General features: G+C 62.3%; 72 protein-coding genes (1 of these 72 only partly in view). 44 read left to right on the forward strand and 28 right to left on the reverse strand.

From position 1 onward, the window contains the following. The 20 genes from ACFOW7_RS21620 to ACFOW7_RS21715 all read left to right on the forward strand — a co-directional run. A partial coding sequence (locus ACFOW7_RS21620) for a S49 family peptidase (RefSeq protein ID WP_378168625.1) occupies positions 1-781 on the forward strand: 781 nt, incomplete at its 5' end. 70 nt (positions 782-851) lie between these two features. After that, entirely contained in the window at positions 852-2,195 is a 1,344-nt protein-coding gene (locus ACFOW7_RS21625) for a phage major capsid protein (protein ID WP_378168627.1), read from the forward strand. A gap of 58 nt (positions 2,196-2,253) precedes the next feature. Then, positions 2,254-2,493 (forward strand): hypothetical protein, encoded by a 240-nt coding sequence (locus ACFOW7_RS21630; protein WP_378168629.1) that lies wholly within the window; start codon positions 2,254-2,256, stop codon positions 2,491-2,493. After that, on the forward strand, positions 2,490-3,071 hold the full coding sequence (locus ACFOW7_RS21635; protein WP_378168631.1) for a head-tail connector protein: 582 nt from the start codon (positions 2,490-2,492) through the stop codon (positions 3,069-3,071). The genes ACFOW7_RS21630 and ACFOW7_RS21635 overlap by 4 nt, the downstream gene beginning before the upstream one ends. A gap of 62 nt (positions 3,072-3,133) precedes the next feature. Continuing rightward, on the forward strand, positions 3,134-3,613 hold the full coding sequence (locus ACFOW7_RS21640) for a hypothetical protein (protein ID WP_378168633.1): 480 nt from the start codon (positions 3,134-3,136) through the stop codon (positions 3,611-3,613). After that, positions 3,610-4,221, forward strand: coding sequence for a phage tail protein (locus tag ACFOW7_RS21645; RefSeq protein WP_378168635.1), 612 nt, complete (start codon positions 3,610-3,612; stop codon positions 4,219-4,221). The genes ACFOW7_RS21640 and ACFOW7_RS21645 overlap by 4 nt, the downstream gene beginning before the upstream one ends. A gap of 2 nt (positions 4,222-4,223) precedes the next feature. Then, positions 4,224-4,664, forward strand: coding sequence for a hypothetical protein (locus ACFOW7_RS21650; RefSeq protein WP_378168637.1), 441 nt, complete (start codon positions 4,224-4,226; stop codon positions 4,662-4,664). A 64-nt stretch (positions 4,665-4,728) separates the two neighbouring features. Then, positions 4,729-4,914 carry a DUF7210 family protein gene (locus tag ACFOW7_RS21655; RefSeq protein ID WP_378168639.1) on the forward strand — a complete coding sequence of 62 codons (186 nt, stop codon included), beginning with the start codon at positions 4,729-4,731 and terminating at the stop codon, positions 4,912-4,914. Beyond that, positions 4,898-5,671: a phage tail tube protein gene (locus ACFOW7_RS21660; protein WP_378168642.1), complete on the forward strand. Its 774-nt coding sequence runs from the start codon at positions 4,898-4,900 to the stop codon at positions 5,669-5,671. The genes ACFOW7_RS21655 and ACFOW7_RS21660 overlap by 17 nt, the downstream gene beginning before the upstream one ends. Positions 5,672-5,734: 63 nt before the next feature. Next, entirely contained in the window at positions 5,735-10,063 is a 4,329-nt protein-coding gene (locus ACFOW7_RS21665; protein WP_378168644.1) for a phage tail tape measure protein, read from the forward strand. Continuing rightward, complete coding sequence (locus tag ACFOW7_RS21670; RefSeq protein WP_378168646.1) at positions 10,060-10,449, forward strand: hypothetical protein; 390 nt, start codon at positions 10,060-10,062, stop codon at positions 10,447-10,449. Before ACFOW7_RS21665 ends, ACFOW7_RS21670 begins: the two co-directional genes overlap by 4 nt. After that, a complete protein-coding gene (locus tag ACFOW7_RS21675; RefSeq protein WP_378168648.1) occupies positions 10,446-13,964 on the forward strand; it encodes a hypothetical protein in 3,519 nt (1,172 codons plus the stop codon). The genes ACFOW7_RS21670 and ACFOW7_RS21675 overlap by 4 nt, the downstream gene beginning before the upstream one ends. 26 nt (positions 13,965-13,990) lie before the next feature. Continuing rightward, positions 13,991-15,130 (forward strand): hypothetical protein, encoded by a 1,140-nt coding sequence (locus ACFOW7_RS21680; protein ID WP_378168650.1) that lies wholly within the window; start codon positions 13,991-13,993, stop codon positions 15,128-15,130. Then, complete coding sequence (locus ACFOW7_RS21685; RefSeq protein WP_378168652.1) at positions 15,127-16,131, forward strand: hypothetical protein; 1,005 nt, start codon at positions 15,127-15,129, stop codon at positions 16,129-16,131. Before ACFOW7_RS21680 ends, ACFOW7_RS21685 begins: the two co-directional genes overlap by 4 nt. After that, positions 16,128-16,535, forward strand: a complete 408-nt coding sequence (locus ACFOW7_RS21690) for a hypothetical protein (RefSeq protein ID WP_378168654.1) — start codon at positions 16,128-16,130, stop codon at positions 16,533-16,535. Before ACFOW7_RS21685 ends, ACFOW7_RS21690 begins: the two co-directional genes overlap by 4 nt. A gap of 6 nt (positions 16,536-16,541) precedes the next feature. After that, positions 16,542-16,880, forward strand: coding sequence for a hypothetical protein (locus ACFOW7_RS21695; protein WP_378168656.1), 339 nt, complete (start codon positions 16,542-16,544; stop codon positions 16,878-16,880). Positions 16,881-16,949: 69 nt separating this feature from the next. After that, positions 16,950-18,509: a hypothetical protein gene (locus ACFOW7_RS21700; protein WP_378168658.1), complete on the forward strand. Its 1,560-nt coding sequence runs from the start codon at positions 16,950-16,952 to the stop codon at positions 18,507-18,509. Beyond that, a complete protein-coding gene (locus ACFOW7_RS21705; RefSeq protein WP_378168660.1) occupies positions 18,506-18,736 on the forward strand; it encodes a hypothetical protein in 231 nt (76 codons plus the stop codon). The genes ACFOW7_RS21700 and ACFOW7_RS21705 overlap by 4 nt, the downstream gene beginning before the upstream one ends. An 80-nt stretch (positions 18,737-18,816) precedes the next feature. Then, positions 18,817-19,029, forward strand: a complete 213-nt coding sequence (locus tag ACFOW7_RS21710) for a hypothetical protein (protein ID WP_378168662.1) — start codon at positions 18,817-18,819, stop codon at positions 19,027-19,029. After that, entirely contained in the window at positions 19,022-19,369 is a 348-nt protein-coding gene (locus ACFOW7_RS21715; RefSeq protein ID WP_378168664.1) for a hypothetical protein, read from the forward strand. Before ACFOW7_RS21710 ends, ACFOW7_RS21715 begins: the two co-directional genes overlap by 8 nt. On the opposite strand, the gene ACFOW7_RS21720 is transcribed toward ACFOW7_RS21715, so the two are convergent. Further along, complete coding sequence (locus ACFOW7_RS21720) at positions 19,366-22,335, reverse strand: Tn3 family transposase (RefSeq protein WP_378163322.1); 2,970 nt, start codon at positions 22,333-22,335, stop codon at positions 19,366-19,368. The two genes, ACFOW7_RS21715 and ACFOW7_RS21720, sit on opposite strands and share 4 nt — an antisense overlap. 2 nt (positions 22,336-22,337) lie before the next feature. Beyond that, entirely contained in the window at positions 22,338-22,898 is a 561-nt protein-coding gene (locus tag ACFOW7_RS21725; protein ID WP_378163324.1) for a recombinase family protein, read from the reverse strand. Positions 22,899-23,145: 247 nt separating this feature from the next. Between ACFOW7_RS21725 and ACFOW7_RS21730 the strand changes: the two genes are divergently transcribed. The 4 genes from ACFOW7_RS21730 to ACFOW7_RS21745 all read left to right on the forward strand — a co-directional run bounded on the left by ACFOW7_RS21730 (position 23,146) and on the right by ACFOW7_RS21745 (position 25,171). Then, a complete protein-coding gene (locus ACFOW7_RS21730; RefSeq protein WP_378168666.1) occupies positions 23,146-23,634 on the forward strand; it encodes a hypothetical protein in 489 nt (162 codons plus the stop codon). Next, positions 23,631-23,849 carry a hypothetical protein gene (locus ACFOW7_RS21735; protein WP_378168668.1) on the forward strand — a complete coding sequence of 73 codons (219 nt, stop codon included), beginning with the start codon at positions 23,631-23,633 and terminating at the stop codon, positions 23,847-23,849. Before ACFOW7_RS21730 ends, ACFOW7_RS21735 begins: the two co-directional genes overlap by 4 nt. A 59-nt stretch (positions 23,850-23,908) precedes the next feature. Next, complete coding sequence (locus tag ACFOW7_RS21740) at positions 23,909-24,631, forward strand: Mom family adenine methylcarbamoylation protein (protein ID WP_378168670.1); 723 nt, start codon at positions 23,909-23,911, stop codon at positions 24,629-24,631. Positions 24,632-24,799: 168 nt separating this feature from the next. After that, complete coding sequence (locus tag ACFOW7_RS21745) at positions 24,800-25,171, forward strand: hypothetical protein (protein WP_378168672.1); 372 nt, start codon at positions 24,800-24,802, stop codon at positions 25,169-25,171. A gap of 219 nt (positions 25,172-25,390) precedes the next feature. On the opposite strand, the gene ACFOW7_RS21750 is transcribed toward ACFOW7_RS21745, so the two are convergent. After that, positions 25,391-25,852 carry a zinc ribbon domain-containing protein gene (locus tag ACFOW7_RS21750; RefSeq protein WP_378168673.1) on the reverse strand — a complete coding sequence of 154 codons (462 nt, stop codon included), beginning with the start codon at positions 25,850-25,852 and terminating at the stop codon, positions 25,391-25,393. A gap of 1,180 nt (positions 25,853-27,032) precedes the next feature. Between ACFOW7_RS21750 and ACFOW7_RS21755 the strand changes: the two genes are divergently transcribed. Both ACFOW7_RS21755 and ACFOW7_RS21760 read left to right on the forward strand, forming a co-directional pair. Continuing rightward, positions 27,033-27,722, forward strand: coding sequence for an AAA family ATPase (locus ACFOW7_RS21755; protein ID WP_378168675.1), 690 nt, complete (start codon positions 27,033-27,035; stop codon positions 27,720-27,722). Beyond that, positions 27,715-28,086 (forward strand): hypothetical protein, encoded by a 372-nt coding sequence (locus ACFOW7_RS21760; RefSeq protein WP_378168677.1) that lies wholly within the window; start codon positions 27,715-27,717, stop codon positions 28,084-28,086. The genes ACFOW7_RS21755 and ACFOW7_RS21760 overlap by 8 nt, the downstream gene beginning before the upstream one ends. Positions 28,087-28,508: 422 nt before the next feature. Here ACFOW7_RS21760 and ACFOW7_RS21765 read toward each other — a convergent pair whose 3' ends face one another. After that, positions 28,509-28,919: a hypothetical protein gene (locus tag ACFOW7_RS21765; protein ID WP_378168679.1), complete on the reverse strand. Its 411-nt coding sequence runs from the start codon at positions 28,917-28,919 to the stop codon at positions 28,509-28,511. Positions 28,920-29,075: 156 nt separating this feature from the next. Between ACFOW7_RS21765 and ACFOW7_RS21770 the strand changes: the two genes are divergently transcribed. Together ACFOW7_RS21770 and ACFOW7_RS21775 are read left to right on the forward strand one after the other, a co-directional pair. Further along, on the forward strand, positions 29,076-29,315 hold the full coding sequence (locus ACFOW7_RS21770) for a hypothetical protein (protein ID WP_378168681.1): 240 nt from the start codon (positions 29,076-29,078) through the stop codon (positions 29,313-29,315). Between the two features lie 398 nt (positions 29,316-29,713). After that, positions 29,714-30,082 carry a sigma factor-like helix-turn-helix DNA-binding protein gene (locus ACFOW7_RS21775; RefSeq protein WP_378168683.1) on the forward strand — a complete coding sequence of 123 codons (369 nt, stop codon included), beginning with the start codon at positions 29,714-29,716 and terminating at the stop codon, positions 30,080-30,082. Between the two features lie 42 nt (positions 30,083-30,124). On the opposite strand, the gene ACFOW7_RS21780 is transcribed toward ACFOW7_RS21775, so the two are convergent. The 20 genes from ACFOW7_RS21780 to ACFOW7_RS21875 form a co-directional block, all read right to left on the reverse strand. Beyond that, on the reverse strand, positions 30,125-30,445 hold the full coding sequence (locus tag ACFOW7_RS21780; RefSeq protein ID WP_378168685.1) for a hypothetical protein: 321 nt from the start codon (positions 30,443-30,445) through the stop codon (positions 30,125-30,127). Continuing rightward, positions 30,436-30,633: a hypothetical protein gene (locus tag ACFOW7_RS21785; RefSeq protein ID WP_378168687.1), complete on the reverse strand. Its 198-nt coding sequence runs from the start codon at positions 30,631-30,633 to the stop codon at positions 30,436-30,438. The genes ACFOW7_RS21780 and ACFOW7_RS21785 overlap by 10 nt, the downstream gene beginning before the upstream one ends. After that, the gene (locus tag ACFOW7_RS21790; protein WP_378168689.1) at positions 30,630-30,884 is read right to left on the reverse strand and encodes a hypothetical protein; all 255 of its coding nucleotides are present in this window, start codon (positions 30,882-30,884) and stop codon (positions 30,630-30,632) included. Before ACFOW7_RS21790 ends, ACFOW7_RS21785 begins: the two co-directional genes overlap by 4 nt. Then, positions 30,881-31,042 carry a hypothetical protein gene (locus ACFOW7_RS21795; protein ID WP_378168691.1) on the reverse strand — a complete coding sequence of 54 codons (162 nt, stop codon included), beginning with the start codon at positions 31,040-31,042 and terminating at the stop codon, positions 30,881-30,883. Before ACFOW7_RS21795 ends, ACFOW7_RS21790 begins: the two co-directional genes overlap by 4 nt. Continuing rightward, on the reverse strand, positions 31,039-31,173 hold the full coding sequence (locus ACFOW7_RS21800; protein WP_378168693.1) for a hypothetical protein: 135 nt from the start codon (positions 31,171-31,173) through the stop codon (positions 31,039-31,041). The genes ACFOW7_RS21795 and ACFOW7_RS21800 overlap by 4 nt, the downstream gene beginning before the upstream one ends. A gap of 50 nt (positions 31,174-31,223) precedes the next feature. Beyond that, the gene (locus tag ACFOW7_RS21805; protein WP_378168695.1) at positions 31,224-31,532 is read right to left on the reverse strand and encodes a hypothetical protein; all 309 of its coding nucleotides are present in this window, start codon (positions 31,530-31,532) and stop codon (positions 31,224-31,226) included. Beyond that, a complete protein-coding gene (locus ACFOW7_RS21810) occupies positions 31,529-31,942 on the reverse strand; it encodes a helix-turn-helix domain-containing protein (RefSeq protein WP_378168697.1) in 414 nt (137 codons plus the stop codon). Before ACFOW7_RS21810 ends, ACFOW7_RS21805 begins: the two co-directional genes overlap by 4 nt. Before the next feature lie 47 nt (positions 31,943-31,989). After that, positions 31,990-32,307, reverse strand: coding sequence for a hypothetical protein (locus ACFOW7_RS21815; protein WP_378168699.1), 318 nt, complete (start codon positions 32,305-32,307; stop codon positions 31,990-31,992). Further along, positions 32,304-32,771, reverse strand: coding sequence for a hypothetical protein (locus tag ACFOW7_RS21820; RefSeq protein WP_378168701.1), 468 nt, complete (start codon positions 32,769-32,771; stop codon positions 32,304-32,306). Before ACFOW7_RS21820 ends, ACFOW7_RS21815 begins: the two co-directional genes overlap by 4 nt. Positions 32,772-32,842: 71 nt before the next feature. Continuing rightward, a complete protein-coding gene (locus tag ACFOW7_RS21825; protein ID WP_378168703.1) occupies positions 32,843-33,823 on the reverse strand; it encodes a ribosome modulation factor in 981 nt (326 codons plus the stop codon). 51 nt (positions 33,824-33,874) lie between these two features. Continuing rightward, positions 33,875-34,759, reverse strand: coding sequence for a recombinase RecT (locus tag ACFOW7_RS21830; RefSeq protein ID WP_378168705.1), 885 nt, complete (start codon positions 34,757-34,759; stop codon positions 33,875-33,877). 3 nt (positions 34,760-34,762) lie between these two features. Beyond that, positions 34,763-35,569 (reverse strand): RecB family exonuclease, encoded by an 807-nt coding sequence (locus ACFOW7_RS21835; RefSeq protein ID WP_378168707.1) that lies wholly within the window; start codon positions 35,567-35,569, stop codon positions 34,763-34,765. Beyond that, a complete protein-coding gene (locus ACFOW7_RS21840; protein ID WP_378168709.1) occupies positions 35,566-35,697 on the reverse strand; it encodes a hypothetical protein in 132 nt (43 codons plus the stop codon). The genes ACFOW7_RS21835 and ACFOW7_RS21840 overlap by 4 nt, the downstream gene beginning before the upstream one ends. Next, positions 35,694-35,879 carry a hypothetical protein gene (locus tag ACFOW7_RS21845; protein ID WP_378168711.1) on the reverse strand — a complete coding sequence of 62 codons (186 nt, stop codon included), beginning with the start codon at positions 35,877-35,879 and terminating at the stop codon, positions 35,694-35,696. The genes ACFOW7_RS21840 and ACFOW7_RS21845 overlap by 4 nt, the downstream gene beginning before the upstream one ends. A gap of 720 nt (positions 35,880-36,599) precedes the next feature. Then, positions 36,600-36,812, reverse strand: coding sequence for a hypothetical protein (locus ACFOW7_RS21850; protein WP_378168713.1), 213 nt, complete (start codon positions 36,810-36,812; stop codon positions 36,600-36,602). Then, positions 36,812-37,129 carry a hypothetical protein gene (locus ACFOW7_RS21855; protein WP_378168715.1) on the reverse strand — a complete coding sequence of 106 codons (318 nt, stop codon included), beginning with the start codon at positions 37,127-37,129 and terminating at the stop codon, positions 36,812-36,814. Before ACFOW7_RS21855 ends, ACFOW7_RS21850 begins: the two co-directional genes overlap by 1 nt. A gap of 318 nt (positions 37,130-37,447) precedes the next feature. Continuing rightward, entirely contained in the window at positions 37,448-37,762 is a 315-nt protein-coding gene (locus tag ACFOW7_RS21860) for a hypothetical protein (protein WP_378168718.1), read from the reverse strand. Positions 37,763-38,321: 559 nt separating this feature from the next. Further along, entirely contained in the window at positions 38,322-39,014 is a 693-nt protein-coding gene (locus ACFOW7_RS21865) for an autoinducer binding domain-containing protein (protein WP_378168721.1), read from the reverse strand. A 14-nt stretch (positions 39,015-39,028) separates the two neighbouring features. Continuing rightward, positions 39,029-39,217, reverse strand: coding sequence for a ComC/BlpC family leader-containing pheromone/bacteriocin (locus ACFOW7_RS21870; RefSeq protein WP_378168723.1), 189 nt, complete (start codon positions 39,215-39,217; stop codon positions 39,029-39,031). Beyond that, positions 39,195-40,064 (reverse strand): hypothetical protein, encoded by an 870-nt coding sequence (locus tag ACFOW7_RS21875; RefSeq protein ID WP_378168725.1) that lies wholly within the window; start codon positions 40,062-40,064, stop codon positions 39,195-39,197. Before ACFOW7_RS21875 ends, ACFOW7_RS21870 begins: the two co-directional genes overlap by 23 nt. Positions 40,065-40,515: 451 nt before the next feature. On the opposite strand from ACFOW7_RS21875, the gene ACFOW7_RS21880 reads away from it, so the two are divergent. The 3 genes from ACFOW7_RS21880 (at position 40,516) to ACFOW7_RS21890 (ending at position 41,597) form a co-directional block, all read left to right on the forward strand. Next, the gene (locus tag ACFOW7_RS21880; RefSeq protein WP_378168727.1) at positions 40,516-40,737 is read left to right on the forward strand and encodes a hypothetical protein; all 222 of its coding nucleotides are present in this window, start codon (positions 40,516-40,518) and stop codon (positions 40,735-40,737) included. Between the two features lie 183 nt (positions 40,738-40,920). Then, positions 40,921-41,202 (forward strand): AbrB/MazE/SpoVT family DNA-binding domain-containing protein, encoded by a 282-nt coding sequence (locus ACFOW7_RS21885; protein ID WP_378168729.1) that lies wholly within the window; start codon positions 40,921-40,923, stop codon positions 41,200-41,202. After that, positions 41,199-41,597 (forward strand): PIN domain-containing protein, encoded by a 399-nt coding sequence (locus ACFOW7_RS21890; protein ID WP_378168732.1) that lies wholly within the window; start codon positions 41,199-41,201, stop codon positions 41,595-41,597. Before ACFOW7_RS21885 ends, ACFOW7_RS21890 begins: the two co-directional genes overlap by 4 nt. Before the next feature lie 47 nt (positions 41,598-41,644). Here the strand turns inward: ACFOW7_RS21890 and ACFOW7_RS21895 are convergent, their stop codons facing one another. The 4 genes from ACFOW7_RS21895 to ACFOW7_RS21910 all read right to left on the reverse strand — a co-directional run bounded on the left by ACFOW7_RS21895 (position 41,645) and on the right by ACFOW7_RS21910 (position 43,511). Continuing rightward, positions 41,645-42,169: an RES family NAD+ phosphorylase gene (locus ACFOW7_RS21895; RefSeq protein WP_378168734.1), complete on the reverse strand. Its 525-nt coding sequence runs from the start codon at positions 42,167-42,169 to the stop codon at positions 41,645-41,647. Beyond that, positions 42,166-42,537 (reverse strand): hypothetical protein, encoded by a 372-nt coding sequence (locus ACFOW7_RS21900; protein ID WP_378168736.1) that lies wholly within the window; start codon positions 42,535-42,537, stop codon positions 42,166-42,168. Before ACFOW7_RS21900 ends, ACFOW7_RS21895 begins: the two co-directional genes overlap by 4 nt. 195 nt (positions 42,538-42,732) lie before the next feature. Then, positions 42,733-43,053, reverse strand: coding sequence for a coiled-coil domain-containing protein (locus tag ACFOW7_RS21905; RefSeq protein WP_378168739.1), 321 nt, complete (start codon positions 43,051-43,053; stop codon positions 42,733-42,735). Next, a complete protein-coding gene (locus ACFOW7_RS21910; RefSeq protein ID WP_378168741.1) occupies positions 43,053-43,511 on the reverse strand; it encodes a hypothetical protein in 459 nt (152 codons plus the stop codon). Before ACFOW7_RS21910 ends, ACFOW7_RS21905 begins: the two co-directional genes overlap by 1 nt. Positions 43,512-43,595: 84 nt before the next feature. Between ACFOW7_RS21910 and ACFOW7_RS21915 the strand changes: the two genes are divergently transcribed. The 13 genes from ACFOW7_RS21915 to ACFOW7_RS21975 form a co-directional block, all read left to right on the forward strand. Beyond that, positions 43,596-43,826, forward strand: a complete 231-nt coding sequence (locus ACFOW7_RS21915) for a hypothetical protein (RefSeq protein WP_378168743.1) — start codon at positions 43,596-43,598, stop codon at positions 43,824-43,826. Then, positions 43,823-44,434, forward strand: a complete 612-nt coding sequence (locus ACFOW7_RS21920; RefSeq protein ID WP_378168745.1) for a hypothetical protein — start codon at positions 43,823-43,825, stop codon at positions 44,432-44,434. The genes ACFOW7_RS21915 and ACFOW7_RS21920 overlap by 4 nt, the downstream gene beginning before the upstream one ends. Continuing rightward, positions 44,431-44,637 carry a hypothetical protein gene (locus tag ACFOW7_RS21925; RefSeq protein ID WP_378168747.1) on the forward strand — a complete coding sequence of 69 codons (207 nt, stop codon included), beginning with the start codon at positions 44,431-44,433 and terminating at the stop codon, positions 44,635-44,637. Before ACFOW7_RS21920 ends, ACFOW7_RS21925 begins: the two co-directional genes overlap by 4 nt. Then, positions 44,634-45,803, forward strand: a complete 1,170-nt coding sequence (locus ACFOW7_RS21930) for a replication protein (RefSeq protein WP_378168749.1) — start codon at positions 44,634-44,636, stop codon at positions 45,801-45,803. Before ACFOW7_RS21925 ends, ACFOW7_RS21930 begins: the two co-directional genes overlap by 4 nt. Continuing rightward, entirely contained in the window at positions 45,803-47,236 is a 1,434-nt protein-coding gene (locus tag ACFOW7_RS21935) for a replicative DNA helicase (RefSeq protein ID WP_378168751.1), read from the forward strand. The genes ACFOW7_RS21930 and ACFOW7_RS21935 overlap by 1 nt, the downstream gene beginning before the upstream one ends. Continuing rightward, on the forward strand, positions 47,233-47,676 hold the full coding sequence (locus ACFOW7_RS21940; RefSeq protein ID WP_378168753.1) for a RusA family crossover junction endodeoxyribonuclease: 444 nt from the start codon (positions 47,233-47,235) through the stop codon (positions 47,674-47,676). Before ACFOW7_RS21935 ends, ACFOW7_RS21940 begins: the two co-directional genes overlap by 4 nt. Before the next feature lie 54 nt (positions 47,677-47,730). Beyond that, a complete protein-coding gene (locus ACFOW7_RS21945; RefSeq protein WP_378168755.1) occupies positions 47,731-48,165 on the forward strand; it encodes a hypothetical protein in 435 nt (144 codons plus the stop codon). 6 nt (positions 48,166-48,171) lie between these two features. After that, on the forward strand, positions 48,172-48,426 hold the full coding sequence (locus tag ACFOW7_RS21950; RefSeq protein ID WP_378168757.1) for a hypothetical protein: 255 nt from the start codon (positions 48,172-48,174) through the stop codon (positions 48,424-48,426). Positions 48,427-48,466: 40 nt separating this feature from the next. Beyond that, on the forward strand, positions 48,467-48,826 hold the full coding sequence (locus ACFOW7_RS21955) for a hypothetical protein (RefSeq protein WP_378168759.1): 360 nt from the start codon (positions 48,467-48,469) through the stop codon (positions 48,824-48,826). Then, on the forward strand, positions 48,738-49,283 hold the full coding sequence (locus ACFOW7_RS21960) for a hypothetical protein (RefSeq protein WP_378168761.1): 546 nt from the start codon (positions 48,738-48,740) through the stop codon (positions 49,281-49,283). The genes ACFOW7_RS21955 and ACFOW7_RS21960 overlap by 89 nt, the downstream gene beginning before the upstream one ends. 185 nt (positions 49,284-49,468) lie before the next feature. Next, positions 49,469-50,230 (forward strand): DNA-methyltransferase, encoded by a 762-nt coding sequence (locus tag ACFOW7_RS21965; protein WP_378168763.1) that lies wholly within the window; start codon positions 49,469-49,471, stop codon positions 50,228-50,230. 50 nt (positions 50,231-50,280) lie between these two features. Next, a complete protein-coding gene (locus ACFOW7_RS21970; RefSeq protein ID WP_378168765.1) occupies positions 50,281-50,481 on the forward strand; it encodes a hypothetical protein in 201 nt (66 codons plus the stop codon). Positions 50,482-51,050: 569 nt separating this feature from the next. Next, positions 51,051-51,417, forward strand: the 5' portion of a protein-coding gene (locus ACFOW7_RS21975; RefSeq protein WP_378168767.1) for an Acb2/Tad1 domain-containing protein. 5 nt of this gene lie beyond the right edge of the window; 367 of the gene's 372 nt are visible here — the first part of the coding sequence; it begins with the start codon at positions 51,051-51,053; its stop codon lies beyond the right edge, outside the window.

A 51,417-nucleotide genomic window follows, 5' to 3' on the forward strand; every position in this document is an offset into this window, starting at 1 on the left:
CCTCGCCGATGGCAGCGCATGGAGCGCGCGCCGCCCACCAGACGGCTTGCTGACGATCCCCGTCGAGGGCGTGCTGGTCCCACGCGAATCCAACGTCAACCTGTGCGCGACCCAGACCAGCTACGAATCTCTTCGCGCCCAACTGGTGGCCGGCATCGACGACCCGCGCGTCGATGCGCTGGCAATGGTGTGCGACTCGCCTGGCGGCGCCGTCACGGGTTGCTTCGAGCTATCCGCCGACATCGCCGAGGCGCGCAAGATCAAACCGATTCACGCGATCGTTTATCACAGCGCTTTCTCAGCCTGCTACTCGCTGGCCAGCGCCTGTACCGACATCACGCTGTCCACCAGTGCCGGCGTCGGCTCCATCGGGGTCGTGATGAAGCACGCCGATTTCTCGCAGCAGCTTGCCACCGAAGGCGTCAAGGTCACGACGATTTACCGCGGCGCCCGGAAAGTCGACCTCGCCCCTGAATCGCCGCTGAGCGAAGACGCCCTGGCCGTCGCCGAAGCCCGCATCGAGCACTACTACCAAATGTTCGTGGACACGGTCGCCTCCAACCGCGGCTTATCGGCGGACGTAGTCCGCGCCACCGAAGCCGGTTTGTTCTTTGGCGAACAGGCTGTCGCTGCCGGTTTGGCCGACCGCGTCGAATCCCAACAGCAGGCGATCAACCGACTGGCCGCCGAGATCGCCGGCCGACGCAACAAGCCCACCGCAGCGCCGGCGCGACGCGCCACGGCCCGAGCCGCCGCCATGGCGATGGCTACTCAGCTTTAACCCCGCGCAGTACCTCAACCCCACACGAACCGCCTTCGGGCGGTTTTTGCATTTCTGGAGAAACAAATCCATGTCCCAAATCCTGGAACTTAAGAACCGTCGCGCAGCTATTGCGGCTCGTGCCGACGAGTTGTCCAAACTCGAAGCCGGCGGCACCGAACTGACCGCCGAACAGCTCGACGAAGTGGCTGCGCTGCAAAAGGAATTTAACGAACTGGGCGCAAAGCTGACACGCCTGGAGGCCACCCAGCGAATGGTGGCCGAAACGGCCCAACAGGTCGAAAGTCTGACGTCGCCCCAGCCGCCGCCCAGCAGCAGCAAGGTTCCGGCTCAAGCTCGTTCCGATGTTGAATTCCGCCCCAACGCCCTTGGCCGCCTCATTGGCGCCATCGGCGACCTGCGCGGCATGCATCCGCTCGCTGCGGCGCCGTATGCGGCCGAGCGCTACGGCGAAGACATCGGCGCTGTACTCGCCAACAACCAAGCAACCGGCGGCGCGGTGTTGATCCCGCAAAACCTGAATAGCGAAATCATCGAGTTGATGACGCCGCGCGCGGTGGTTCGCCAGATGGGCGCTCGGGCCGTTCCGCTTCCCAATGGCAACATGGGATTCGGCCGAAACAAGGGCGGTATCGTTGGTGGCTACGTCACGCAAGTGGGTGATCCGGTGACCGACCGCATCAAGGTCGGCGGTCAGAAGTACGACGGCGTGAAGATGAACTCGAAGACCTTCGCCGGTCTCGTTCCCATCCACAACGATCTGCTGCGCAACTCGATCAGCGCGTTTTCTCAAGCCCAGATCCAAGACGATATGTCGATCGGTCTGGCCACCCAAGAAGACCAGCAGTTCATCCGCGGCAGCGAGGACGGCGGCAAAGCGCCCAAAAGCCTGTTGGGCTGGACGGTTCCGGCTCACCGCCTCGTGCAGACCCCGCTGCCGGCCGACCGGATCGGGATTATCGAGGCCGTTAAGGCCGATACGAGCCGGATGATGTTGTGCCTGCTGGGCAACAACAGCGCCATGCGTAAACCGGGCTGGCTCATGTCGCCGCGGACCTACCTGTTTCTGCTCGACCTGGTCGACGGCAACGGCAATAAGGTCTACCCGGAAATCGCGAACAGCATGTTCCGCGGCTATCCAATCGGCGCCACGAACAACGTCCCGTCCAACCTCGGGGCCAGCGGCAAAGAGACTGAGCTGTACTTCGTCGATTTCGGCGATTGCATGATCGGCGAGGACGGCCCGATGGAGTTCGCCGTCTCCACCGAGACCACCTACTACAACGCCGACGGCGTGCTGGTCAGCGCATTCCAAAACAACGAAACCCTGATCCGGGTGATCTTCCGCCACGACTTTGCCCCGCGCCACGTCGAGAACATCGTCGTGCTGGAAAAGCTGACCTGGGGCGCCTGATCTACCTACCGCCTACACGCCGGGCCTTGCTCGGCGTTTTCCTTCTGGAGCAACCGCCATGCAAGAAAACGTCATCGTTAAATTCACCCGGGCTTGGCGTCACTACAACCCTGGCGAATACGCCGGCTTCGACCCGCTGACCGCCAAAGACTTGGTGGACAGCACGGCCGCCGAATACCACAAGACCGACGATTTCGAAGAGGGCGCCGCTGGCGTGGCGCCGTCCACCGAGGTGTTGACCGCCGCCGAAAAGCCGGCCGACAAGTCGAAGAAGCCCGTCGCCGACAAGGCGCCTTGACCGTGGCCGCCGTGGTGATCGAGCGCAGCGCCACGGCGGTGCTGACGCTCGACGAAATCTACCGCCAGCGGCGTCGGCATCGAGGCATTGCCGAAGAAGACGACCACCTGCAGTTCCTGGAGCGCGTCGCCGTCCGGGCCTGCGAAGGCCGGATCGGCGGCCCGCTGCTCACAGCCCGCTGTCGCGAAGTGCTACGCGAATTCCCCCGTGTGCCGTGGCTCCACCTCGACCTCGCCCGCGCCCAGCCGCCCACCAGCATCACCGTGAACGGCCAGCCTTGGTCTGGCTGGACCAGTCAGCCGGCCGACCGGGGGCGGCTGCTGCGGATCGAGCCAGCCGGCGAGCGCTGGCCAACCGTGACGCCCGGCGCCGGCGCGGTCGTGATCGAGTACGACGCGGGTTTCGGTCCGTCACCGGCCGATGTGCCGGAGGACATCCGGGCATGGCTGCTCTATCGCGTCGGCACCATGGACGAATACCGCGAGGAATTCATCACCGGCGCCACCGTCGTCGAGCTGCCGACGAAGTTCGTCGACGGTCTCCTGAAACCCTACAAACCTAACCAGGTGCATCTATGAGAGCAGGACAACTCCGCACCGCTGCGGCGCTCTGGCGCCCTGACGGTGCTGGCTGGGTGCCCGTGGCGCCACAGCACTGGTGGATCGACGTTCGCGACCGCGAGGCCGACAACCCCTCTCCGCGCGGCCTGCGCGCCGCCACCTCGCCGATGGCCTATGCGCGCGCCTCGCCGGAGCTACGGGCCGGCCGATACCTCGTCACGCTGTGGGATCACCGGCTGTTGCTGATCGATGCCGTGCGCGATAAGCCCGGCGACCGTGGTGGGGTCGTACTGGATCTGACCGAGCTGGCCGGCGAGCCGGCGATATTCCTGCCGAATGCGGGCGGCGAGATCGTTACGCGCGTCCACCTTCGCGAAGCTGCGCCGGACAACACCCCGATGGCCAAGCGGCAATGGCGGGCCGAACTGCCCGTCTTCGAGGTCAGCCGGCCACAGCCGGGCGAGCAGCTCGTCATGCGCGGCCGGGCATGGAAGATCCTGAAGCTGGCTGACGACGGCGACGATGGCGTGATCCGCTCCGCGTGGGTAGCGCCGGCATGATCAGGGTTTCGCTCAACAGTATCGATCGCGCGGCAGCCGAGACCCGCGTCAAGGCGACGGCGCTGGATCAAGTCGCTGTCGCCGCCGTGAATGAGGTGGCCAGCGAGGTCCGACAGAAAGAACTGATCCCGGAATTCTCAAGCAAGACGGGCGTCCCACGCCGCACGCTGGGCGCGCGCATCGAAGTGAGGCGTGCCACGGTGGGCAATCCCGTTGCTGAGATTCGCGCTTCCGGCGCGGGTATCCCGGCCAAGCTGTTCCGGTTCCGGGCCGAGGCCACGGCCGAGCCAACCCGGGCGCGAGTCGTCGTGGATTGGGTCGTCAGTGGTAGCAAGGTCGCCGCTGGCTTTATCAATCCGCGCGGCAAGGCTCGGACGCCCCTGCGGACGTACAGCTCGAAAGAGGACAAGCGCCGGGCCACCACGCGGTACTACCGTATCAAGGCCGGCAAAAGCGCCCAGAAGGTAGATGATCTCGACGATGCGCTGGCGCCCTCGACAGCCACGATGATTCAGCACAAAGTCGCTGCGGACCGGGGCTTCCTGGATCGAATCCAAACCCATGTCGCCCGCGTGTTTGCTGCCCGGATCACACAACGGAAGCCCTAACCATGACGATGATTGCCACGACCGAAGACGCGCAAGACGGCGTGCTCGCTTTGCTTAGGCAGATCCTGCCAACCAATGGCTATCAGACCGATCTGGGTGCCCGTATCTTCCAGACGGCAGAAGGCATCCCACAGGAGACGGCCAGCCCCTTGGCTGCCCTGATCGGCTGGCGGGATGAGGACGGCGGCCTTTCGGGCAGTGATGGTCGAATGACCCGCCTGACTACGGACTTTGAGGCGTACCTCGACGGCATTGACGACGAATCCCGCAAGGCGGCGCATCGGCTCACGCGCGATCTGAAGGTTGCGGCGCGGCGCGCGAGCCCGTTCCGACGTAAACAGGTCAAGCTCTCCGCGCTGGAAGTGGGCGAACCCGCACCCGGCGACAACTTCACGTTGGTGCGCTTTTCGATCACGGTCGAGTTTGAGGAGCGGTTCACCTAGCCCCACTCCCTCCCCAGGAACGCCCGCCTTTGCGCGGGCGTTTTGCATTCATGGAGTTGCCTTTATGCGCATCACCCTGCAACGCCCTCACACCCACGCCGGCCAGTCATTGTCTGCCGGCACCGAACTGACGCTCGACGACGACACCGCCCGATGGTTGATCAATCAAGGCGTCGCCACCCCCTCTCCCATCGAAACCCCGCCGCAGCGCGGCAACAAGAAGGACAGAAACCATGCTGGACACGAGTAAGCTAATCGTCGATCACACCCTCAGCACCTTCGGTGGCCAAGGGTCCGTCATGCTGGCCCCCCGCTGGCTGCCGAGTCGCATTTACGGCCACCTGGGCAACACCCCTGGCGCGGAGCTTTCGCAAAAGATCACCAAGAAGGCGTTCAAGGAATCCCAGACGGGCAAACGCCAGACTGTGGGCTACCGCATCACGGAGCGCGAAGGTGAACTGGCTCTCAAGATTCAAGCCTTCAGGAAGAACCTGGATCTGATTCTGAACGGCCTGACCTTCTCGAAAGCGGCCGGCACGGTGACAGAGGAGGCACTACCGGCCGGTCTGGTGGTCGGCAATATCGTCGGCTTGCAGAACATGGGCGTGTCCGAGCTGGTCATCAAAGACAGCGCCGCCCAGCCCGCCACGCTGGTCGAGGGCAAGCACTACGAATACTCGGTACACGGTGGCATTCGTTTTCTGGATGTGGCCGGCTTCACCCAGCCCTTCAAGGCCGACTACAAGTACGAGGCCACCGAAAGCTCTACCGTGATGAGCGGTGGGCTGCGGGAGTACGCCGTCCGGATCGAGGGACTGAACGCCGACGATGGCGAGCCGGTCCTGATCGAGCTGTGGCGGGTGGGCGGCGACCCGGTCGACAAGCTGGCGCTCATCAGCGACGACACGGAAGTCTTCGACCTGAAGCTGCCCCTGATGGCCGATCTGTCCCGACCGGCAGAAGGCCCACTTGGCCAGTTTGGCCGCATCACCTTCCTGAAAAAATAACCTGTTTTCCCCTCCACCAAGCGCGGCCCGCCAGCCGCGCTTTTTGTTTTTCCGGACACTGCAATGGCTAATTCGAACGCAATGGTTGCCGAGGTACTGATTGCTGCGCGCACCACGGGTGCCCAGGAATTGCAGAGCCTGGCCCGGGATATGGACCGTCTGGCCGAGCGTGCCACGCTCGCTGGCGACCAGTCGGCCCAAAGCTATGCCGCGATGGCGGCTGGGCTGCGTGCCGCCGCCGAGCGCTCGAAGGACATGGCGGTGGCCACCCAGGCCTTGCAGGAATTGGCCCGCGTCGGCGCGGTCACATCTACCCAGGTTGCCGATCTGACCAGCAAAATGGATCGGCTCGCCCGGCTCGACAAGGCGATCAATGAATTTAAGGCGCTGACCCTGCAAGAGCAGGCAGCCGCCGAGCAGTTCCAGCGCCTGCGCGGCGAGCTGCTCACGGTGCAAAAGCAGTTCGACGCCACCACCAATCCGACCAGCAAACTCAAGCGAGAACTCGCCCAGGCCAGCGAGGCCACCCGCCAGGCGCATGCGCGGATGGAGCAGCTGCGTTCGCAGCTTGGTGCCACCGGCGCCCAGCTTCAAACGGCCGGCGTCGATACGGCCCGGCTGACCCAGGCGCAGCAAAATCTGAAAGCCAGCTACGGTGAGCTGGCGCAAGCCGCCAAGCAGCTGACCCAGATCGGGGACGCACGCCAGGTGCTGGGCCTGCGCGCGCATCAAGAGGTCAACGCCGAGATTCAGAAGGTCAAAGCCGCTTACGACGTGCTGCGCAGCAGCGGCAAGCTGACGGCGGCTGAGCTGGTGCAGGCCGGTGACGCGGTCAAACGGAAAATCAGCGAACTGGAGCAGCAGACCCGCGCGGCCATGGACAGCCTGGGCGACATGCGCGGCACCCTGGCCGGCCTGGCTGCCAGCGCGGCGGGGCTGACCATCGTCACCAACAAGGCAACCGATTTTCAGTCGGCGATGGCCGATGTGGCCAAGAAATCGGGGGCCAGTGAAGAGGTGCTCGGGAAGCTGGGCAGCCGGATCAAAGAGCTGGCGCCCGATCTGGGACGGGGCGCTACCGAAGTCGCCAATATGGCGGCGGCTGGGGCGCAGCTCGGCGTTCAGGTTCCCGATCTCGAAACCTACATTCTCACCGCTGGCCGCATTGCCAATAGCTGGGGCGTCACCGCTGACGCGGCCGGTATTGCGGTGGCCCAGCTTTCCAATCTGTACAAACTATCCATCCAGGAAGTGGGCGTGTTGGCGGGCGCCATCGACGCGCTGGGCGACTCGACGGCTGCCACGGAAAGCCAGATCCTCGATGTAATGACCCGGATTGGCGGCAGTGCAGCCCAGTTCGGCTTGGCTGGCGAGCAGGCCGGCGCGCTCGGCGCTGCCATGATCTCGCTCGGCAGCACATCAGAAACGGCCAGCACCGCGATCAACGCCCTGCTGTCGCGGCTTAATACCGCGAGCCTGCAAGGGGCCGATTTCCAGGCGGGCCTGGCGCAGATCGGGCTGACCGCCGAGCAAATGGCGGCGGCTGTCCGTGGCAACCCTCAGCGCGCCCTGAATGATTTCCTAGGCACGCTGCAAAAGCTCGACCGGCAGACGCAGTCCGAGGTGGTCGGCCGGATGTTCGGCGCCGAATACGCGCCCGCGATCGGCAAGCTGGTCACGGGCCTGGACGCCTACCAAAAGGCCCTGGGCACGGTCGCGGACAAGAGCAGCTACGCAACCCGGCTGGTCGACGCTTTCAACAGTCGAACCAAGACCACGCAATACCAGCTCGATCGTGCCAGTAGCGCCATGGAAGTGGCGGCCATCAATATCGGCTCGGTGTTTTTGCCGATGGTGGCTGCCGCTGCCGATACGGTGGGCGATCTGGCCATTGGCGTGGCAGAGCTTGCCGAGACCTACCCGGCCCTTGCCGGGCTTGCCACTACCGCCGTCACGATCGTGGGTTCACTGGGCGCCCTAAAGCTGGCCTTCGTGGGCCTGCAGATGGCCAGCGGCAACGCCATTGCCGCACTGGCGTCGCGGCTTACCGTGCTTGAACCGGTCTTGCAGGGCATCACCACGCAGGCCGGGTTGATGAAAATGGCCTTTGCTGGCCTGGGCTCATTGGTCGCGGGCTTCGCGATCGGCACGTACCTGCACGACCAGTTCGAGTGGGCGCGCGATGCCGGCGCCCGTCTCGTTGGCATCCTCGGCGAGATCAAACTCGCCGGTCAGTTGATCGCTGACCTGCAGCTGGCGCCGTTCACCGATGACACCATGGTGGCGTCGGTCGAACGATACAAAAAGGCGGTACAGGAACACCGCGAGACAGTGCGCGCGCTGATCGACGATGCCGCGATCGTGCCCGGCCAAACGGCCGCTACCACGCAGCAGCTGTCTGATGCGGTGGAGCAGCATCGCGCCAAACTCAAGGCGGCTGAGGAGTCGTATAGCGGGCTGAGTGAAAGTGCCCGATCCGCGATGATGCGGCTCGACACCGTGACCCGCAGCAGTCAGATCAATACCGAGTTGTTCGCCGCCGCGCTCAATGACGCCATGAAAGCCGCGGACAGCCCGGCTGCGTTTCAGTCGTTGCGCGTGATCCTGCAAGGGCTGGTGAACGACGGGAAGCTGACCAAGGACGCCGTTACCGATCTCGCGGCCGAACTCAACAAGCTGGAGCAGGGGCTGTCGGCGCCTGTAGACCGGGTGGGCGAATTGATCGGCCGGCTCCAGCAGCTCGGCCCGATCGCCACAGAATCCACCGTCGAAGCGCGCACACAGATCGAGGCGAACATCGGCGCCGGCTTGGCCAAGATCACCGATGAGGAGCTGCCCCGCCTGGCCGAACAGACGCGCAAAAAGTTCGGCGAGATGTCCGGGGCTGCCCGGGTGGTTGCGGGCGAGGCCCTGCAACGGTTGGGGGTCGATGCTGATCGGGCGCTCGACGGCATTTCCGCCGAGAGCAAGCGGGCCACGGCATCACTTAAGGCCCTGGGAGCCACGGGCTTGGCCACGGGTGTGCAGCTGCGGGAGTCGTTGGCCACGGCGCTCGAGCGAGCCGACACCCCACGCGCCGTCGAGCGGCTGCGGGGGGTGGTGCGCGAGCTGGGGACTACCGGCCGCCTGTCTGGTGACCAGCTCGCCCGGGCACTGGAGGCCGTCAATCGTAAGGCCGACGAGGTGGCACGCGCCGTGTCCGGGCTGGAGGATGATTTCCGGGCACTGGGCGTCACCAGCACCGCCGCCCTGCGCAGCCAAGCCAATGAGGCCCGCGCTGCGCTGGCCCGGATCGAGACGGCCTATCGAGCCGGGAAGGCTACGGCGCTGGATTATCACAATGCGGCCCAGGCCGCGCTGGAGAAGGTCCAGCAGGGCGGCACCACTACCGAGGTGGCCATTGCCAAGGCCAAGGCCGAGACCGCCGAAGCCTCGGTCAAATTCAGCGAATTTGCCGAAGCGGCCGAGCGTGCCGGCAAGGCCGGCAAGAAGGCTGGTGAGGACACGGCCGGCGCCATGAAAAAGGCCGGGGACTCGGTAAAAGAAGGCGGCGCGGAAGCCGAGAAGGCCGAAGAGAAGCAGAAGAAGGCCGCCCAGGCCATCAAGATCAGCTGGGAGCAGATGGGCATCTCCACGGCGGCAGCCGTTCGTAAGGTCCGCCAGGAGTGGGAAGCGGCGGACAAGTACATGTCCAACCTCAACTACTCCAACGTTGTTATCCAACAGGAAGCTGCCACCAAGCGGATTGCGCAGGGCATCAAAGATCAAGCCGCCGCCGTCGCGGATCTCGCCCGTAAATACGACGGCCTCAGCGTCGGACTGAACGAGCAGATTCCAACGCTCGAAGAAATGCGCTGGCAGTTCGACTTGCTGGACGAAGCCGATCTCGACGGCCTCAAGACCGCGCTCGACGGCGCGCGCCAGCGTGTCGCGGATCTCAAAGCCGAGGCTCAGGACGCCAAGCAGGCCCTGGAAGAGATGGCCGACTCCGCTCAGGACGATCTCGATCGCGACGCCGGCAATGACGAAGCGGTGACCCGCCGGAAATACGCCAAAGAACGCCAGCGTGTCGAAGAGCAGCGCAAACGCGGCGCGGGTGACGCGGAGGTCGAAACTGCCGCCCGCAAAGCCCTGGAGTTGTTGAACCAACAGGAACAGCGCGATCTGGCCACGGCCCAGGCCAAAGCTGCCGAGCGCAATAGCAAGGCCAAGCCCGATCTCAGCAAGCCCGGCAATCCCGCGCCAACCCCAACCGCCCCCGTCAGAACCGAGAAGCTCGTTGTCGAACTGGGCGGCCGCCAAGCCGAAGTCGAGGGCGCCCCAGACGAGATCGCCGCCATGCGCGACTTCTTCAAGAACATCGCTCAGTACAAACAGGTATCCATCAGATGATCGAACGACACCACAGCCTTGATGGCATCGAGCTGCCGGACCTGCCTTGGTCCGACGAACTCAATTGGGCGCCCATCGCCCAGAACGTTGACTACGGTCTGGCGGGAGCCTTGATCGTGCAGGTTGGCGAGCGACGGGCTGGTCGGCCGATCACGTTAGCCGGGGACGATGCCACCAATTACTGCTCCCGCGCTGTCCTGCTCCAGCTCTACCAGCTGGCCTCTATGCCCGGCAAGGTCATGGTTCTGACCCTGGCCGACGGTCGGCGCTTTGACGTGATGTGGCGCCACGGCGAAGGCGCCATCGAGGCCAGACCGATCGAACACAAGATCGTGCAAGGGCCGGATGACGAATACAACGTGACCCTGAGGTTCCTTACCGTATGAGTTTGACAGACGACGATATTGTCCTCGTCGAGCCTGAACGGCTTGGCGACGACCCCGACGCAGGCGGCCCCATCTCGGGCCGCCTTATTGTTTCTGGGAAGGAAAACAACCTCTTCCCGGATATTTCGCCGACCGATCGTGTGCGCGGTGGCGTGAAGATGGCCAAGTCCTTCTTGGCGGTGCGAGGAACGGGCGCTGAAGCCTTGGCCGGCGCGCTTATCTATATCAGCGCCCGCCCCAAAGATCCTCGGGTGGCTGTCACGCTGTTCGGCACTCCCGACAGTGGTGACCGCCGCCGCCACGCACGCGACCGCGTCGAGCGCTATCTCGCGCGTGGCACACGCTGGGCCGGGCAGCTGCTCGAACGCCAGCTCGAAGGCCAGAAAACGATCGCCATCGTCCAGCGTGAAAGCGCCCCGCTGCCGCGCGTGGGTATGGTGCTCTGTCTGGTCGAGAACGAGGGCAAGCCGACTGAGTACGAGCAGTACGTGCGGGTAGTGAAGACACGCGACGAGATCCGGGAATTCAGCGTCAACATTGGCGGCAACCAGCCCTACACGTTCCGCCGCCGTGTCGTCACTTGTGAAATCAGCGACCCGTTGCGCCGCGATTTCACCGGCCCTTCTCCCTCCCCGTTTGATGACGGCAACGCCGCTGCCGCTGTACGGGAAACCGTGGTGGCCAATGCAGCGAAATACTACGGCGCGACAGGCTTGACGCGGGCCGGCAAGCCCGGTGAGTTCAGCATTCGGGTGGAGAGCATTTTTAGTCAGCTCGTTCCCTCGGCCCAGACCGAAACCGTGCTGTCTCAGCTCAGTGCAGCGGGCCAAGGCGTTGCCTTGTTCGACGCGGGCGCCGGACCGGTCACGATCACCGTCGCGACGACCGTGGCGCCCGGCGCAGCAATGCACGTCGGTAGCCCCATCACGCCAGGGTCGCTGTCGATCAAGTTTGGGGCGGTGCTGATGACTGACAACGGCGGCCGGCTGATGCTCGCTGGGGCCGAGGTAGGGGCAGTCGACTACCCGGGCGGTCGGGTGACGTTCAATGTTGATTGTCCGATCTGGCGGGGCGACAAGCTGGTCACTTTTCAGCCTGGTGCCGCTTCGAGCCGGGTAACGAATACCTGGGCCACGCCAGTCACGGTTGAGTCTCGCTCGCAAAACGCCATCATCACGCTGGTACCGGCGCCGGCGCCGGGTACGCTCGTCGTCAGCTACAGAACGGGCGAGCGCTGGGTGGATCTGCGCGACGACGGCAGCGGCGGGCTGCGTGCGGCGGAACCAAGCCTCGGCGCCGGCCGAATTGACTACGCCAGCGGCACGGCCACGATCACCATGGGGGCATTGCCTGATGCCGATACGGCCATCCTGTATGCATGGTGCAGCCGGGTGGCACTGTTCAACCGTAGCAATACACCGCTGGTTGTTGGGGTGCAGCTGCAACTCCAACTTCCTGCCGATAAGCCGCTGACCCCCAAAACGGTCCGCATCGAATGGGACACCCCGAACGGGATGGCGGCCGCTAGCGACAACGGCAGCGGCATGCTGACTGGTGATGCGGTGGGCCGGCTGGACTATGCAAGCGGCCGGATCGTCATGGCACCCGCCACGCTGCCGGCGACCGGCCAAGCCTATCGGATCGTGTCGAGCAGCGCGGCAATACCACCCAAGATCTACCAACCAGGGGTGGTGCCAGATACCGGCGACCCGGTGGCCTTCGTGCTGCCCGATGAGTGGGTGCGCGGAACGCTGCGATTGCCCGTCGTCTATGCCCGCAATGGCAAGCCCTACGAGATTCGGCTTGTCGATAACGGCGTGGGCCAGCTGGTTGACCCGCAGGGCCGTGATGTTGGCCAGATCGATTACGCCACCAAAACCGTCAGCTTTGCGCGCTACCGCGAATTTCCTGACGTCCAGTTCGGCCTGTTCACCGCCAATAACCAGCCGCCCACGGCGGTCGTGATCGAAGTCGGCAGTCCGCAATTCAAGTTGTCCAGTGTGGGCGCCGCCACTTATCAAGTGGGCAGCAGTACGCCGCCCACCGTGATCGACGCCACGGCCACCGAGCTCGCAGTCGATCTGACGTTTAACGATCAAGAACGGATCGTGCCCGGGTCGGTCCGCTTCCGCCTGGGGGGTCGCGTCTATATCGATCGGGTCGGTTCGCTCTACTGCGATATCGACCCAGCAACCGGCTCCGGGATTCATGCCGGCACCATTGACTACAGCACGGGCCGTTGCGTGTTGTCGGTCTGGACAGCCGGGGCGCCCACGGCGCCGGCGACCGAGTCTTTGGCCACGGCCATGGGCGGTCTGCTGGTGGGCGGGGTGTGCTTTCGAACACCCGTTGCGCCGATCCGCCCGGGCAGCTTGAACGTGATTATCGATGTCCCGGGCGGTGGAACCGTCAGTGTGCAGGCGGAAACCAGCGGCAAGATCACTGGGGCCGGTTTCGAGGGGGACTTCGAGGCACAGACAGGCATCGTCCGACTGCGCTTCGGCGACTACGTGCTGGCGGCCGGAAATGAGGGGGAGTGGTGGTACAAGCCTGATTTGGTGCGCGGCGATGGCAAGATTTTTAAGCCTCGCCTCTATGACCCGGTCGGCATCCGTTACAACGCCGTGGCCTACACCTATCTGCCGCTGTCTGCCGAGCTGCTGGGGCTCGACCCGGTCCGTCTGCCAAGCGATGGCCGGGTGCCGATCATTCGGCCGGGCGATATCGTGGCGATTCATCACACCGCGAGCAAAGCCGTTCCAGCGCCAACGCCCGGGCTGAAAATTGGTGTTGGCCGGACGCGACTCGCCGAGGTCCGCGTAGTCGATGCGCTGGGGAAAGAGCTGCCGCGCTCAATGTATACCGCTGACTTGGACCCCGGCACGGTCACGCTGGCTGCGCCGCTCGATCTGACCGGCTTCACGTTGCCGCTGGCTGTCGAACACCGCGTCGAAGATCAGATTCTCTGCAACGACGCCCAGATCAGCGGCGATATCGGGCTGATGCGGCCACTGACCCATGACTACCCGGCCGGCGAAACGGTGGTCAGCTCGTGCATGGAAGTGGGCGACCTATTCGCCCGAGCCTCGCCCCCATTCAGTCAGCAAACCTGGACCGGCGAGTGGGCCGACAGCCGCGTCGGCAATCCCATCAACGCGCAGTACCAATCCACGGTTTACCCCATCGTCGTCAACAACATCGGCGCCATCGATCAGCGTTGGGCGTTGGTTTTCAGCTCCAACACGGCGTTCAAGGTCATCGGTGAAGGTGTGGGCGAGATCGGCGCCGGGACCACCTCGTCCGATTGCGCCCCGATCAACCCAGCGACCGGAAAGCCTTACTTCACGATCAAGGCGGCGGGATGGGGCGGCGGCTGGCCCATCGGCGCGGTGCTCCGCTTCAACACGCGCGGCGCCTACGCGGCCGCCTGGATCGCCCGCAGTGTCCAGATGGGACCGGCCACGGGCGGTGCAGATTCGTTTCGGCTGCGCGGATTTGGCGGCGTGGACGCCTGACCGTTTTCACCATAGAGGTCTACCAAATGATTTATCCCGTGCATTACTACGACTCGACGATGCCCGGCGCGCCTGTGCTGGTGGGCCAGCCGGGCAGCCTGCTGTCGCTGCTGCTTGGCTGTCTGGTCGATGGTTTTGGCCTCAAAACGGTCGAAACACTAAACCAGGTCGGGGGCTTGGCCACGGCCACGGTCTCGACTAGCCATGGCCTCAAGCCGGGCGATGTGTTTGCCATCGCGGGCGCCACGCCGGCTGGCTGGAACAGCGAGTGGCGTGCGCTCCGTACCCCGACGCCGGCCACCGTCGAGTTCGCCGTGCCACTCGATCTGAACCTGCCGGCCGCGACCGGAGCCATCACGTTGAAACGCCCGGGCGCCGGCTGGGAACGGGCGTTTACCGCTCCCAACAAGGCGGTATTCCGTGCAGCCGTCGGCAACCGCCGGCCACTGCGGATCGACGATACCGACCCGCAATACACCCGTGTCAGGGCGTATCTCACGATGACTGATATCGACAACGGCGATAGTCCTTGTCCGCCGCTGGCGATCCGCCCGACCGGGCTGACCTGGCGGAAGTCGATCAGCCGAGATGCGACGCCGCGCGCTTGGTCGCTCATTGCTGACGATCGGGCGTTCTACCTGACGATCGACGGCTCGGGCGATCTGGCCGCCGCATGGTATGCATTCGGCGACCTGACTACCCTGGGTAGCGCGGCCGACGCCATGGGCACCCTGTTGACCGGTCAGGAGAACGACGCACCCGGCTCGGCCGACGTCGAGTTCGCACGTGACTTGCTGACGACCAGCGACGAGATCGGGCGGTGGCTGGTCGGCCGGGCGGGCGGGATGGGTGGTCCGGTTCGCTTCACGCTACAGGGGCACCGGGCGACCGAACGGCTGTGTGGGCATGGCCCTATCCAGTACCCGTGCCCAGTGGGCGACCGTAACGCGGCCGTGCTGCATCCGGTGTTGGTGGTGGAGTCGGGCGGCCGGATCGTGCGCGGCGTGCTGCCCGGGGCCATGCAGTCGTTACACCCAGTGCAGGTCGTGATGCCCTATGAGCGAACCAGCGGCCCGTCCGGCCGTGACTATCGTTGGCTGCCCATGCGGTCCTGGCCAGCCACCTGGGGCACCGCCCCGCACGATGCGACGGGGCCGTGGCGATGACAGTGCTTGACGATGTGCTGACCGATCAGCCGGCGGCGCTGTGGGTGTTCGATGGCGCCGGCCCGGCATTTCCGGATCGAGCGGGGCGGCAGCTACCGGCCCAGGGCAAGGGGACATTGCAGACGCGGCTGCCGATGTTTGGTGGCGACGTCGGCGCCGGCTCGGCCGGATCCGGCTGGATTGAGCTACCAGCAGACGCCGACTACTGCGGGGCGGATGGCGCAATCACGATCGAGCTGCTGGTGCAGCTCGGCCCGGGTCAGAGTTTTCCGCGTCGGATCTTCGATATAGCGGACGGTCCGGACAAAAACTGTCTGGTCATGTTTTGCGGTAACGCCGGGGTCATTACGTTTTACGCAGATGGCGGGTCAGTCGCTTCTCACCTGACTTACTCCGGCGCCCGGCTGATCTATGCCGCCGTCCGAATCGACCGGACCGGCCAGAGTGCGCTGCTGCTCAACGGCACTGTCTGGCCATTCGCGATGACCCCCCGGGCAGCCACACGCAGGAAATCGTGGAAGCTCTTTGCGAGCAACTGGCCCGGCGAGCCCCCGAGCGACGCGATCGTTGCATGGTGCGCGATTCACCCGCGAGCGCTGTCGGTCGAGCGCCTGCAGCAGCGCCAGCTCGACTATTGGTCAGCGCTCAACATCCGCAGCGTAGGCACACCCAACCCGACAGCACAGCTCGGGCCGGCGCTCGCCGAGTTGGCCGCCGCGACGGTGCCCGGGCCGGTAGCCCAGGTGCCGTATACCGGGGCCGGCTGGCACGAGGGCACGCTGGCGATCGGTCCTAGTCAGAAGCCGGCTGCTCGTGCTGTCCGGTTGTACGACCGGGATACTGGGCTGCTCATTGCGCAGACGCGCTCCGGCGAGGATGGGAAATATCGTGTCTACGGGCTGGACCCGACCCGCAGCTATGTCGCCTTGGGTCTCGATGACCCGGTCCCGATCTGGCAAGCCGACGCCGCTGACGGCCTGATTCCGAGGGTGACCCCATGATCGTCTACTCCACTGCCACGCGGCGCTCTCGGGCTGCCGCCGTACTTGCTGCGCTCGATGCTGGCCAGGCGCCGGCCAAGCTGGCGATCTACGGCGGCATCGCCCCGGCGCCGGGCGTGGCCGCGACCGAACCGCCGCTAGTCGTGTTTACGCTGGCCAAACCGGTCGGCGAGGTCTCCGACGCAGGCCTCGTGCTGGTACCGCCTGCGGAAACGGTGATGCTACGCACGGGCGTGGCAACCTGGGCGCGACTCTCGACTGGCTCGGACGCCTGGGTCGGCGATATGTCCGTCGGCGATAAAGACAGCACAGCGGATCTGAAGCTCGGCGTTTCCGGCGGCCCAGCCGGCGTCATGCTTTACGCGGGCGCACTGCTGCGCCTGCCTTCTCTCATTCTCCGGTAAACCGTTATGGCAAACCCACCCGCACGCCCCGTCACCGGGTCGGGCGATCTGGTGCTCGGCCGGCTGATCGATGGCTCGGCCGATCTGCACCTGGGCCGGCCACGTGGTGATCCGGTCGAGGCCGTGGTCGGTGTGCTGGATGCCCAGGACGACGCAGCAGCCATGGGCGAACTGGTCATCGTGATGCCTGCCGAGCTGGCCGGGGCCGACACCCTGGCCGAGGGACTGTTGCTGCCGGTGCTGTCGATCGCGGGCGACGGCGGCGACGCTGGATCGGCCACTGGCGTGCTGATCTATGACCATGCCGTCCCACGCGGCGCCGGCCGGTCGATCCGGAGCAGCTAGCGGCCGGCAGCCGGGCAGGGCGCTGGTGCCGTTTCAGCGTGGCGTGGGCATGACCTGGCCGGCTCGACCGTGCTGGCCGGCTGGTCGCCAGCGGCGGCCGGTGCAGCAAAGGCCGTCGCGCCTTGGACGGCTCAGATCGAGCGCGCCGTAGGCATCCAGGGCGGCTGGGCAACGGCAGTCCCGGTCGACCAGCGCTTGACCGTGCCCTGGGCGTCGATGCATGAGCGAAGCACATCGGCCGATGTGGCGTATCAGCCCGCTACGCCGGTCCATATCGAGTCGACGGCACTCTGGGTGCATCTCGTGCCGTGTACCGCCGCCACGCTACAACCCTGGCGCGACGGAGCTGCCGTCTCTCGCGGCGTCGAGTCCTCGGCATCCCCAGCGACACCCGTTCACCGTGTCAATTCGCTGCCGTGGCAGGAGGCACGCCGCGTCGGACTGGGCCGGGCACCGGTCCCGCCGCCCGTACCGCCAACTCCCACCCCCACGCCGGGGACGATCCCGCCGCCACCACCGGGCGGTTCGCTACCGACCCGGCTGCACCTGGCGCGCCGGATCGAGCCGGGCGCACCGGCACTACTATGGCTCGGCCGCGTCGACCCGGTCGGCATCCGCATACCCAATCTGAGGCTATATATCGTGATCAACAAAATCAGGATGTGGCGCGAGGGCGACGGCGCACCACTGGACCCAACGTCGCTGACGATTTCGACCGATATCGACTCCTGGTCGTGGTCCCTTTCTGCAGCATTGCCGGATCGGCAGTGCCAGCTATTGCGTCGGCGTAGCGGTGACCGGCCGATCGAGGTAGGCGTCGAAGTCAACGGCCTCGTTTGGCGCTTCGTCGTGACCGAGACCAGCGGGTCGAGGCAATTCGGCAGCGGCTCTGGCTCGATTACCGGCCGATCGCTCGCCGTTTATTTGTCGGGCGACTACGCGCCAAAACTGTCGCGATCAGCCTCGGCCCCGATCACGGCCCGACAAATTGCCGACCAGGCGCTGGAGAACACGGGTACCGCGCTCGACTGGACGATGGCCGACTGGCTTGTTCCACCCGGTTGCTGGTCGATCAGCGATGCCGCGCCGATGGATGTGATTACCCGGCTCGCCGAAGCGGCAGGCGGCACCGTGCTGGCCGGGCCGGATTTGTTGGCGCTGCGAGTGTCGCCGCGTTACCCGGTTCTGCCCTGGGAGATCGATGCCGCAACGCCCGATATCGTCTTGCCGGCTGGGCCGGTCAAGGTCATCGGTTGGAATGATCGACACCTGCCGCGCTGCAATGCCGTGTTTGTCGCGGGCGACCGGGAAGGCGGCATCATCGGTCACGTCCGCCGACACGGCACAGCGGGCGATCTGATCGCTCCCGATATCGCCGACACCCTGATCACCCATGTCGATGTAGCCCGGCAGCGCGGCCTTGCGGCACTCGCCGCGACCGGCCCGCAGGCCGATATCACCTTGCAGCTACCGATGCTCGCTGACCTGGGCCGCGTGCTGCCGAACCAGCTGCTTGAATTCGAGGACAGCGACGAGTCATGGCGCGGCCTGATCCGTAGCGTCTCGATCAACGTTCAATCGTCCGACAACATCTGGCAAACCCTTGGCGTCGAAAGGCACTTCCTATGAGCACCTGGAACGTTTGGATTCAGTTCAAGGAAATGCTGGCCAGCCCGGTGCGTCAGCATGCCCGCGTCGCTACCGTTCACGGCGACGGCACGGTCACTGTGCAACTGCTCGGCGGCGGCTTACTGCGGGTGAGCGGCGAGGCCGAGGAGGGCGCCACCGTGTTTGTTCTGGGCGGCCGCATTGACGGACCAGCCCCCGATCTGCCAGCCCATCAAATCGAAGGCTAGCCCTCACCATTACCAGCAAGACTCACCACCACCAGCCCGGCCACTGTGCCGGGCTTTGTTTTTGAAAGGAGCAGGAAGACATGGACAAGCAAGAAATGGCGGCCGAAGCCGTTCGGGCTGCACCACCCGTTGGTGTGGCCGGTATCAGTCTGGCCGGGGTTGCATTGGCCGACTGGGTGTTGATCGCCACGCTGATTTACACGGTCGTGCAGATCGGCTTCGTTGCCCAGAAATGGCACACCCACCGCCGACAGAATGCTGCGCCGTTCCAAGGGGGTGCCAGTGATGAATAAGCGCCGCCTTGTCGCCGCGACCGGCACCGGTGTGTTGGCCCTGGCTGGCGCGCTGATCCTGCCGTTTGAGGTCGCCGAGCAGCTACAGACCTTGGGCGACGAGCTGATCGGCAACATGAAAAGGATGGTTGCGGAGCTGAATCAACAGGCCGTGCGGACCGCAACCCGCCGCATCGACAAGGCCGAAAAGGACGCTGCCGAGCGCGCAGAACAAGCTGCCGCCGAAGTCCAGGCCGCCTACCGTGCAGTCGAGGAGGCAGAAGAGAACGAGGCGGCCAACCTGGTCGAGATCGAGCGCCTTAAGGGGTCAGCTCACGAAACGGAAAAAATCGTACGCTAAGCCTCGCCTGGTATTCGTAGCGGCCGGAATTTGCCTTGCTCAACCTGCTTGTTCTGCCGCCAGATGTAGTCGCCGGTCAGGTTGATGTGCTCCCAGCCCAGCGGCGAAAGATGCGGTAGCAGGCGCTCGTCGATGTTCTTTCCCGTGTCGCGCAGCGCCTGGACTGCCCGTTCCAGGTAGACCGTGTTCCAAAGGATGATTGCCGCCACCACCAGGTTGAGGCCGCTCGCGCGGTAGCGTTGGTTCTCGAAACTGCGGTCACGGATTTCGCCGAGCCGGTTCAGGAACACAGCGCGAGCCAGCGCATTCTTGGCTTCACCCTTGTTCAAGCCAATCTGCACGCGACGGCGCAATTCGACATTCTGCATCCAGTCGAGCGCAAACAGCGTGCGCTCGATGCGTCCCAACTCGCGCAAGGCTACCGCCAGGCCATTCTGGCGCGGGTAGCTGCCGAGTTTCCTGAGCATCAGCGAGGCCGTGACCGTGCCCTGCTTGATTGAGGCGGCTAGCCGCAGGATTTCGTCCCAATGGGCGCGGATGTGCTTCACGTTGACGTTGCCGCCGATCAGGCCGGCGAGCGTCGGGTACTGTTTGGCGTCGCCGTGGATATACAGGCGCTTGTCGGCCAAGTCGCGGATGCGCGGAGCGAAGCGAAAGCCCAGCAGGTACATCAGCGCAAACAGGTGATCGGTGAAACCGGCCGTGTCGGTGTAGTGCTCCTCGATGCGCAGGTCGGATTCGTGATACAGCAGCCCGTCCAGGACGTGGGTGGCATCGCGCACCGTGGCATTGATGACCTTGGTGTGAAACGGCGCGTACTGGTCGGAGATGTGGGTATAGAACTGCACGCCCGGTTCCTGACCGTACTTCAGGTTCACCTGGCCGGCAGCTTGGCCACGGCCGCCGGCCTTGAAGTTCTGGCCGTCCGATGACGACGTGGTACCGTCTCCCCAGTAGGCGGCGAAGGGTTGGCGGAACTGGGCATTGACCAGCTCGGCCAGACCCGCCGAATAGGTGTCGTCGCGGATGTGCCACGCTTGCAACCACGTCAGTTTGGCGTAGGTCACACCGGGGCAGGACTCGGCCATCTTGGAGAGGCCCAGATTGATGGCATCGGCCAGGATGGTCGTCAGCAGCAGATGCTGGTCTTCGGTTGGTGCGTCACTCTTGAGGTGCTTGAAATGGCGGCTGAAGCCGGTCCAGCCATCGACTTCCAAAAGCAGGTCGGTGATCTTCAGATGCGGCAGCAGGTTGTACGCCTGCTGCATCAGCGCCTCGGCCTCGTCGGGCACGGCGTTGTCCAGCGGAGAAATCTTGATTCGCCCGGTGCTGGTGATGGCCGCACTGGGTAATTCGTTAGCGGCGGCCAGCCGCTCGACTGTCGCCAGTTGCTCTTGTAGCACCGCAAGCCGGGCTTCCAGAAAGCGTTCGCAGTCGGTATCGACGGCCAAGCCCAATTCACGTTGGTCGCGCTGCACCGCGAAACGCGGCGGCGGCAACAGGTAGTCCTCGAAATCCTTGAACTGGCGCGATCCCTGCACCCAGATGTCGCCGGAGCGCAGTGAGTTCTTCAACTCGGACAGCACGCACAGCTCATAGAAACGCCGGTCAAATCCATCTTCCGTGCGCACCAGGCTTTCCCAGCGCTTGCGAACGAACGACGTGGGCGCGTCGTCAGGCACTTTGCGCGCCTGACGGTCGTTCATTCCTTTGAGCACTTCGACGCCGGCCAGCAGTTCGCGCGCTGCCGGCGCGGCCTTCATGGTTAGCGCTTCCAGCAGGGTCGGCGTGTAGCGCCGGAGCTGGGTGAAGCCGTCGCCGACCAGGGACAGAAAATCGAAGTCTTCCGGCCGGGCCAGCGTTTCCGCTTCAGAAATACTTTCGCTGAACGCATCCCAGGGGATGATCGCCTCGATGGCGGCGAACGGATCGTCGCCCGACTGCTTCGCTTCTAGCAGGGCGCGACCGATGCGCGAGTACAGCCGCACCTTGTCGTTGATCGCCTTGCCGGACTGCTGGAAACGGTCGGCATGGTTGCGTTTGGCCTTGCTGAACAGCGTACCCATGAAACGGTCGTGCAAGTCGATGATCTCATCGATCAGCGTGGCACGGGTATCGAGGATCACCGCGACCAGGGTCGCAAAGCGACGGCTCGGCTCTAGGTCGCGCAGGTGCTGGGCTGTCATCTGTCCGCCTTCGCGGGCGAGCTTCAGCAGGCGGTTTTGGTGAATGACGTGTTCTAGGCCGCCTGGCAGCGCCAGGTCGCGGATGGTCTTCAGCCGTTCCAGGTGGGCCAATACATGCTTGGGCTTCGGCGGGCCGGGCGGCTGGCATAGCCAGATTAGCCCGCTGCCCTTGGTGCCCTCGCGGATCGACAGCAGCCCGTCAAGCGCACCGCGGTGGAAATCAGCGAGCGGCGCGGTGAGCGCCTCATAGACCCGGCGCGTGCCGCGTGTCAGCGCCTCGCTGCACACGCGCTCGATGACATCGACGGTCGGAAGGATGATGCGTGCCTGCCGCAGCAGCTCGACCAGCGCTTCGGCCAGCACGATACCCCGGTCGGTCTGCTGGGCCAGATCAGCGAGCTGGTGGACGAAGTGCCGATAGTCCGCGACAGCGAACGGCTTCAGCTTTAGCCACGCCTGCAATTCCAACAGATGCTCGCGCCTCGTTTCCGGCCGCTGCGCGTATTGCGGCCAGATGTCCGGCTCGATGCGCAATTGGCGACTGACGATGTTCAGCAGGGAGGCGGGGGGATCTGCGTCAGTCGGCAGGGCAAAGCCTGGATAGCGTAGGTAGCACAACTGCACCGCGAAGCCGAGGCGGTTGTGACTGCCGCGCCGCTGGTGAATCACAGACAGGTCGGGTTCGGCAAAGGTGTAATGCTGGATGAGTTCGTCGTCGGTGGCCGGGAAAGCGAGCAGGCCAATACGCTCGGCGGGCGTCAGCAGATTGCGGCGCGGCATGGTCAGTCGTCCGTTTTCAGGTACTGGTAGAGGGTTTCGCGGCTGATGCCGAACTCGCGGGCGAGCTGCGCCTTCTTCTCGCCGGCAGCGGTGCGACGGCGCAGTTCGGCCACCCGCTCCGGCGCGAGCGCCTTCTTGCGACCCCGGTAGGCTCCGCGCTGCCTAGCGAGCGCGATGCCCTCGCGCTGCCGTTCGCGGATCAGGGCGCGCTCGAACTCGGCGAACGCGCCCATCACCGACAGCATCAGATTCGCTATCGGCGAGTCCTCCCCGGTGAAGGTCAGGTGCTCCTTGACGAATTCGATGCGCACGCCGCGCTGAGTGAGACCCTGCACCAGGCAGCGCAGGTCATCGAGGTTGCGCGCGAGACGATCCATGCTGTGCACCACCACCGTGTCGCCTTCGCGCACGAACCCGAGCAGCGCATCGAGCTGTGTACGCTGCGTGTCCTTGCCCGATGCCTTATCGGTGAACACCTTGTCTACCTGGACGTGTTCGAGCTGCCGTTCCGGGTTCTGGTCGAAACTGCTGACGCGAACGTAGCCGATGCGATGCCCCTGCAAGATGCCTCCCGAGCTGAAAGTGTCAGGCAGAAATCTATGGCCTTGCGCGGCATGCGTCAAGAAATTGAAAAATCGGCTCTATCCTGACGTTTTCGACTGGGTCGGCCTGACATCAAGTTAGGGTGTACCTCAGCCGGACATGGCTTAGCGTACGATTTTTTCCGTTTCGTGAGCTGACCCCCTTAACGCCGAGCTGGAAGCCCAGCGGCAGGCGGCTGTCGAACAGGAAAAGCGGCACGACCACCTCTTGATCGAACTTGCCAGGGCCGACGGGGAGATCCGGCGCCAGCTCGACGAGATCGAGCGTCTACGGGAGCGGGTCGGGGAGCTGGAGAAGGAGGGCGCGGCCGCCAAGGCGCTGGCCGCCTCGGCCGAGAAGGACAAGATCGACGCTCGCGCCGCGGAGCACGCCGCCCAGGCACGTGCGGCAGAGCTTATCGCCACCGCCCAGGTGCTCAAGGCCGAGCTGGCAGAAGAACGGCAGGCCCGCGAGCGTGCCGAGGCCCGGGCCGGTGAGTGGGACAAATGGGCCAAAGCGCACGCCGCAACGGCGGCGCCGACGTCAACGTCGGAAGCCGAGCCTCTGCCCGCCGCAGAGGGAGCCCGCAAAGGAAAGACGGCGAAGGCCAGGACGGCCCTGGCCGCCGGCGGCCAGGGCGAGTTCGAGGCGGGTGGATTTGCTACGCCGACCGCCGCGCCCGCCGCCAAGAAACCACGCGCAGGCAAACCGACATGAAAATCCGTCTGATGGGACCGCCCGACATCGTCCGCGCTTGGCGCGCTATGCTTGAGCAGGAATATGGCATCGTCGGCGCCGAATACCCAAATCGCGGCAGCAACGATGTTCGCGCCTATTTCGACCTGGACGACCGGGTTGCCGCGTCGATCGCGGGCCTGTCCACGACTGCCGGCACTGGCATCGCCGTGAAGAAAGGGAACAAGGCACGCTGATCGGTCTTCCGACACTGACGTCGACGCCGATCAACCAGTCCAATCCAACAGGGGGTAACATGGCTCAAACACAAACTGCCAACCGAGAAAGCGTTAGTGCTAACGCCCGCCGGCAAGCTGTCTTTGCTGAGAAGATGAGGGCCGCAGGGCGCAAGCGAATCGCTCTATGGCTCACCTCTGACGAAGAGAGACTGGTCCGCCGACTGCTAGAGCAGCGGCAGACAGAACTCCAACTTGAAAGCGAGTTCGGGGTAAAGATTGACCCCCAGGCCGCGCACCAGATACCGACCAGCCTCAGGGACTTCACCATTCAGGAAGTGTCCCCGACCATGGCCAGCAAGATGGTTCGCCTCTGGCATTCGGCACTTCCCAACATCCCTGCGACCAACATCCAGCGCAACCGGCGTTACGCCTGCTTCGCTCTGGTTTGCAACGGATATGCGTATGCGATTGCGGTCTACTCCTCCCCGGTGAATCGCCACCTTGATGATGGTGCGACGGTGGAGCTTCGCCGATTGGCCATATCAGACAAGTGTCCCCGGAACACAGCAACTTGGTTTATGGCTCGCTGCGAGAAGCAGCTTCAATCAAAAATGCCCGAAATTAAGCGGCTTGTGAGTTATCAGGACACGACCAAACACACGGGCACCATCTACAAGGCCGGCAACTGGCACAATGCCGCTGACGTGCGTTATGTGTCTTGGGCACGTACACGCACTGACCGCGCCCCATCACAAAGCAAGTCTGCCAAGGTGCGGTGGGAAAAGCAGTTGAATAGTTAGATCCAGATCGCCAGCATCACAACACCCGGCCAACGCCGGGTTTTATTTTGCCTTCGTGAAGCCATCTCCCCCACAGCATTACGTCAAATAGCCATAACCAATAACGGTTATTAGGCAGCGTCAATGCAGATACACTATTCCCATAGGAATTTCCCCGAGCACACCAACATGGCGCCCGAACGCATCGATTGCTGGATCATCCAAGTACGCGGAACGCGAATCAAATGGCAGCTAGCCTATCTTCAACAGCATGACGAGTGCTTTCTGACGGCGCACACCAAGCTCGGGGCACTTCATCGAGCCGCGAAGCTTTCCACGGAAGCGTTGGCGATCGAGTTCTGCAAAGCAGTCACGAAAACCATGCTGAAGCGGCACGGTGGCCAGGTGGAGCTGGTGGTAGAGAAGAGCTTTCTTGCCAAGAAAGAGAAATTCGACGATGACCTGGTCAGGGCAAGGATTGAGGAAGGAAATTTCGCGCCGAACAGGACGCCGCTGAGCGCAAAAATAGACCCCCAGCGCGCGCTGGCTGGGGGCGAATAAGGGATTGAGTAACAGCAAACTACAAAAGCCCCAGGACTGATGTGGGGCTTTTACCATTGGCCCGGTCTCTCCGGAGGCCGAGTCAATGGCGGCCGCTACTGTACGCACATCCAGCCAATCAGGCAAATTCATGACGATGGAGTCGCTATGAGTGCCTAGCGAGGCTTAACGTACGATTTTTTCCGTTTCGTGAGCTGACCCTATTTGGATGCCTCGCACTCAACAGCAAGGCATGCTTGCCGTCGCAATGGTATAGCCGCCACTTGATTCGGAAGTCTTCATCTCTTTCGAATCCACCATGATGCGCACCCGCACGACTCCAGAATCGCCCTGATTCTGCGCGGAAAGATAAAGGTGCGTCCCTGGCCTCACCTGCGGGTAATCTACATTCCAGGGCAATAGCACCACCTTCTGCTCCGTGCCACCTTGAGCGTTACTAAAGGTAAGCGCGGCACTTGGTGCAGTACCTTCAACCTGATAACTGACTCGGCCTGTCCGACTCGAGACGCTACCGCCACCACCGCCGCCAGCCATAATCAAAACACCCCAAATTGCCGCTCCAATAACTAGGATCGTCGCAACAGGATGAACATACTTCACAACCTTGGCTCCGCATTTTGGGCAGATTTTCGCTTTGCTGCTTACCTCGTTGTTGCATTCCTTGCACTTGATTAGTGCCATTTCCTCTCTCCTATAAATATTCGTAGCCAAATGTCAGTACTAAGAAAACAGCGCGTTGAGCACCGATCATCGACGGCGCCATGGCCGCTACACGAGCATAAAGAAGCGAGGCCCTGGTCGTCAGTTCAATTGGAGGCGCCGGCCGAGGCTGACTCTCCCAAGTGGAAGCAGAATTGAATTCCGCTGCGTCATGGCCGACCCGACGCCAGCGGTTCGCCACAGCCGCAAAGTCGCTATCGACGCTGATCGCGTGCCGAGACGGCAAGACCACTTCGAGACCAGGATAGCCTGAGCCTATGAAGCCAGGACCAAAGACCGCGCCCAGCGGGCGCAAAAAGGGACTTGTCGTTAGAGGGAAGGCAAGCGGAGGGCAGAGCTTTCCCTACCCACAGAACCTATTCGGTTGCTGCAGCCGCTCAGCCAGGGCACCTTCGGGTGGCCTCTAGGCACGGGGTCAGACGCGGTTTCCCCCGTTCAGGCGTTCACGCACCGCTGTGCGCTCGTGCAGGGTCGCCCTTTCGCTTTCCCTCTGGGTTTGCACGATTCCCATCCTACCCAGTTTGCTGCCTCGCACGGATCGGGCCGGTATCGGTGGTGGTGACAAGTCCTAGAAGCTACTCCACCCCGTTCGCGGGACGCATGACGCGAGCCGCGCGACATGTGCGAGTTAGCACGCACAGTTGCCCCCGGCATGGCCGCGACAAAGCAGCCCGCCGTATCGCGCGGGAAGTTCGGGCGCGAGCGCGCCCGGGCTTGACCCGCGACGAAGATGAGGACTACAGTACGCATTAGCTAAGTGCGATCTTGTAGCTGGCCTCTTTCCTTCCGCCGCTCAGGTCAAACCAAGCAGAACCCCGTGATTGCCGTCGCGGGGTTTTGTCTTTTTGATATCAGATGTTCCTGTAGGTGCTAACGCATCCACCGCCTTTCTGGCCGTCCTGGCCACAAAAAATCTGCTCGGATTATCGTAGATACTTTCCGATATCGCAAATTTTCCTAATAAAATCAGTGATATGATAGCTATCATATATATCAGATAAATCATATATATGATGTATGTGATATATATCATGTATATGATGTATATCATATCACTGATATCATTAAAAAATAGAAAATGATATCAATCTATTGGTGCAATGTGATATCGTTCCGGCCATCGCCACAGGAGAGGAAAAGCATGGCAATCATCATGGTTGGATCAGAAAAGGGCGGGATTGGAAAAACCACGATCGCCACGAATATCGCGGTCGCCAGCCGCTTGTCGGGGGCATCCGTAATTCTTGTCGATATCGACCCACAGGGAAGCTCGCTTGGCTTTCGGCGCCTGAGAAACGAAAACAATGTAAGCCCGGCCTTGCCTGTAGTTAATGTGACGGGGCGAATCGGGCGAGATCTGATCTCTTTCAGCGAAACATACGAGCACGTCTTTGTTGATGCGGGCGGGCGAGACAGCATTGAAATTCGTGACGCGGCTCTCGTTGCTGACCTGTGGATCGTGCCGGCAGTGGCATCAGCATATGACGCCATGGCCATGGACACGATGCTGAATATCTGCATCCAGTCAGAGCGAGAAACTGGCACCAAACCCAATGCCCGCACCTTGATCAACCGAATTGAAACCCTGCCCACCGTCAAAGACTCCGAGGAGCTGGCGGCTATGCTGGCGGCAGACGAGGATTACGCAAAGTACCTCCCCCTCATGAGAAGCCGAATGCATCGACGCTTGGACTACGAGCGTTCGCCGCGAACTGGACTTTCGGTCATCGAATACGCGCCTGATGGTAAAGCGGCTGCGGAAATTTGCGCTCTCTACGAAGAGATTTTTGGAAAGAAATTTGCGATGGCCGAGGTTGCATCCAATGGCTGAGGAAACAAAAAAGGCGGCTCGTCCTCCGCTTCCGCTGGGAAATCGCACAAAGGAAGAAAAGCTCGCAGCGCTAGCGAAGGGGGCCGAGTTCGTTGAGGCCGCCCTGGAAAGGGCGGGCGAGCATGCAACCCCCTGGGCGCTAGCCGACCCCAAAGCTCGTATTGCTTTTCCGCTTCGCATTCCCGGGCCGCTCGCGAGCAAGTTGGAATACGTCTATCTTAATCTGCCTAAGCGTCCATCAAAGAACGCCATTATCCTTGCGGCGCTGGAAGCTTGGCTCGATACCAGAATTGCCGAGATTGGCACCCCAACATCTCGGGAGTTGGCGCGCCTCAAAGAGGCCGAGCAAGAAGGGGAAAAGTGATATCAATGATATGATATACATCATGTATATGATGTATATCATTTATGTGATATCAAGCCTGCCGGTTTACCATGGTAAACCGTGGATTTACTTTGTAAATTACCAATAAAAAATCCCTGAAACCTAGGCTGGGAGTCGGTTTCAGGGATTTTTTTGTGTAAAAAATTTTTCTCTTCTGGTTGCGTTTCTCGCCAATTGTCATTGGCCTGTTGGAGGCTAGATAGCTGTGCTAGCTATCATAGCTACGCGCCACGTTGACGCCGCACGATCGTCCAGCCAGAGTGCCGCCCGGTGCCATCTCAGCCGGGAAGTATCCCTGTTCGCAGGGCCGGTTTGGCACCACTCCGGCCTACCTTTCCAGGCCAGACTCAGCCCCGGCCAGGCCTACGAGTGAAGCGTGCCGGGGCTTTTTCTTTTCGCGCTCAGTACAAGCGCAGCACGCCGTTTCGGCGCAAGTCCCAGGCCGCTATGGCGACCAACACTGCTATGCCAGCAGCCAGGACGTAGTAGCTGGTCCACCAAGGCGCAAACCGTGCCGCCCATTCCTCCCCGCCCAAGTGAAAGGCCCGGAACGCCTGCTCGCGATAGACAGACCAGCCCGCGCACCAGTTGATGAGGGAAAACAGGATCACCACTGGTAGCAATCGGACGTGGCAGAGAATCCAAAGGATGCCGCACACAGTCCCTGATGCCAGAACGCTGAGGCCCAATTTCACAAACAGCCCGACATCGAGACCAACCGCACTTGCGGCCAACGAAATCACCCCGGCCAACGCCAGCCCGGCAAGTAGCACCATGCCAAAGGCGCCGCTGTTTTTGTCTGATTCGTTCATAAAAAAATCTCCTCTGGATATGCCAAGTCGGCGTCAAAAATCATAGACTTTGGCGCTTCGGTCGCCTTCCTGTCTGAACTGCCAGCTTGGCGCGCCGTACCAATTCCGGCACCATCTGCCGCTCTATATATAAGAACACCGCGAGGGGTTTCCTTTATGTCGATTCCTACCGTTCCCTGGACTGCCGAAAGTCCAATCCTGGGCACCATCACCGATGGCCTCGTCCTGCGCACCATGAGTGACGACGGTCCGATTCTTGGTGGCATCGACCGCCACTTCGTTGGCGGCGCCGGTTCGCGCGGCCCGGTTCGTCCCTCAATGGCCGGGCCGATCATTGGTGCGCGCAGTCCCGTCATCGGCGGCGCCCCGGCGCGCGGCCCCGTGATTGGAGGCTGACCTATGCGTGGGCCTATCATCGGCGGCGCGCCCGCTTGCGGTCTTGTTGTCGGCATGCCAGTGCCTGCCGGTCCCGTAATGGGAATCTGAGCCATGCGCGGCCCTATTGTGAAAGGCCCGTAACATGCTCGGCCCCATCGTTAAAGTACCCTGAACCTGGAGAACAACTATGCGTATGCCCATCATCACCGGAATGCCGATCATCGGAGTCTGAGCCATGTCCGGCCCCATCATCGGTATGTGAATCCTGGTACTACCCGCCCGATCACGAAGCCGCCCTGCGCGGACCGGGTCGAAGCGGGAAAGCAAAAGCCCCCGAGTCGTTATGGCCGGGGGTTTTTCTATTCAAAAATATGAGCTTTTCTGACAGGTAGTTTTTGGTTGGACGGACAGGTAGGATGCCGGGCTTCAAAACCTCCAGGGGCCATCCAGTGGCATACCACGACCTATTGCGAGACATCGGGCGCACGCCCTGGACATCGATCTCTGAGCAGGAATTTCTTGCGCTCGACAAGAAAGTGCTCACCCGGATGCTGGTTCATCCTGATTACGACTACGACGACCGAGTCGTCTGGGACGGCCCGCGCCAACTCCAGGTAATCAGGATGCACTACGGGTTGAATGGGATGCCACCTCAAGGATTGACGGCCATCGGTAGAGAGATGGGCCTCTCGGCAACGACATTGCGGAAGGTGCTTGAGCGGGCACTTGAGCGGCTGCGTGGTGCATCACAGATGGCATTTCAAGGGCGTGCTGGCGCCCAATAAAAAAGCCCCCTGCCGTTTGGCTCGGGGGCTTTTTCTTAGGTATCACGTTAAGACTTTCTGTGCTTTCGGTTTGGGGTCTGCTTCAAGCTGCACCAGGGCACTATCAAGCGCCACCAATTCTTCAGAGTTCCAGGGATTGCACGCCGCCAGCATCTGCTCCAGCTCGGCAATCCTGGTGGCCATAGCCGCCAGTGTGGGCGGTGTCTCGTAGAGCGGCCGGATCGGCAGCTCCAGATGACCGGGCAGACGACTGGCGATGGTTTTCGCCTCGACCAAATCTTGCGTTACGCGCAAGTATCGAACTGCGCCTGGCTCAACGATGGCCCAGGCGGTTGGCTGCGGCATTGCATTGGCTACGGGCATAGATCCTCCAGAAACGAAGCGCCTGGTTCAGGACCGGGCGCGGGTGGCTCGACCTGACTGACGTTCGGCCAGTAGTCGTAAGGGCAAGTGGTGATGCGCACCACCCCAGCGCCTGGCAGCTCGATCCAGCGCTCAGCGGAGCGGTAGCTACTGACTGGGATGCCTTCTTTGAGAGAGGGCCGGGTCATGGCGCATCACTGTCGGGCGGATTTACCGGCCCGGCGCGAAGCACCAGCTCTTGCACCGCATCCACAACGTCTTCGATTTCAAAGGTGTCACGGCACCAGCCCAAGGCATTAACGATGTTGCGCAGCCCGGTTTCCCATCGATCTTTTCGGACCAACTTGCCGTCCCTGCGAAACTCGTAATCCTCGGGTCGAGCATGTCGGTATTCCGGCAGCCTGAAATCGGCTTCGGTCACTTCACGGCCCTGAGTCATTGATCGGCTCCCTGGAGAGGTTCTTTCAGCCAATCGCGCAGGTCGACTAGATCCTGGCGCAGCTCGGCCGGCGTGATGTGCGGATCGGGGAGTGGGACGGAACGTAGCCGGATCTCGTGGTGTTCGCCGTAGTCGGCGCAGGTCGTGTAAGAACTCACAGACTCGTCTCCACGCCGAAGTCGTGGACCAGCGACAGCAACCGATCGGCCTCGATGTCATCAAGGATGCCGGAGCCGCCGACCAAAGCGTCGACTGCGTCCGACTCGGCTTCGGTCAAGGGTCTGGCCATCAGGGATTTCCGTGCCGGCTGCGCCTGTTGCTTGCGTTTCTGGTTGGATTTCATATGTAAAGGTACTCCGTCGGAGATTGGCGGTAGACCATCGGTCGGTCGATAGTCTGCGGGTGCCGGGCGGCAATCACCCGGGCGCCAGGAATTGTCGGGGCCGGCACGCTGTCCGGGTTCTCGTCGGGCAGGCGATATGCCCTGGGCACGACGCCTGACGCCAGCCGTAGCCGGCCGGCCTTTCGAGCGGCATTCAGCAACTGCTGAGCGGCGTCGAGCGCAATACCCATCTGCTGAGCGATATGGCCGGCAGTGAGCGGGTCGCGGCCGCTAAACAAAGACAGCAGGCGGTCCAGGTCGGTCATGCCGGTTCGCCCTCGGGCGTGTCGGGCGCGATGTCGTCGAGCAGCTCCAGCAGCGAACCCGCGCCGTTATCGTCAATCATGTTCCAGCGCCGCACCAGCACCTCGGCGGCGGCGCGCTGAAGCGGGGTAGCCTCGGGGGTCAGCTTGATCGTGTACTCCGACCGGGCGACGGCGCGGTGCAATTCTTCGAGCGCCGAGCTGGACAGCTCGTAGTGCTCAGCGATCAGGGCGGGCCAGCTCTCCGGCACGGGCTTATTGCCCGTTTCGATAAAACTCAGGTAAGCGCCCGAAATGCCAAGGCGCTTAGCCATGTCGGCAAGGCGCTCGTTGTGATCGATGCGCAACTTGCGCAGCACCTTGCCAAAGGGGGTCAACTGAGATGCGCGAGCGGGTTTGGTGGTTTCGGTCATGTGGTGATCCAGGTGATCGAAAAAGCCCCGGGCACGGGGCTGGTTGGTTAGTGGATGGCGCTGGCGTCTGGCTTGGTCGAAAGCTCGACGATTTTGTCTGGCGCGAACTCCTCAATCGGCTGAGTAAGCATCTTCCTTCCAACGTCATCGAGAACACGCAGGGCGAAGTCGGCGCCACAGTTGACTTCAAGATTCCGGACCAGGGTCTGGATTAGTTGGTGTACGCCCATAGCCATTTCACGCCGATTGGCCGGTGCCAGGGCACGCATGAAAAAATCGAGCGTCTGAATGACGGCACGGCTTCTGGGATCCAGCTTCGCAAGCACTTCAGGAGGCGGACCATCGGGTAGTTGGTCGCCACTCACGATTTCACCTCCCGCAACGCTGCCCGGATCGCCTCGTGAGCTTCGGGCGATAGCCAGCCAGGCACCGACGTCAACACCAACATGATGGCCTTGTGCAGCTCGGAGTTCAGGTCGACCGACGGCGGGTTCTGGCCCGGCTCCCCGGCAGACAGTGGCGGATGGGTCGGCAACGATTCGCCCGGCACGGCTTCGGCCATCAACGTTTCAAGCAACAGCTTTGCGGGCGTGATCGTCGGCGGCAGATCGGGCAGGCCCAGATCCTCGACAACTTGGCAGATCAGCCGCTCAACGTCGTAGAGCTGTGGGCCAATCAGGCCAGCCTGACGGACGAATGGGCAGCCGCGCAAAGCCTGGGGTGGATTGGCGGCGAGCTGTGCGCGGGCGAGCTGGACGAGATTGCCGAATGCTTTGATTTCGGAACCGCTCAACACTAACGCGTAGCGGCGGGAGAAATGGTTTTCCATCGGTGTTCCTCCGGGTTCGGGCAACAAAAACCCCGGCTCACGGCCGGGGTGGGTATCGGGGATGAGGCGGGCTACTTCTTCTTGTGCGGCTTCTTGCCGGTGTCCTGTTGCTGGTTGCGCCATTCGTTATGACCATCCATCCAGCGGCCACGTAACAGACCCCACTGGTGGGGGCACTCGCTGTCTGATTGGCCAGCGGCTGCCGCGTCGTAGCCAGCGTCGTAGGCAGCCTCCAGCTCTGTCTGAGTAATAGGGTTTTCGAGCGTGCCGTGGTTTTCCGTCTGGCCGAGTCCGTCCGGCGCCTCGGCATCAGCCGGAGCATCGTCGATCAACTCGATGGGCTCGGTGTCACCCTGGTCACCCTCGAATGGATCGACGAACTCGGCGTCGACCACGTTATCGTCGTATCCCTGGTTGGCCTTCCAGCCTTTGATCCAGGCAATGCAAAGGTCGCCGTGCTCATTGGGGCAAGCATCCTGGCCATGGCCAGCTTCAGCCGCGCACCAGCCGTCGCCGTATGCCTCCTGCAGATCTCGCTCGCTCGGGCGGTAGGTCAACATCGATTCAGAAATGATGGTGATGCCGGCCTCCTCTTTGGCTTCTTCCATGCCGCCACCGTCGTCGTCACGGTATTCGTGGCCCAGATCCAGACCGCGCTGGTCGGCTTCTCCCTGAATCTCATCCATTCCGCCGGTATGTGCGGCGGCATCAGCAACGACGATCAGCACCGCCTTACCCTGCGCTTCGTACAGCTCATGCAGCGAAGGGGCGCCGCGCCCGACTTTGATGACGGCCTGGGCGCCGTCTTTGATCGTGATCTTGTCCAGGTCGCCCGTCACCACCGTGCGGCCTTCGCTGGCGATCAGGTGGACGGCCATCTTGATATTGCTATCGACACGATTGCGTAGGCGCTCGATCACGTCGTCTTGCTTGGCCGCCGACAATTGGTCCCAGGGTTTCGGCAACAGCTTGAGCTCTTGAAGTAGCGCGCCGAGTAGATCGGCGCCGATCGTACTGGCGGTCATGGCGCGGAAATCACGGGGTGCATTCATGCGTTTCTGTCCTCGGTGTGATTCGGGCCGCGCTGGGCGGCCCGGTGGGTTTTACTGTTCGATGGAAGCGGGGGAAGTGTCGGGCGGCAGATCGTCATCGCCCGGCAGCTGGTCGGGCGCATCATCGTCAACGATGTTGAATTCGCCCTGCAGCACCGCGCCCAGCCCTTGCGCCTCGCCCATGCTGGCTTGCCCGTCCAGGTTCGCGGCGGTCGCAAGTTCGATGCTGACGGGCAGGTACTTGAAGAGCCGGCGCAGCACGGTCTTGCGGCCCATCTCTTCGAAGTGCTGACCCCAGACCGACTTCAGCTTGTCGCGCGCGAACTTGTAGTTCTGGCTGGCGTCGCGAATGTCTTCGACTTGGCGCCGGCTCATTACTTCGAAGGCGTGGCCGCCGCCGACCAGCTTCGCGACTGCGTAGAAGGCGATGACAGGACCACGATCGCCAAGCGCCGGCTTGTGGTCCAGCTTCTCGTCCAGCCCATAGCGGTAGTCGAATTCGTCCTTCTCGCAGACCTCGTGCGCGGCGATGCTCACGACCTGGCCGCTGCGGCGCGCCAGATCGATCAGCCCCTTGTAGCCGAATACGATTTGCACTTCGGTGATGCCCTTCGTTCGGTTGTCGAACGGGATCAGGTAGGCGTGGCCCAGCGGCGTGTTAGGTTCCAGCCCCAGCTGTGCACATTGGATAACGGCACCAAGTAGGCTGTCGGTCCGGGCGCTCATTAGCTTCGGCGTCGTGCGGAGCGCACCCAGGGCAATCTTCAGCATCCGGTCGGCGTCGAGATGCTTGGGCAAAACAGCCGTGATTGCGCCGCGCTGGCTCTCGAAAAACTTCTTCACGTTCCCGATGCCGGCGTCTTTCGCGACCATCACGGAAGTGCGTTTCAGATCGGCCAGCGAGGTCGCGGCCGGGGTTTCGGTCTGGGTCGTCATGGCTTACTCGTGGTAGGGGCAGGTGGACCACCGGGCGCAATAGCGCTGGTGGCACATCATGCTTTGAGGGTTGGGGGGAAACAGGCCAGTGCGCAGCATCTCGGCGCCGATCTCGATCAGGCCGGGGAACTGGTCGGTACCGACCATCACGTCGCGAGCGTTGCGGATTTCGGCGACGGCGATCTCGGGCGTGCCCTTCGTCTTCATGCCGACGATCTCGGCGGGTGCTGTGATCGTCTCGCCGGTCGTGTGCTCGAACAGCAATTCATAGGTGCCGACCTGGGCGGCGTGGCCCTTCGTCTTGGCCAGCCCCTTGGCGACGGCCGTTGCGCCGGTTTTCAGATCAGCGATACCGATGCCGCCGGCGCCGCGACGAATACGCGACCGGTCCATCGTGCCGACCAGCTCGACGACCTGACCACGTCCGCAGTCGATCCGGAACGGCTTTGTCTCAAGTTCGACGGCGGCAAATTCGAAGCGCGGTGACCAGTCCTGGCAATAGAGCGTGTGCAGCTTCAGGCCGGTCGCCTCGGCCTTCGGTGGCGTCAAGTCGTCGGTCCAGTCGACGTCGTACGGCGGCGTATGCAGCGTATCGACCAGGACGCCGGCCGCGTCGTCCGGGGTGATCGGCGCACCAGCCATGCGAGCAGCGTCGAATGCGGCGGTACTGGCGTGGATCGCAGTACCAAGCAGAGCGCGCGGGCTGCTTGGCATCTGCAGGCCGAGAAGATGCGTCCCTTCCCATCGATGCGCGCAGTCAAAAAGCGAGCCCCAGGACGAGGCCCGCACGCGGGTGACGGATTCGCTCATCGCAGCCAGCTCCACACGACGCGGCCGAGACTCAGCGCCGACAGCGCCACATACGCAACCGCGCACCAACTGACCAGCGCAGCGGCGCGCATCCACAGCGGCCGCCGATCGCGGCGAACGAAGATCAAGCGGCGCATTCATCGATCCCAAAAAACGATTCCGGCGGCAGGTCCGGCGCCTGCATCGGCGCGCCAACCAGGGCGGACCGGCCGCGATAGAAACACCACGACAGCACGAAACCGGCGGTGCGTAGCTCGGAGGCGAGCAGGGAAAACGACGAGCACGAATCGGCAGCGAGAACAGCAAACATGGCTACGGCTCCCAGCAAAGGCGCCCGGCGTGGCCTGGACGCGGAATAGAAAGCCCGGTCGCAGGGCCGGGCACGAGTGACCGCGCGGCATGGGGATGGCGCGCGGCGTGGAGAATAAAAAGCCCGACCGGGCGGCCGGGTGAGTTCCGCTTGTCACGGCGGGATGGAGGAGACATGGCCTACACGGCGACGGACCGGCGCGATTGACCTGCCCGCAGCTGGTCCCGATCCGTCTGCGTGTAGGTGCTGGCCAAACAACCCAGGGCCAGCGCTGGTGACTCCCGGACCCCGGTAGGCGCGCGGTCAACGCCACGTCACTCGCGGCGATTTCGGCTCCCGTTCAGCCGCGCTTACAGTCGGTAATAGTCGCGGCGCCCGCACTTCGGGCAGAGCAACGTGCTCGTTGTTAAACCGTTCTCCCGAGGCGGATCGGGACGTTTGGTTCGCTCGCTTTCCCAGTGCTTATGCGCGCATTTACGATTCGCGCACTCCACATAGATGTCGTTCTTGGATCGCATGGCGTGTCCTTGTGGTGGTCTTGTTCCAGCCGGCTCGATGAACCAGCTCGAAAAAGAGGCCCGCTTTCACGCGAGCCAAGAGGAGGAGGAAATAGCGCCTGTTGGCACTGGTGAGCTGCCGCCGCGCCACATCGTTAGCGACAACAGGAGCGGTAGCGCAGCAGCGGCTCACCGGTACCGGCTCTGTGCGAGCCGGCGCGGGTTATTCGGTTGGGGTGCATTGGCTGGGTCGGACCCGGATCGGATCGGTCCGGCCGGTCTCGACGACCTCGACAAATTCGCCCGCCGACGTCGAGACAGCGCGGACGACAACGCCGTGGCCTTGGGCGCGGTGGGTTTTGTATCGCACGTGCTTGCCGACCAGCTCGGCGGCCTTCGGCGGCGGTTTCTGGGGTCTAGTGCGCGGGCGGGCCATCAGTCGCACCTTTCGAGCGTGGCGAACCGGCACGGAAACGGGTGCCCGGCATCGACCATCAGTTGCAGCACGCCGGCACAGCTCATTTCCCGGCCGCTTTGATCGCTCAGGAAGAGCGTCCGCAGCTCGGCCGGGGCCACCTCCCGGGCATCGCCGTAGCGCCGCGAGAACTCGTCGTCGTCCAGTTCGATACCTTTGGTCGCGGCATCCACGGCTTCAGTCACACTTCGAGCCGCCCACCATTCACCCTCGCAGACCTGAACCACTTTGATTTCGCCGACCTTCGGGATCGGCACGGGTTGTAGTACCTCGTCCATCTCGTCCTCCTGTCGTTCACACGAAAGCGCCCTCCCCGAAGGCGCTTTCGTGTGCCGCCATTGGCGGCCCGGCCTGTATCTCGCGCCCAGGCTGGCGCTCTCCACGTTCCCGCTGCGTCATCCACACGAAGGGCGCTATACCCATCCGTCACGTCCGCCCCGCTGGCGGCATCGGCGTCGCATCGGCTTTGGGCCGTGGCGTTGTTTCCGTTGAATTTTTAAAGAGCAAGGGTGCAGCCGGCGCGCTGGCGCCAGCCGCCCAGGCCGCTGCCGTCTCAAGGCGTGAGAGGGCACCGGGCTGGGCGGCCCGGGATTCGGTCAGCGGTCGTAGGAGGAAAGAACCCGGCGTTCGGCCTCGTCGCGCATGTCGCGCTTGAAAAGGGCTTCGAGTTCGGCTTGGGCGTTGGCGATGGCTTGGGGGGTACTGGCACGAGCCAGGCGGCGGAACTGGGTCTGAATTTCGTCACTGAAATGGTTGCTCAACCAGTCGTCGAACAGCTCGTCGTCAGCGAGGGCGTCGAGCCACATGTCGGCGAGCTTGGCGTCGGTGTCGGTTTCGAGGGTGTCGGCGGTGCTGAGGGCGGCGAGGTGGGCGGCGGTGTCGTTGGCGACGATGCAGGTGGTGTAGGGCATTGCGGTTTCTCCGTTGCGATGAATTCGTTATATCGAATAATTTACGTTAAAACGAAATTTTCAGCAAGAAAAATTTCGCTAAATCGAAAAATTTCGATTAATCGCATTGAAGACCAAAAGTAAAGCCCGCTGGTGGCGGGCTTGAAGGAGCGGGCGAAACTAGGGGGCGGGAGCGGGGGGTGGGGCGGCGCGCTCTACATCAGCGGCCATTCTTCCGATAACCAGAAATCCTGCATCATGCAGCCCGGCGATATGTCGGTCGTCCAGCTCGATAGTTCTGACGCCCGACGCGGCTTTCGCGGTGATTTCCTGCAACACGGACAGCGCATGAATTGCGCGCTTGAAACGATCAGCCTCGCATCTGCTAAAAGTGAGTGTGAGTTCCTGCACGACCAGTCCTCTCTCCCGTAAGGGTTGGGGTTGTTGTGCGACCGATCATATTGGCGGGCCGGGCTCTTGCATAGCTGTCAAAAAACAGGTGTATTTGTCACATCTAATATAGAAAAATAAAAGCCCCGAGACAAAGTCGAGGCTTGGAGGGGCTGGTTTTGCTATTGACTTAATGCACGAGCAAGCCCAATTTCATGGCTTTCGCTACAGCTTGGTGCTCGTTATTAACACCCAGCGCCAGGGCCGCTTCAGCGGCGAGATGCTCGGCAGCGGCATCACTGATGCCGAGCAGATCGGCAATGTCACGCAGGCTTCGGCCATCCAGAGTGTAGCCGAGAATTGCGAGCTGTTGCGGTGTCAATTTGCACTCAAAGTCAACACGCTCTCCCAGCAACCCTGCAAGAGTGCCATCCACAAAATCAGCCAGTAGCTCCGCTTGCGCGACCGAAACCGCCAGGTTTCTAGGGTCTAAGGGTTGATCACGGCAGAGGGTCAGTGCCACTCGATCACCGTTCTTATGCCAGCGGGCAGTATCAACACCAGCCCGGAATCCATGGGAGCGAGCGGCCTCATAAAATCCGCCCATACCCGCAGACTCGTAAATTCGATTGTCCCACGCAAACCCCAGGGGGCAATCGTGAATGCGCGCCAGCACAGGGTCCTTTACCGCTTCAGCCGGCGTGTTTTCTATCCAAGACAGGGGATAATTGTCAATAAATGTCTCGACCTTTACCCCGCTATTCTCACGGCTATAAAAAACACCGACCGTTTGAAACTCCATGTCCTGCCCTATCTTTATTAGGGCAGTTTTCATGGTCAGGATATCTACGACGGCACCCAGCTCGCGCAACAAATTTTCCATTCTACCCTCAGTCTTTATGTCCCGCGCACAGGACCAGAGTCACTCATGCCACCACCAAGACTTGGGGCTGATGCGGCAGTAATCGGAACAAATCGCTTCTTTTGCTCGTCTTCAGTGTTACTCGCAATGATGGCCTCACCGCTTCCGCCGGTTACGGCCTCAAGTTCCTCAGTGCTGAGTTCAATGAATTGCTTTTTGCTCATAAGAGACCTCCGATTTTTGATCAAGTGTCGGAGCGGAGATAGCAGATATTTGCGCAATGGCGGTCAACACTGCTGCCGCGCTCCGGAGGCAAGAATAGTAGCCCATCGAGCAAGCGGCGAGACTGAAAATCTGGAGCGGGTGTGCAGTAGCAAGCGGCGAGGTAGAAATTAGATTGATCGTTCGCTTCGCCGCCTGCCTGATTGGCACATCAATGCGTGACGATACTGCAATCACCTGGGCATCATCAACAAGCAGGATGTCTGGTGGGGACCCTATTCCGGATGCAATCGCAGCCTCTGCGTCCGTGTGCAATTCAAACTGATAACCTCTTACCTCAAAAGCATCTTTCAGCTCGGCCGCAAAGGCTTGATCTGGGGTGTATGCCAAGACCTTTAGCGTTTGATAGGGCTGCGGCACAGCGTCAAGGCACTCAACGCCCGAGACAAAAAAGGGACGGCCATCCACTTTGTCAAAAACCCTGGCGACCAGCCACTTCTCATCAAGGTTTCTTAAAACCAAGCAATTGCCGTTGGGGGGGGATTTTATGCGGCGATCTGCAACCGCATAACATCGATAGGCAAACCCATCGATAAGCATTGATGCCCGAACCCCAAAAATCGACAAAGGGAATCGTTCTTGTCCCACAAGAACCCCCACCGGGATACCACACCACAGCGCAATCTTTTCCAGCGCCTCTCGATTGCCGGTTTGATCCGCCAAAAGGCGCTGCGCAGTGCGCCGGCTGCAATCAAGTATCCTTACCAACAAATCAACCCACATCTCCTGAGCGGGTTCAACACCAGCAAGCGCAATTTCGAGACGGGATAGTGTTTTTGGGGTTTCCATCTTCGGTTTCTGGCGATCAATCAAGCCCCGATGCTGGCATTTATGCGGTCTTCGCGTCTACCCGGCAGGTCTGACAGGTTTTGATAGGGATCGGTGGGCGATACGATATTTCTGGGCAAGTTCGCCCGAAATAAAGGAACAGCTATGCAATATTCTCTTGGCCCAGTGCGCGGCGGCATCTCTCTGGACATCCCGACGCGTGGCGCCGGTCCGGTGCGCGGCGTGATTACGGCGGACGGCCCGATCCTCGGCGGCATTTCGGCCATGCCGGTAAGGGGGGTTTGATGCGCATTCCCGTCAAGACCGTTATTACGGCCGACCCGGCTGGCGGCATGGAAATCCCCGTGCGCGGTGTGATCGCCGCAGACATCCCGACAATGGGGGTTTGAGCGTGAACATCCCTACCGTGGACGTTTGATATGCACCTCATCCCGATCATCGGAGTCTAATCGTGACCGAACTTTCCCCGTTTGATTTAGAGCTTGTAAGCGGCGGCGCCTCGGCGGCTGGCATCCCCACGCTCGACGCACACGCCCCGATCCCGATCATCGGCGCCCGGGTAGCGCGCGGCGAAGAGGGGCCGATCCTGGGTAGCCGTGAGCGCTGTCCGGAAGACGACGGCCCCGTACTGGGCAGCCGCGACCCCGTCCGCATTCCGGTCAAAGGAGTCTGATATGCGCATCCCAGTTATCGGCGTACACGGCCCAGTTCGAGGCGGCTGACACAACCACACCCGCAGCATCCAGCCCCGGCCGCGCGCCGGGGTTTTTTTCGAATCCACCGTTCATCGGAACCGAGAGATGCTTCAAGCAACAAATCCTTACAATTCAGTCATAAGTAAGAAAAGGAGTTAATCATGGGTACCGCTGCTTTAAAAACCGAAGCTCTCGAAAATGCTTGGACGGCCACCGTCACCACAAAAGGCCAGGTCACTATTCCGGCCGGGGTGAGAGTGGTGCTTCAGGTCGACGCCGGGGACAGGCTCGACTTTATCCGGCTTGAAGATGGTCGAATCATGGTCGCCGCTGCGAATAAGGACGTGACTTGCCTCAAGGGTCGGCTCAAGAAGCTATCGAAGCCTGTTACCGTCGAAGAGATGAACGAGGCGATTGCCGCTGGTGGTGCAGGCGAAGAATGATCGGAATCGACACCAACGTTCTGGTTCGCTATCTCGCGCAGGACGATGAAAAGCAATCCTCTCTCGCCACCGCGCTTATCGAATCCTTTAACCACAACCGAAGAGGCTTTATCAGCCTGATCGTTCTTGTGGAAACGGTGTGGGTAATGGAGCGAGTCTTTCGCTCGCCCCGCAATGAGATTGTCGGAATTCTGGAGGATATTCTGGGGATTCGAGATTTAGTTGTCGAGCATTCCGCGCTTGCGTGGCGGGCACTAGATCGTTTCTCGAAAGAGAACTGCGACTTCTCAGATTGCCTAATCGCCGAAATTGCACATCAAGTTGGTTGCACGGAAACGTTCACGTTTGATCAAAAAGCGGCCAAGCGCGCCGGTATGAAGCTTCTGGAGGATTGAGATTCAAAAGCCCTGCGGCTGCGGGGCTTGGTTTTTCTGTGGCCTGCTCAGCGCCAGCTGGCTTGATCGCGAGGTAGTTGCCCGTCAGGATCATTCACTTTGATCAAATTGCCGGCCTTGAGCTGATCGCTATAGACCACGATATTGGTGCCGCCCTCGCTTGCCTGACTGGGAAACAAGATGCCCGTGTAACCCTGCTCTAAAACCATATCGCCCAGCACCCAGCTGGGTGGTTCAATGTGCTGGTCAAACCTCAACTGGCGCCAGTCCTCCCGCCAGTCATGCCACAGTTCGTCCCACGGCTCGCCTTGATGGAGCTGCCGCAGATCAACCAAGCCACGCAGGGTCGCGGTATATGAGCAGACCACGCAGGGCGGCAGGAACGGCGAGGTTTGCTGATATTCCCGCAGCGCGGTGATCTCTTCCAGGGCCAGATAGAGCGCCTCAACGCCCTCACGATTGAAGCGCCCGCCTTTCTTGGCGGCACCAGCCCCGCTCAGAGGTTGGCTACTCCATTTCGGCGTATGCGCACGAAACAAGACGGTGTCTGGCGGCAGGTCGACGAGGATCATCCAACAAACCCCGCGCCGATCGATTCCAGATAGTCGATGGCATCCTCCGTTCGACCTTCCTGCACCAGCTGCCAGAGCGTCTTATGCCGGAACGCCGGAATTGGTTCGTTATGAATCATAAAAATCGCTCGCTTGATGTCCGGCTGGATCGCCGAGGCGGCCGACAACACCCGCATCACGTCACGTAACATAGCCTGGACGCGCGGAGATTCGGGGTGGGTGCGCAAGGTGTTGCGGTGTACGCGCGCCAAGTCGGCCAATTCCTGCTGCTGCAACCCTAAGATATTGGCGACGTTTGCGGGAGAGAAGCGGGATGTGCCAGCCTCTCGCGCCGATTCAAGCATGCTGGCAAAGACGACGGTGGTCATGAGACGCCTCCAAAAGTAAAACCGACACGCACATTCTATGCACAGTTAGTGCATAGTTCCAGCACTTGGAAATTTATTGAGGGCCAACAAAAACCCCGGCACTCGGCCGGGGCTGGATGCTGCGGGTGTGGTTGTTTGACATCCTCCCCGGCCTGAAGGCCGAGGCTTGCCGCGCACCGGGTCACGTGCGCAACCTTAGTTTGCGAGCTTCAGGACAAGCGCTGTAATCAGCGCCATCTGCAACACCCCTACCGATACCACCCACTTGACCAACTCGGCCTTTGTTTCGGCCGCGGTTTTCTCGAGTTTGGCGTCGATCTTTACCAGGTCGGCCTCGATATTCGTAAGGCGCTGTGCGATATCGGTCTTGCTGGAATATGTTTCGGCGATGTGCTCGTTTTCGGCGTTGATGACCTCAACCAATGCTGCCACCTGGGCACGCGCTTGCGCCGCAGGCACCCCAGCCTCTTCCAGCCGTTGGACGATCTTTAGGGTATCGAATGCAAGCGCGGCCATTATTCTTTCGCGCCCTCTTTGGTGCGCTCCTCGCCTTTCGTTAGCACGGCCAGCAACTGCGCAACCTCAGCATTGGTGAGTTGCGACAGCACCTCCGCACTTGCTCCGAGCCGCTGAGCCTCGGCGTGCAAAGGCGAAATCGTCCCCAGATTAATGGTCGTTGCTTTGTCGGAACTCGCCCCTCCCTCCCGGCAGGGAAAGATCGGCCCCTCGCCCAGGGCCAGCCATCGCACGTTAACTCCCAAAAAGTCGGCAGCACGGATAGCCCTCTGAACGCCAATCTCGGCGTCGTCTTTTGTAACCCAGATGTGCACCGAAGAAGGCGCGGTGCCGGTTGCGGCGCCCAGATCAACCTTGGTTGATCCCGTGTAGCGCAACGCGGCAACAAGGCGGCCCCTGAGCGTGTCGAGATCTGGTTCGGTTTCGATATTTATTCGCATAAACGAATTCTGAACCATTCCATCCTCAGTTTCCAGCAAAAAAGTTTGACATCAATTTCGTTATATCTAAAAATGATTAGATATAACGAAATTAGGCCATCCATGAAGCGCTCCTACCTGATTCAACGCCTGGGCAGTCAAATCCAAATTGCCCGCACCCTGGATGTTGCGCCGTCCTCAGTTCACGCCTGGAAAGAAGAGCTGCCCGATTCGGCTGTCGGCCGTATCGCCCGTCTTCGCCCCGACCTTCTTCGCGCCTGGTGGGCTGAGCAGGAGCAGGGCGCTACGGCTGACGAAGTTGCCCCAGCCCAGACCGATCGGGGTGAGGCGTGAGCGCCGTTGCGATCCTCTTCGCCCGCCAGGACAGCGTCTACAAGACTTTAGAGGGCTGCGACGCCTGGGACATCGACCGCGATGCACGGCGGTGGCCGGGTGGTACGTCGGTGGTGGCGCATCCGCCATGTCGTGCCTGGGGCCGGCTGCGCCACTTCGCGAAGCCGCGCGCCGACGAGAAGGCGCTGGCGCTCTTCGCCGTCGAGCGGGTTCGGCGGTGGGGTGGAGTGCTGGAGCATCCGGCCGGCTCGACGCTGTGGCCGGCGGCCGGTCTTCCTGAGCCAGGTCAGCGCGATCAGTTCGGCGGCTGGACGCTGCCGATCTGCCAGCACTGGTGGGGCCACCGCGCCGAGAAAGCCACGTGGCTCTACATCGTCGGCTGCGAGCCGGCCAACATTCCCGATATTCCTCTCGCACTTGGTGACGCCACCCACATCGTCGGCAGCTCTGGCCGTCGCAATGGCGGCGACCGGCTGCGCCCCGGCGATTACGGCTGGCGGCCGGAGATCAGCAAAGCCGAGCGCGAACACACCCCACCCGACCTCGCGCGCTGGCTCGTTGAGCTGGCGCGGCGGTGTCGCGTTGGCCAGATGGAGCGTGCGGCATGAACCCGATTCAACGGTATCTGGACTGGCGCCGCGAGCGCCGGATTGCCCGGTTGTCCGACGCCATGCTGGCCGCTTGGCACGGCGGCGACCGGGCGGCAGCACGACAACACCACGACAGCATGATGGCCGAGATCCGGGCGCGTAGTGCCGCCCAGATCGGCCGGATGGAAGCCCGCAAACGGGTGCTTGGGAGGACAGTATGACCGCCACGGTAATGCGGCTCGACGATGTGCGTCGGGCCAGACAAGGAAGCGAAGGGCATCGGCGTATGGAAGAGGCTGGCGGCTTCGTGGCCATCCCCAATGCAGTGTTTGATGCCCTGCTGGAAGCGGATCTGCCAGGCCGGTGCCTGAAGATCGCGCTTGCCGTAGTGCGGAAGACTTACGGCTACGGCAAGGCTGAGGGCGACGACTGCACGATTCAGCAGCTTGCTGACCTCGCCGGTATTGATCGATCAGACGCATCACGTGCTTTTCACGCCCTCGTCGACGCCCAGGTCATCACGGCGCGCAAAGGCCGGTATGGCTCGGTGGTAGCAATCAATGACCCGCTCAAGTGGGACTTTTCCCCGTGGCAAAACACCACGGCCACCACCACGAACGTGGCAAAACACCACGCCGAGCCGTGGCAAAACACCACGCACAATAGACAACTCCAACAGACAAAAGAGAGTAAGCAAAAAAACGCGGGCGTGAGTGCAAGCACAGGCGCTGATCCTGTCCCGGCTGTCGGTGCTGTTGAACCGGCGTCAACCCCGGCTGCAAAACCGAAGGCTGTAGACGCATTGGCGGGCTTCGATGCGTTCTGGGCGGTCTATCCGAAGCGCAAGGGCAAAGCGCTGGCGCAGAAGGCTTGGCAGAAGCTGGCCCCTGATGCAGACCTGCAGGCCGCTATCGTGGCGGCTGTTGAGCGCCAGCGGCTGTCGCTCGATTGGCAGAAGGACGGCGGCCAATACATCCCACACCCCTCGACTTGGCTGAACGCCGCCGGCTGGCTCGACGAAGACACTACGGTGCGCCCGAGCTGGACACCGGCCCAAGCCGAGTTCGTCGCCATGCTCGACGACGAGCTGAGCGCCTTCGTTGTCCCGCCGTCCGATTGGACTGCCGAGCGCGCCAGCGCCATCGACTCCCTCATCGACGCCGTCCGCGAGCGGATCGTCAAACGCCTGGGCGCCGACGCCCTGCAGCAAGACCCCGATCTGCTGCCCCACCACACCCGGGCAGCACTGCGCACCATGGCCGAACGGCTCGACCCCGCGAAGTTCGGCATCCGGACTTTCGACTGGTGGATTCGCCCCGAGAACCGCGACCGGATTCGCGCCCGCCAATTTGACCGCAATGACCACAACCAACAGGGAGCGCAGTAATGGGCGCTATTGCTGACCGTTTTGGAACGGACGCAGAGATCACGGCGCACGCCGAGCAGGCCGTCATCGGTGGGCTGCTGGCCTGCAACGATGCCTACGACAATCTGGCCGGCCAGCTTACGCCGAGCCATTTCGCCGACGTCGCCAACAGCCTGCTGTACGCCGGCATTGCCCGGCTCATCGATGAGGGCCGATCGGCGGACCCGATCACGCTGGGCGAACATCTGGAAGCGCGTGGTGAACTCGAGCGCGCCGGTGGCTTGGCCTACCTGGTCTCCATCGCTCAGAACCTGGGGTCGGCGGGTAACTTGCGGCGCTATGCCGAGATCGTCTTGCAGCGCGCGACGGTGCGCGGCGGTATGCGGGTCGCTCAGACTCTGACGGATAGTCTGCTGGGCGCGGGCAAACTCGCCCCGACCGATGCGCTGCTCGATGCCGCCGCCGCGCTCGAGGCGCTGACCCAGCGCGGCGCCAGCGACGAGGCGATGACGTATACGCCGAGCCAATTGGCCCACCGCACCATCGAGCGAATCGACCGGGTGTTCTCGGAGGGTGCGCGCGCCTCTGGCCGCGTGCCGTCTGGCTTGGCACCCCTGGATGCAAAGCTGGGCGGCGGCGGCTTTGGCGCGGGCGACCTGATCATCATCGCGGGCCGGCCTGGGATCGGTAAGTCGGTGTTCAAAGCCGCGATTGCGGATGCCATCGCACGGCCCGATCACCCCAACGGCGGCCACATCGTCAAGATCGAGCTCGAGATGAGCCCCGAGGAAGACGGCGACCGGCAGTTGGCCGCGCACAGCGGTATCGAGCTTGGCCGGATTCAATCGGCCGAGCTGGCGGACGAGGATTGGTCGCGGCTCACCGTGGGCGCCGGCAAAGTCGCCGAGCTGCAGCAGACCGCTGACTACCAGCCCGGCCAGACGCTTGGCCAGATCCGCGCGAAGTGCCGCAAGCTCAAGCGCCAACACGGCCGGCTCGCCGCCGTCTTCATCGACTACCTGCAGCTGATCGTCCAGTCGGGCGAGAACCGCACCCAAGAAATCACCAAGATCACCGCTGGATTGAAGGGCTTGGCCAAGGAGCTCGGCTGCCCGGTGTTCGCGCTATCCCAGCTTTCGCGAGGCGTCGAACAGCGCGCCGACAAGCGCCCGACGATGTCGGATCTACGTGAATCGGGGTCAATCGAGCAGGACGCCAACACGATCCTCTTGCTTTACCGCGACGAGTACTACAACGCCGACTCGCCCGAGAAGGGCGTGATGGAAATCCATATCGCCAAGCAACGCCAGGGCCGGGCCGGTGAAACCGTCCGCGTCCAGTTCGACGGCGCCTGCTCCCGCATTCGCGAGCTCGCCCCCGGCTGGCGACCGGAAGAACGTCCCGCCACCGCCAAGCAAGCGCGTCGTAACGGCTGGGAGGCCGACCTCGTATGACCCAGATCCGCTTTGTGATTCCCGGCGCGCCGCAGGGCAAGGGCCGGCCCCGGGCCAGCGCTCGCAGGGTCGGCGCGAAGACCGTCGTTCGCATGTACACGCCGGAGAAGACCGTCAGCTACGAAGGGCAGATCGCCGCAGCAGCAGCGCAGGCAATGGCCGGTCGCCAGCTGCTCGAAGGCCCGGTATTGCTGTCGCTAGACATCTGTTTTCCGGTGCCGGCGTCGTGGTCGAAGCGAAAGCAGGCGCAGGCATTGGCCGGTGAGCTGGCGCCGACCAAGAAGCCCGACATCGACAACGTGGCCAAGGCGATCGCCGACGGCGTGAACGGCATTGTGTGGGTGGACGACGTCCAGGTGTGCGAGATCCATGCGCGGAAGCGGTACGGCCAGACGCCCGGCGTGATCGTGGTGATTGAGCGGGCGGCCGCAGCAGCCTGAACAAGGGCAGGCCGGCGGCCCTTGGCGCCGGCGAGAACGAAGGGGAAGAAGACGATGGAAACGATGGTGGCGGTTTTGGCGGTGGCGATGCTGGTGGTCGTTGGTGTGCTGGGTTGGCTGGTGCGCGAGGCGCTGCTGCAGCGGCGGGCGCTGTCGGCAGTCAGCACGCGAGCGACCCGGGCGCATCGGCGTATCGCCGCGCTGGGCGTGCAGGTGCAGCACGTGGAGCGGCGGGTGACGGGCGTCGAATTGGACCTGGGCGAGCTATTGGTCGATGGCGATGAGCTGCGCGATCGGATCGGCCAGGTCGAGCGCATCAGCGAAGGGCAGGGCGTGTGGCTGAGCAAGCTGCAGGACTGGCTGGGGCGGATCGATTCGCGGCGTCGGCCGGCCGGGCTGCCCGGTACTGCGGCGACCGAAGTCGTGAGGAAGGTAGGCGGCGGCCGGACGATGCGCTGGGACGAAGTGCGGGTCGGGGCGAAGGGATAAATCGATATGGAACTGAACGGATATGCGGTAGTGATCGCCGCGCTGATCGCGGCAGTCGCATACGGCTTGATTGACGCCTTGCGCGACGTGGTGGTGGCCTTGGTCGGTCGCGATGTTGATGGGCTTGTGAGCGAGGTACAGGGCCTGAGAAAGCGTATCGCCGCGCTCGAAACACAACGGGATTTCGCCACTTACTGCGCGCGGCGCGACCAGCGCGTCACCGTGCTCGAAGCGCAGCAGAAGGCTGAGCAAGCATCATAGCCAGCCAGCGGGCGGCGCCGGCAACGAGGAGGAAAAGATCATGGAAAAACAAAACGAGAAGCAGGAAATCGTGGTGGCCGTCCTGGCCATGGCCCTGGGCCTGTTAGTGAGCCTGGAACTTGAGATTGGCACGCTGGGCTGGCTGGTAGTAACGGCCCCGACCTGGGGCGGAGCGATCACGGCCTTGGTGATGGTCACGGCGCGCGATGCGGCGGTGGTCGGCGAAGCCCTGGACCAGCCCACCCAGGCCGGAGAGGTAAACGCTGCCGTGCGAGCTGCAGCGGTGAAGATGAAAGAGAGAGGAAAACGTGGTGGAAGCACTATTCGACAAGACCTCGGCGGCTATGGTGTTCGCCTACAGGTTCGCTGCACAGCAATCGGCTCGCGCACCGGCTATTGATCCGACCCCTATGGGAAGCGGTAAGGGCCTTGCCGGATTGGACGGTGCAGGCGAGGCCGCCGCGATCCTGCGCAAGGCCGGGTCGCTCGGCAAAGTGATGGAAGCGGCCCTGCGCGCGAGATACGGGGAGAACCTGGCGCCTTGTGTCTGCTGTGGCCTGGAAGGGCCACACCCGGTCTGGGTGGGCGCCTGTCGGCTGCTCACTACAGAGGTGGCCATGGCGGTGGCGCCCGGCTCGTGCACAGAACGACTGGTGCATGATCTGGTGATGCGGCATTTCAACCGGCGCACTACCCTTGATGCAATTGCGGAGAAACACCGGCTCAGCATCGACAAGGTGAAGAAAGCGAATGCGCCGGTTAAGCGGGCACTGAACCGATTGGAGGCCCAGGCCCAGGCAGAAATCAGCGATCTGCTCATCGAGGCGGGTGTACTTCCGAAGGAAGCAGAGGCTTGACCGCACTAAATCGGTGCCGTAAAGTGCCTTTTGTCATAGTCTGTACCATTGCGCCCAAGGCGTTCAGACACCCCAAAAACCTCGCTTCGGCGGGGTTTTTGCGTTTCCAGACACTCTGTTTCGTGCTCCGAGCGGGAGCGCCACGCCACCACGCCAGGTGGCTTTTTTATTTGACGAGGATGACAGTGAAGCGCTTTTCTATTGATGGCTTCGACTTATACCAAGCAGATGTTTTTGATTTCCTGGCAATGCTGCAACAGCAGGGCGTGCAGGCCGACGCCGTGATCTGTGATCCGCCCTACAGCTCCGGTGGGGCATTTGCTGCTACACGTGCCCAGCTACCGAGCAAGAAGTACATCACGAGTGGGCAGGAGAAGACCTACCCAGAGTTCGAAGGTGACAGTATGGATCAGCGCGCCTGGACCAACTGGTGCCGGACGTGGATGGTCGAGGCGAAACAGATCATCAAGCCGGGCGGCTACATGATGGCGTTCACCGATTGGCGCCAGCTGCCGGCCATGACCGATGCGATCCAGCAGGCCGGCTTCGTGTGGCGTGGCGTCATTTCCTGGGACAAGACCGAAAGCGCCCGGGCACCACACAAAGGCTACTTCAAACACCAAGCGGAGTACGTTGTCTGGGCGAGCAACGGACCTTGCCCAGCAGCGACGCACGACGGACCGTACCCGGGCGTCGTCAGAGTGCCGGTGAAACCGAAGGAAAAGCGGCACATGACGGCCAAACCGGTGCCGTTGATGGAGCAGCTGTGCCGTGCTGTCGCTCCAGCGGGCTTGATCGTCGATCCGTTTTCCGGCAGCGGCTCGACCGGCATCGCTGCGATGCGCATGGGCCGGCATTTCATCGGTGGAGAAAAGTCGGCGGAATATTTCGATATCGCCCGAGCCTGGGCGCAAGAAGAGCTGTCGGCGGCTGGCCAAGCGGCATAATGCAGCCTTGTTGCCACTATATATGTGCGCTCCACTCAAAGGACCGACCAATGACCGAGATCGACCAAGCAAGCCAAGCGATAGGCGCTAACGTTCAGCAGCTCACCGTGACCGTGACCGGCATTACGAATATCGAGGCCTGGCACGGAAATCAGCGGATCGACGGCGACTGGCAGGTAGAGCAGAGCAAAGACCCTGAAGCGCCGGGTTGGTTTGCTTCGCTCCGTGAGCGGCCAGTTGAGGGCCGATAAGCCGACACCCGGGCGCTCTGTCCCGGGTTTCTAAGGGAGTGGCCGGCTTGATCCTGGGCGGGTGGGTGCCATGCTGGGAGTCCTACAACCAGCAGGAGGAAATGATGGATGATCTGCCAGTAGCTGTTCAGGACTCCCTCCGGCGTTGCATTGACTGCTTGGTGTCCGGGCTGCAAAAGAGATTGAGCGATATCGGAGGGATTGTTAGTTGGGAGCCTCATGCCGGAGCTCACAGCCCATACGGACACGACCCGGATAGGGATACCCCTTCGGAATACCCATATCACTGCATAACAATCTCCTTTAAGCCCTCAAATTCCGCGCTGCCGACAAAAAGCGTTCCCGACTTTATAAGACTGCATATCGATGAAGTATGCCCTGCCGGGCAAGAGGCCACTTTTGAGTGCTTTGCGTATGACCGTCAGCCAAGAGGCGGGGTCAGCTGGCAATCAGCTCAATACCTACTTCCCTTGCTGGAATCAAAGCTGAGGCAGTAAGGGGTCTCCCTGTCACATCTCAAACCCGCCCTGTGCGGGTTTTTTCATTTCCAGCACACGAAAGACTAAGCCATGCCCTTGCAACCGTTACGCCAGATCCACAGCCACGAAATCAACCCGGCCAACGCTTCCATCACGATCACGGTAGCGGATGAACCCGGCGCTGGTGGTGCGAATCACCTGTACGTGCTGGAACCCCAAAACGGCAACCCGCACACCCTGGAATTCCAAAACGGCCCGATCAACGAGGTCGGCGTCAACGGCATCACCCACGAGGCACTTCTGGCCGTGCTGGTCGACCGTCTGAAGGGCTTCCAGTCCGGCCCCTACGCCTGCCGCGAAAACGCGATCGCGCTGACCAAGCTTGAAGAGGCGCAGATGTGGCTCCAGCAGCGCACCCGCCAGCGCATCGAGCGCGGCGTCGAAGGTACGCACGCCA

Origin of the sequence: Chitinimonas lacunae (assembly GCF_042650885.1) — a bacterium.
GTDB classification, from domain to species: domain Bacteria; phylum Pseudomonadota; class Gammaproteobacteria; order Burkholderiales; family Chitinimonadaceae; genus Chitinimonas_A; species Chitinimonas_A lacunae.

What these genes read in the sequence shown, in the direction of transcription:
- ACFOW7_RS21625 (WP_378168627.1), top strand. Translation starts at nt 852, where the DNA reads ATGTCCCAAATCCTGGAACTTAAGAACCGTCGCGCAGCTATTGCGGCT.
- ACFOW7_RS21630 (WP_378168629.1), top strand. Translation starts at nt 2,254, where the DNA reads ATGCAAGAAAACGTCATCGTTAAATTCACCCGGGCTTGGCGTCACTAC.
- ACFOW7_RS21645 (WP_378168635.1), top strand. Translation starts at nt 3,610, where the DNA reads ATGATCAGGGTTTCGCTCAACAGTATCGATCGCGCGGCAGCCGAGACC.
- ACFOW7_RS21650 (WP_378168637.1), top strand. Translation starts at nt 4,224, where the DNA reads ATGACGATGATTGCCACGACCGAAGACGCGCAAGACGGCGTGCTCGCT.
- ACFOW7_RS21655 (WP_378168639.1), top strand. Translation starts at nt 4,729, where the DNA reads ATGCGCATCACCCTGCAACGCCCTCACACCCACGCCGGCCAGTCATTG.
- ACFOW7_RS21660 (WP_378168642.1), top strand. Translation starts at nt 4,898, where the DNA reads ATGCTGGACACGAGTAAGCTAATCGTCGATCACACCCTCAGCACCTTC.
- ACFOW7_RS21665 (WP_378168644.1), top strand. Translation starts at nt 5,735, where the DNA reads ATGGCTAATTCGAACGCAATGGTTGCCGAGGTACTGATTGCTGCGCGC.
- ACFOW7_RS21670 (WP_378168646.1), top strand. Translation starts at nt 10,060, where the DNA reads ATGATCGAACGACACCACAGCCTTGATGGCATCGAGCTGCCGGACCTG.
- ACFOW7_RS21675 (WP_378168648.1), top strand. Translation starts at nt 10,446, where the DNA reads ATGAGTTTGACAGACGACGATATTGTCCTCGTCGAGCCTGAACGGCTT.
- ACFOW7_RS21680 (WP_378168650.1), top strand. Translation starts at nt 13,991, where the DNA reads ATGATTTATCCCGTGCATTACTACGACTCGACGATGCCCGGCGCGCCT.
- ACFOW7_RS21685 (WP_378168652.1), top strand. Translation starts at nt 15,127, where the DNA reads ATGACAGTGCTTGACGATGTGCTGACCGATCAGCCGGCGGCGCTGTGG.
- ACFOW7_RS21690 (WP_378168654.1), top strand. Translation starts at nt 16,128, where the DNA reads ATGATCGTCTACTCCACTGCCACGCGGCGCTCTCGGGCTGCCGCCGTA.
- ACFOW7_RS21695 (WP_378168656.1), top strand. Translation starts at nt 16,542, where the DNA reads ATGGCAAACCCACCCGCACGCCCCGTCACCGGGTCGGGCGATCTGGTG.
- ACFOW7_RS21705 (WP_378168660.1), top strand. Translation starts at nt 18,506, where the DNA reads ATGAGCACCTGGAACGTTTGGATTCAGTTCAAGGAAATGCTGGCCAGC.
- ACFOW7_RS21710 (WP_378168662.1), top strand. Translation starts at nt 18,817, where the DNA reads ATGGACAAGCAAGAAATGGCGGCCGAAGCCGTTCGGGCTGCACCACCC.
- ACFOW7_RS21715 (WP_378168664.1), top strand. Translation starts at nt 19,022, where the DNA reads ATGAATAAGCGCCGCCTTGTCGCCGCGACCGGCACCGGTGTGTTGGCC.
- ACFOW7_RS21720 (WP_378163322.1), bottom strand. Translation starts at nt 22,335, where the DNA reads ATGCCGCGCCGCAATCTGCTGACGCCCGCCGAGCGTATTGGCCTGCTC.
- ACFOW7_RS21735 (WP_378168668.1), top strand. Translation starts at nt 23,631, where the DNA reads ATGAAAATCCGTCTGATGGGACCGCCCGACATCGTCCGCGCTTGGCGC.
- ACFOW7_RS21740 (WP_378168670.1), top strand. Translation starts at nt 23,909, where the DNA reads ATGGCTCAAACACAAACTGCCAACCGAGAAAGCGTTAGTGCTAACGCC.
- ACFOW7_RS21745 (WP_378168672.1), top strand. Translation starts at nt 24,800, where the DNA reads ATGGCGCCCGAACGCATCGATTGCTGGATCATCCAAGTACGCGGAACG.
- ACFOW7_RS21750 (WP_378168673.1), bottom strand. Translation starts at nt 25,852, where the DNA reads ATGGCACTAATCAAGTGCAAGGAATGCAACAACGAGGTAAGCAGCAAA.
- ACFOW7_RS21755 (WP_378168675.1), top strand. Translation starts at nt 27,033, where the DNA reads ATGGCAATCATCATGGTTGGATCAGAAAAGGGCGGGATTGGAAAAACC.
- ACFOW7_RS21760 (WP_378168677.1), top strand. Translation starts at nt 27,715, where the DNA reads ATGGCTGAGGAAACAAAAAAGGCGGCTCGTCCTCCGCTTCCGCTGGGA.
- ACFOW7_RS21765 (WP_378168679.1), bottom strand. Translation starts at nt 28,919, where the DNA reads ATGAACGAATCAGACAAAAACAGCGGCGCCTTTGGCATGGTGCTACTT.
- ACFOW7_RS21770 (WP_378168681.1), top strand. Translation starts at nt 29,076, where the DNA reads ATGTCGATTCCTACCGTTCCCTGGACTGCCGAAAGTCCAATCCTGGGC.
- ACFOW7_RS21775 (WP_378168683.1), top strand. Translation starts at nt 29,714, where the DNA reads ATGCCGGGCTTCAAAACCTCCAGGGGCCATCCAGTGGCATACCACGAC.
- ACFOW7_RS21780 (WP_378168685.1), bottom strand. Translation starts at nt 30,445, where the DNA reads ATGCCCGTAGCCAATGCAATGCCGCAGCCAACCGCCTGGGCCATCGTT.
- ACFOW7_RS21785 (WP_378168687.1), bottom strand. Translation starts at nt 30,633, where the DNA reads ATGACCCGGCCCTCTCTCAAAGAAGGCATCCCAGTCAGTAGCTACCGC.
- ACFOW7_RS21790 (WP_378168689.1), bottom strand. Translation starts at nt 30,884, where the DNA reads ATGACTCAGGGCCGTGAAGTGACCGAAGCCGATTTCAGGCTGCCGGAA.
- ACFOW7_RS21800 (WP_378168693.1), bottom strand. Translation starts at nt 31,173, where the DNA reads ATGGCCAGACCCTTGACCGAAGCCGAGTCGGACGCAGTCGACGCTTTG.
- ACFOW7_RS21805 (WP_378168695.1), bottom strand. Translation starts at nt 31,532, where the DNA reads ATGACCGACCTGGACCGCCTGCTGTCTTTGTTTAGCGGCCGCGACCCG.
- ACFOW7_RS21810 (WP_378168697.1), bottom strand. Translation starts at nt 31,942, where the DNA reads ATGACCGAAACCACCAAACCCGCTCGCGCATCTCAGTTGACCCCCTTT.
- ACFOW7_RS21820 (WP_378168701.1), bottom strand. Translation starts at nt 32,771, where the DNA reads ATGGAAAACCATTTCTCCCGCCGCTACGCGTTAGTGTTGAGCGGTTCC.
- ACFOW7_RS21825 (WP_378168703.1), bottom strand. Translation starts at nt 33,823, where the DNA reads ATGAATGCACCCCGTGATTTCCGCGCCATGACCGCCAGTACGATCGGC.
- ACFOW7_RS21830 (WP_378168705.1), bottom strand. Translation starts at nt 34,759, where the DNA reads ATGACGACCCAGACCGAAACCCCGGCCGCGACCTCGCTGGCCGATCTG.
- ACFOW7_RS21835 (WP_378168707.1), bottom strand. Translation starts at nt 35,569, where the DNA reads ATGAGCGAATCCGTCACCCGCGTGCGGGCCTCGTCCTGGGGCTCGCTT.
- ACFOW7_RS21845 (WP_378168711.1), bottom strand. Translation starts at nt 35,879, where the DNA reads ATGTTTGCTGTTCTCGCTGCCGATTCGTGCTCGTCGTTTTCCCTGCTC.
- ACFOW7_RS21850 (WP_378168713.1), bottom strand. Translation starts at nt 36,812, where the DNA reads ATGGCCCGCCCGCGCACTAGACCCCAGAAACCGCCGCCGAAGGCCGCC.
- ACFOW7_RS21855 (WP_378168715.1), bottom strand. Translation starts at nt 37,129, where the DNA reads ATGGACGAGGTACTACAACCCGTGCCGATCCCGAAGGTCGGCGAAATC.
- ACFOW7_RS21860 (WP_378168718.1), bottom strand. Translation starts at nt 37,762, where the DNA reads ATGCCCTACACCACCTGCATCGTCGCCAACGACACCGCCGCCCACCTC.
- ACFOW7_RS21865 (WP_378168721.1), bottom strand. Translation starts at nt 39,014, where the DNA reads ATGGAAAATTTGTTGCGCGAGCTGGGTGCCGTCGTAGATATCCTGACC.
- ACFOW7_RS21870 (WP_378168723.1), bottom strand. Translation starts at nt 39,217, where the DNA reads ATGAGCAAAAAGCAATTCATTGAACTCAGCACTGAGGAACTTGAGGCC.
- ACFOW7_RS21875 (WP_378168725.1), bottom strand. Translation starts at nt 40,064, where the DNA reads ATGGAAACCCCAAAAACACTATCCCGTCTCGAAATTGCGCTTGCTGGT.
- ACFOW7_RS21885 (WP_378168729.1), top strand. Translation starts at nt 40,921, where the DNA reads ATGGGTACCGCTGCTTTAAAAACCGAAGCTCTCGAAAATGCTTGGACG.
- ACFOW7_RS21890 (WP_378168732.1), top strand. Translation starts at nt 41,199, where the DNA reads ATGATCGGAATCGACACCAACGTTCTGGTTCGCTATCTCGCGCAGGAC.
- ACFOW7_RS21895 (WP_378168734.1), bottom strand. Translation starts at nt 42,169, where the DNA reads ATGATCCTCGTCGACCTGCCGCCAGACACCGTCTTGTTTCGTGCGCAT.
- ACFOW7_RS21900 (WP_378168736.1), bottom strand. Translation starts at nt 42,537, where the DNA reads ATGACCACCGTCGTCTTTGCCAGCATGCTTGAATCGGCGCGAGAGGCT.
- ACFOW7_RS21905 (WP_378168739.1), bottom strand. Translation starts at nt 43,053, where the DNA reads ATGGCCGCGCTTGCATTCGATACCCTAAAGATCGTCCAACGGCTGGAA.
- ACFOW7_RS21910 (WP_378168741.1), bottom strand. Translation starts at nt 43,511, where the DNA reads ATGGTTCAGAATTCGTTTATGCGAATAAATATCGAAACCGAACCAGAT.
- ACFOW7_RS21915 (WP_378168743.1), top strand. Translation starts at nt 43,596, where the DNA reads ATGAAGCGCTCCTACCTGATTCAACGCCTGGGCAGTCAAATCCAAATT.
- ACFOW7_RS21925 (WP_378168747.1), top strand. Translation starts at nt 44,431, where the DNA reads ATGAACCCGATTCAACGGTATCTGGACTGGCGCCGCGAGCGCCGGATT.
- ACFOW7_RS21930 (WP_378168749.1), top strand. Translation starts at nt 44,634, where the DNA reads ATGACCGCCACGGTAATGCGGCTCGACGATGTGCGTCGGGCCAGACAA.
- ACFOW7_RS21935 (WP_378168751.1), top strand. Translation starts at nt 45,803, where the DNA reads ATGGGCGCTATTGCTGACCGTTTTGGAACGGACGCAGAGATCACGGCG.
- ACFOW7_RS21940 (WP_378168753.1), top strand. Translation starts at nt 47,233, where the DNA reads ATGACCCAGATCCGCTTTGTGATTCCCGGCGCGCCGCAGGGCAAGGGC.
- ACFOW7_RS21945 (WP_378168755.1), top strand. Translation starts at nt 47,731, where the DNA reads ATGGAAACGATGGTGGCGGTTTTGGCGGTGGCGATGCTGGTGGTCGTT.
- ACFOW7_RS21950 (WP_378168757.1), top strand. Translation starts at nt 48,172, where the DNA reads ATGGAACTGAACGGATATGCGGTAGTGATCGCCGCGCTGATCGCGGCA.
- ACFOW7_RS21955 (WP_378168759.1), top strand. Translation starts at nt 48,467, where the DNA reads ATGGAAAAACAAAACGAGAAGCAGGAAATCGTGGTGGCCGTCCTGGCC.
- ACFOW7_RS21970 (WP_378168765.1), top strand. Translation starts at nt 50,281, where the DNA reads ATGACCGAGATCGACCAAGCAAGCCAAGCGATAGGCGCTAACGTTCAG.